Origin of the sequence: Lentisalinibacter sediminis, from assembly GCF_040706615.1 — a bacterium.
GTDB lineage: Bacteria > Pseudomonadota > Gammaproteobacteria > Steroidobacterales > Woeseiaceae > Lentisalinibacter > Lentisalinibacter sediminis.
This window is the reverse complement of record NZ_JAPDRF010000002.1, coordinates 54384-112054: the sequence shown is the minus strand read 5'-3', so window position 1 is coordinate 112054 and position 57671 is coordinate 54384. Positions and strand designations below refer to the sequence as shown.

Annotated in this window: 45 protein-coding genes, 2 tRNA genes, 3 rRNA genes, 1 pseudogene and 1 riboswitch (1 of these 52 only partly in view); of the genes and pseudogenes, 35 read left to right on the top strand and 16 right to left on the bottom strand. The window is 67.9% G+C overall.

Translation table 11 applies throughout. The features are described 5' to 3' along the window. Window positions 1-191 precede the first annotated feature (191 nt). The 6 genes and pseudogenes from ACJMKX_RS03380 to ACJMKX_RS03355 all read left to right on the top strand — a co-directional run bounded on the left by ACJMKX_RS03380 (window position 192) and on the right by ACJMKX_RS03355 (window position 9304). A complete protein-coding gene (locus ACJMKX_RS03380; RefSeq protein WP_405221022.1) occupies window positions 192-599 on the top strand; it encodes a response regulator in 408 nt (135 codons plus the stop codon). Window positions 600-626: 27 nt separating this feature from the next. Then, a complete protein-coding gene (locus tag ACJMKX_RS03375) occupies window positions 627-992 on the top strand; it encodes a response regulator transcription factor (protein WP_405221019.1) in 366 nt (121 codons plus the stop codon). Window position 993: 1 nt separating this feature from the next. Then, the gene (locus ACJMKX_RS03370; protein ID WP_405221017.1) at window positions 994-1560 is read left to right on the top strand and encodes a chemotaxis protein CheW; all 567 of its coding nucleotides are present in this window, start codon (window positions 994-996) and stop codon (window positions 1558-1560) included. Between the two features lie 193 nt (window positions 1561-1753). Next, a pseudogene (locus ACJMKX_RS03365) lies at window positions 1754-3004 on the top strand (methyl-accepting chemotaxis protein); the annotation flags it as partial. A 40-nt stretch (window positions 3005-3044) separates the two neighbouring features. Continuing rightward, a complete protein-coding gene (locus tag ACJMKX_RS03360) occupies window positions 3045-8831 on the top strand; it encodes an Hpt domain-containing protein (protein WP_405221014.1) in 5787 nt (1928 codons plus the stop codon). After that, complete coding sequence (locus tag ACJMKX_RS03355; RefSeq protein ID WP_405221011.1) at window positions 8828-9304, top strand: chemotaxis protein CheW; 477 nt, start codon at window positions 8828-8830, stop codon at window positions 9302-9304. The genes ACJMKX_RS03360 and ACJMKX_RS03355 overlap by 4 nt, the downstream gene beginning before the upstream one ends. Window positions 9305-9337: 33 nt before the next feature. Here the strand turns inward: ACJMKX_RS03355 and ACJMKX_RS03350 are convergent, their stop codons facing one another. Next, window positions 9338-10066: a 16S rRNA (uracil(1498)-N(3))-methyltransferase gene (locus ACJMKX_RS03350; RefSeq protein WP_405221008.1), complete on the bottom strand. Its 729-nt coding sequence runs from the start codon at window positions 10064-10066 to the stop codon at window positions 9338-9340. 83 nt (window positions 10067-10149) lie between these two features. Here ACJMKX_RS03350 and ampD point away from each other — a divergent pair, with 83 nt between their 5' ends. Genes ampD through ACJMKX_RS03335 form a run of 3 tightly spaced genes read left to right on the top strand, consistent with a single transcriptional unit; the run spans window position 10150 to window position 12574 of the window. Then, window positions 10150-10734: a 1,6-anhydro-N-acetylmuramyl-L-alanine amidase AmpD gene (gene ampD, locus ACJMKX_RS03345; RefSeq protein WP_405221005.1), complete on the top strand. Its 585-nt coding sequence runs from the start codon at window positions 10150-10152 to the stop codon at window positions 10732-10734. Between the two features lie 32 nt (window positions 10735-10766). Beyond that, window positions 10767-11714 (top strand): regulatory signaling modulator protein AmpE, encoded by a 948-nt coding sequence (ampE, locus tag ACJMKX_RS03340; RefSeq protein WP_405221002.1) that lies wholly within the window; start codon window positions 10767-10769, stop codon window positions 11712-11714. Next, window positions 11711-12574, top strand: coding sequence for a cobalamin-binding protein (locus ACJMKX_RS03335; protein WP_405220999.1), 864 nt, complete (start codon window positions 11711-11713; stop codon window positions 12572-12574). Before ampE ends, ACJMKX_RS03335 begins: the two co-directional genes overlap by 4 nt. A gap of 26 nt (window positions 12575-12600) precedes the next feature. Here ACJMKX_RS03335 and ACJMKX_RS03330 read toward each other — a convergent pair whose 3' ends face one another. Then, window positions 12601-13164 (bottom strand): cob(I)yrinic acid a,c-diamide adenosyltransferase, encoded by a 564-nt coding sequence (locus tag ACJMKX_RS03330; protein ID WP_405220996.1) that lies wholly within the window; start codon window positions 13162-13164, stop codon window positions 12601-12603. A gap of 27 nt (window positions 13165-13191) precedes the next feature. Further along, window positions 13192-15042, bottom strand: coding sequence for a TonB-dependent receptor domain-containing protein (locus tag ACJMKX_RS03325; protein ID WP_405220993.1), 1851 nt, complete (start codon window positions 15040-15042; stop codon window positions 13192-13194). Window positions 15043-15147: 105 nt separating this feature from the next. Then, window positions 15148-15393: riboswitch (cobalamin riboswitch) on the bottom strand. A gap of 117 nt (window positions 15394-15510) precedes the next feature. Here ACJMKX_RS03325 and ACJMKX_RS03320 point away from each other — a divergent pair. After that, entirely contained in the window at window positions 15511-16314 is an 804-nt protein-coding gene (locus ACJMKX_RS03320) for an inositol monophosphatase family protein (RefSeq protein ID WP_405220990.1), read from the top strand. Here the strand turns inward: ACJMKX_RS03320 and ACJMKX_RS03315 are convergent. Both ACJMKX_RS03315 and ACJMKX_RS03310 read right to left on the bottom strand, forming a co-directional pair. After that, window positions 16288-17106, bottom strand: coding sequence for an ABC transporter ATP-binding protein (locus ACJMKX_RS03315; RefSeq protein WP_405220987.1), 819 nt, complete (start codon window positions 17104-17106; stop codon window positions 16288-16290). The two genes, ACJMKX_RS03320 and ACJMKX_RS03315, sit on opposite strands and share 27 nt — an antisense overlap. Window positions 17107-17142: 36 nt before the next feature. Beyond that, on the bottom strand, window positions 17143-17901 hold the full coding sequence (locus ACJMKX_RS03310; protein ID WP_405220984.1) for a hypothetical protein: 759 nt from the start codon (window positions 17899-17901) through the stop codon (window positions 17143-17145). Between the two features lie 25 nt (window positions 17902-17926). On the opposite strand from ACJMKX_RS03310, the gene ACJMKX_RS03305 reads away from it, so the two are divergent. Next, window positions 17927-18085, top strand: coding sequence for a hypothetical protein (locus tag ACJMKX_RS03305; protein ID WP_405220981.1), 159 nt, complete (start codon window positions 17927-17929; stop codon window positions 18083-18085). Between the two features lie 338 nt (window positions 18086-18423). On the opposite strand, the gene ACJMKX_RS03300 is transcribed toward ACJMKX_RS03305, so the two are convergent. From ACJMKX_RS03300 to ACJMKX_RS03280, 5 genes are read right to left on the bottom strand one after another with little or no spacing between them, the layout of a single operon-like run. Then, entirely contained in the window at window positions 18424-20346 is a 1923-nt protein-coding gene (locus tag ACJMKX_RS03300) for an amidohydrolase family protein (RefSeq protein ID WP_405220979.1), read from the bottom strand. After that, a complete protein-coding gene (locus ACJMKX_RS03295) occupies window positions 20327-20518 on the bottom strand; it encodes a CPXCG motif-containing cysteine-rich protein (RefSeq protein ID WP_405220977.1) in 192 nt (63 codons plus the stop codon). Before ACJMKX_RS03295 ends, ACJMKX_RS03300 begins: the two co-directional genes overlap by 20 nt. Further along, the gene (gene pdxH, locus ACJMKX_RS03290; RefSeq protein WP_405220975.1) at window positions 20515-21207 is read right to left on the bottom strand and encodes a pyridoxamine 5'-phosphate oxidase; all 693 of its coding nucleotides are present in this window, start codon (window positions 21205-21207) and stop codon (window positions 20515-20517) included. Before pdxH ends, ACJMKX_RS03295 begins: the two co-directional genes overlap by 4 nt. A 9-nt stretch (window positions 21208-21216) precedes the next feature. Continuing rightward, the gene (locus ACJMKX_RS03285; RefSeq protein ID WP_405220973.1) at window positions 21217-22812 is read right to left on the bottom strand and encodes a gamma-glutamyltransferase family protein; all 1596 of its coding nucleotides are present in this window, start codon (window positions 22810-22812) and stop codon (window positions 21217-21219) included. A gap of 11 nt (window positions 22813-22823) precedes the next feature. Next, on the bottom strand, window positions 22824-23933 hold the full coding sequence (locus tag ACJMKX_RS03280; RefSeq protein WP_405220970.1) for an S-(hydroxymethyl)glutathione dehydrogenase/class III alcohol dehydrogenase: 1110 nt from the start codon (window positions 23931-23933) through the stop codon (window positions 22824-22826). Window positions 23934-24101: 168 nt separating this feature from the next. On the opposite strand from ACJMKX_RS03280, the gene ACJMKX_RS03275 reads away from it, so the two are divergent. The 6 genes from ACJMKX_RS03275 to ACJMKX_RS03250 all read left to right on the top strand — a co-directional run bounded on the left by ACJMKX_RS03275 (window position 24102) and on the right by ACJMKX_RS03250 (window position 30931). Continuing rightward, on the top strand, window positions 24102-24689 hold the full coding sequence (locus tag ACJMKX_RS03275; RefSeq protein WP_405220967.1) for a hypothetical protein: 588 nt from the start codon (window positions 24102-24104) through the stop codon (window positions 24687-24689). 136 nt (window positions 24690-24825) lie between these two features. Next, complete coding sequence (locus ACJMKX_RS03270; RefSeq protein WP_405220964.1) at window positions 24826-25950, top strand: prephenate dehydrogenase/arogenate dehydrogenase family protein; 1125 nt, start codon at window positions 24826-24828, stop codon at window positions 25948-25950. Continuing rightward, complete coding sequence (locus tag ACJMKX_RS03265; RefSeq protein ID WP_405220961.1) at window positions 25931-27019, top strand: GGDEF domain-containing protein; 1089 nt, start codon at window positions 25931-25933, stop codon at window positions 27017-27019. The genes ACJMKX_RS03270 and ACJMKX_RS03265 overlap by 20 nt, the downstream gene beginning before the upstream one ends. Before the next feature lie 145 nt (window positions 27020-27164). Further along, a complete protein-coding gene (locus tag ACJMKX_RS03260; protein ID WP_405220958.1) occupies window positions 27165-28232 on the top strand; it encodes an extracellular solute-binding protein in 1068 nt (355 codons plus the stop codon). Continuing rightward, complete coding sequence (locus tag ACJMKX_RS03255) at window positions 28229-29854, top strand: ABC transporter permease (RefSeq protein WP_405220955.1); 1626 nt, start codon at window positions 28229-28231, stop codon at window positions 29852-29854. The genes ACJMKX_RS03260 and ACJMKX_RS03255 overlap by 4 nt, the downstream gene beginning before the upstream one ends. Continuing rightward, window positions 29855-30931: an ABC transporter ATP-binding protein gene (locus ACJMKX_RS03250; RefSeq protein ID WP_405220952.1), complete on the top strand. Its 1077-nt coding sequence runs from the start codon at window positions 29855-29857 to the stop codon at window positions 30929-30931. On the opposite strand, the gene ACJMKX_RS03245 is transcribed toward ACJMKX_RS03250, so the two are convergent. Continuing rightward, the gene (locus ACJMKX_RS03245) at window positions 30909-31883 is read right to left on the bottom strand and encodes a FecCD family ABC transporter permease (RefSeq protein WP_405220949.1); all 975 of its coding nucleotides are present in this window, start codon (window positions 31881-31883) and stop codon (window positions 30909-30911) included. The two genes, ACJMKX_RS03250 and ACJMKX_RS03245, sit on opposite strands and share 23 nt — an antisense overlap. A 63-nt stretch (window positions 31884-31946) precedes the next feature. Between ACJMKX_RS03245 and ACJMKX_RS03240 the strand changes: the two genes are divergently transcribed. The 5 genes from ACJMKX_RS03240 to ACJMKX_RS03220 all read left to right on the top strand — a co-directional run bounded on the left by ACJMKX_RS03240 (window position 31947) and on the right by ACJMKX_RS03220 (window position 35953). Continuing rightward, window positions 31947-32528 carry an RNA pyrophosphohydrolase gene (locus ACJMKX_RS03240; RefSeq protein WP_405220947.1) on the top strand — a complete coding sequence of 194 codons (582 nt, stop codon included), beginning with the start codon at window positions 31947-31949 and terminating at the stop codon, window positions 32526-32528. Window positions 32529-32667: 139 nt separating this feature from the next. After that, entirely contained in the window at window positions 32668-33369 is a 702-nt protein-coding gene (locus ACJMKX_RS03235; protein WP_405220945.1) for a DUF6776 family protein, read from the top strand. 48 nt (window positions 33370-33417) lie between these two features. Next, a complete protein-coding gene (locus ACJMKX_RS03230; protein ID WP_405220944.1) occupies window positions 33418-33882 on the top strand; it encodes a bactofilin family protein in 465 nt (154 codons plus the stop codon). A 92-nt stretch (window positions 33883-33974) separates the two neighbouring features. Then, window positions 33975-34346: an iron-sulfur cluster insertion protein ErpA gene (gene erpA, locus ACJMKX_RS03225; protein WP_405220942.1), complete on the top strand. Its 372-nt coding sequence runs from the start codon at window positions 33975-33977 to the stop codon at window positions 34344-34346. Window positions 34347-34483: 137 nt separating this feature from the next. Then, complete coding sequence (locus tag ACJMKX_RS03220; RefSeq protein ID WP_405220940.1) at window positions 34484-35953, top strand: Ppx/GppA phosphatase family protein; 1470 nt, start codon at window positions 34484-34486, stop codon at window positions 35951-35953. On the opposite strand, the gene ppk1 is transcribed toward ACJMKX_RS03220, so the two are convergent. The 3 genes from ppk1 to ACJMKX_RS03205 are packed head-to-tail and all read right to left on the bottom strand — an operon-like array spanning window position 35929 to window position 40619. Beyond that, on the bottom strand, window positions 35929-38007 hold the full coding sequence (gene ppk1, locus ACJMKX_RS03215) for a polyphosphate kinase 1 (protein ID WP_405220937.1): 2079 nt from the start codon (window positions 38005-38007) through the stop codon (window positions 35929-35931). The two genes, ACJMKX_RS03220 and ppk1, sit on opposite strands and share 25 nt — an antisense overlap. A 51-nt stretch (window positions 38008-38058) precedes the next feature. Then, window positions 38059-39195: an anhydro-N-acetylmuramic acid kinase gene (locus tag ACJMKX_RS03210; protein ID WP_405220934.1), complete on the bottom strand. Its 1137-nt coding sequence runs from the start codon at window positions 39193-39195 to the stop codon at window positions 38059-38061. Window positions 39196-39233: 38 nt separating this feature from the next. Beyond that, the gene (locus ACJMKX_RS03205) at window positions 39234-40619 is read right to left on the bottom strand and encodes a peptidoglycan DD-metalloendopeptidase family protein (RefSeq protein WP_405220932.1); all 1386 of its coding nucleotides are present in this window, start codon (window positions 40617-40619) and stop codon (window positions 39234-39236) included. Window positions 40620-40886: 267 nt separating this feature from the next. Here ACJMKX_RS03205 and tyrS point away from each other — a divergent pair, with 267 nt between their 5' ends. Both tyrS and ACJMKX_RS03195 read left to right on the top strand, forming a co-directional pair. Further along, entirely contained in the window at window positions 40887-42092 is a 1206-nt protein-coding gene (gene tyrS, locus ACJMKX_RS03200; RefSeq protein WP_405220930.1) for a tyrosine--tRNA ligase, read from the top strand. A gap of 68 nt (window positions 42093-42160) precedes the next feature. Further along, window positions 42161-42616: a c-type cytochrome gene (locus ACJMKX_RS03195; protein ID WP_405220927.1), complete on the top strand. Its 456-nt coding sequence runs from the start codon at window positions 42161-42163 to the stop codon at window positions 42614-42616. 39 nt (window positions 42617-42655) lie between these two features. On the opposite strand, the gene ACJMKX_RS03190 is transcribed toward ACJMKX_RS03195, so the two are convergent. Then, window positions 42656-43363, bottom strand: coding sequence for a cytochrome b/b6 domain-containing protein (locus ACJMKX_RS03190; protein WP_405220924.1), 708 nt, complete (start codon window positions 43361-43363; stop codon window positions 42656-42658). Between the two features lie 449 nt (window positions 43364-43812). On the opposite strand from ACJMKX_RS03190, the gene ACJMKX_RS03185 reads away from it, so the two are divergent. From ACJMKX_RS03185 to ACJMKX_RS03140, 10 genes are all read left to right on the top strand, one after another. Then, window positions 43813-45354 (top strand): 16S ribosomal RNA (locus tag ACJMKX_RS03185). A gap of 123 nt (window positions 45355-45477) precedes the next feature. After that, window positions 45478-45554: transfer RNA gene (locus ACJMKX_RS03180), tRNA-Ile, on the top strand. An 89-nt stretch (window positions 45555-45643) separates the two neighbouring features. Continuing rightward, window positions 45644-45719: transfer RNA gene (locus tag ACJMKX_RS03175), tRNA-Ala, on the top strand. Window positions 45720-46001: 282 nt separating this feature from the next. Then, a 23S ribosomal RNA gene (locus ACJMKX_RS03170) occupies window positions 46002-48896 on the top strand. Window positions 48897-49054: 158 nt separating this feature from the next. After that, window positions 49055-49170: ribosomal RNA gene (gene rrf, locus ACJMKX_RS03165) — 5S ribosomal RNA — on the top strand. Together the 16S, 23S and 5S rRNA genes with 2 tRNA genes alongside form the textbook arrangement of a ribosomal RNA operon. A 182-nt stretch (window positions 49171-49352) precedes the next feature. Continuing rightward, entirely contained in the window at window positions 49353-50210 is an 858-nt protein-coding gene (locus tag ACJMKX_RS03160; RefSeq protein ID WP_405220921.1) for a class I SAM-dependent methyltransferase, read from the top strand. A gap of 284 nt (window positions 50211-50494) precedes the next feature. Next, entirely contained in the window at window positions 50495-52027 is a 1533-nt protein-coding gene (locus tag ACJMKX_RS03155) for a flavocytochrome c (RefSeq protein WP_405220918.1), read from the top strand. After that, a complete protein-coding gene (locus ACJMKX_RS03150) occupies window positions 52024-52434 on the top strand; it encodes a cytochrome c3 family protein (RefSeq protein ID WP_405220916.1) in 411 nt (136 codons plus the stop codon). Before ACJMKX_RS03155 ends, ACJMKX_RS03150 begins: the two co-directional genes overlap by 4 nt. Window positions 52435-52597: 163 nt before the next feature. After that, complete coding sequence (locus ACJMKX_RS03145; RefSeq protein WP_405220913.1) at window positions 52598-53386, top strand: VOC family protein; 789 nt, start codon at window positions 52598-52600, stop codon at window positions 53384-53386. Then, window positions 53383-55236 carry an amidohydrolase gene (locus ACJMKX_RS03140; protein WP_405220910.1) on the top strand — a complete coding sequence of 618 codons (1854 nt, stop codon included), beginning with the start codon at window positions 53383-53385 and terminating at the stop codon, window positions 55234-55236. Before ACJMKX_RS03145 ends, ACJMKX_RS03140 begins: the two co-directional genes overlap by 4 nt. Before the next feature lie 98 nt (window positions 55237-55334). Here ACJMKX_RS03140 and ACJMKX_RS03135 read toward each other — a convergent pair whose 3' ends face one another. After that, complete coding sequence (locus tag ACJMKX_RS03135; protein ID WP_405220907.1) at window positions 55335-55994, bottom strand: SDR family oxidoreductase; 660 nt, start codon at window positions 55992-55994, stop codon at window positions 55335-55337. 108 nt (window positions 55995-56102) lie between these two features. Between ACJMKX_RS03135 and ACJMKX_RS03130 the strand changes: the two genes are divergently transcribed. Beyond that, window positions 56103-57671, top strand: partial view of a TonB-dependent receptor domain-containing protein gene (locus ACJMKX_RS03130; RefSeq protein ID WP_405220904.1) — the 5' portion only. Its footprint extends 333 nt past the window's final position; only the first 1569 of its 1902 coding nucleotides appear in the window; it begins with the start codon at window positions 56103-56105; the stop codon falls past the right edge of the window.

Genomic DNA, 57671 nt, shown 5'->3' with positions numbered 1-57671 from the left:
GGGCCCCGTCAGAAGACGATACGAGACACCGGAGCAGGGGCTGTGCCGTTCCGTGCGCTGCCGCGTGGCAGCAGTCAAAACAATATGTTAAAAGTGCCCGGGTTGCGTCAGGGACAGAATGTGCGCTGTTCCACACCTGGTGGGTGGCCGGCGTGTTAGAACGCGATGCGGGGTGCAGGGAGATTTCTCAGGTGGCGAATCCAGAAACGGGCGAGCGGTCGGCCGACCTCAAGGGCCTGAAGATACTGGTCATCGACGACAGCAAGACCATCCGGCGGACGGCGGAGACGCTGCTCAGCAAGGAGGGTTGCGATGTATTCACGGCGGTGGACGGCTTCGATGCGTTGTCGAAGATCGCGGACCACCAGCCGGACATCATTTTCGTCGATATCATGATGCCGCGGCTGGACGGGTACCAGACCTGTTCACTGATAAAGCACAACAAGGCGTTCCGGGACACGCCGGTGATCATGCTCTCCAGCAAGGACGGGCTGTTCGACCGTGCCAGGGGGCGTATCGTGGGCTCGGAGCGCTATCTGACCAAGCCGTTCACGAAGGACGAATTGCTGGGGGCTATCGCGAGCCAGATGCAGGGCTGATGCGCCGCCCGCGACAGGAGAACCGATATGCCGACGGTACTGATCGTTGATGATTCGCCGACGGAGCTGCACGTGTTCCAGAAGATGCTGGAGAAGAACGGGTTCGAGACGCTGCTGGCGACCGACGGCGAAGACGGACTGGAGAAGGCGCGCGCCGAGCGTCCCGACGTGGTGCTGATGGACGTGGTGATGCCCGGCATGAACGGCTTCCAGGCCACCCGCCGCATGACCCGCAGCCCGGAGACCGCCGACATCCCGGTCATCATGGTCACCACCAAGGATCAGGAGACCGACAAGATCTGGGGCATCCGTCAGGGCGCCGCCGACTATCTGGTGAAGCCGGTCTCGGAAAAGGAACTGGTCGCGAAGATCAACGCGGTGCTGGCCGGCTGACATGGCGGAAGCGCAGACACTCGAAGCGCTCCGCGATCAGCCGTTCGAGCTGCTGAAGGAGCTCGAACGGCGCAGCCGCGCGGCCCTGGCCGGGCAGTCGGCGACGACCGGCAGCGCGGAGGAATGGGTCGGGGTGGGCTTTCGCATCGGCAGCGAGAATTTCGTCGCCGCCCGTGATGAGGTGCGCGAGGTGCTGATGGTGCCGGACGCGGTGACCCGCGTGCCGGGAGCGAAGCGCTGGGTGCTGGGTCTCGCCAACGTTCGCGGCCACCTGCTGCCGCTCATCGACCTGAAGATGTTCCTGGGCGGCGGGCGCACGGGCACGGGCCGCACGGCGCGGCTCATCAGCGTGCATCATCGCGAGATGCCGGCCGGCCTGCTCGTGGACGAGGTGGTGGGGTTCCGCCGCTTCATGACGAACGAGTTCTCGCAGGACTGGTCGCCGACCATCCTGCGCTGCGAGCAGTACCTGACCGGGTCGTTCAGTCGGGGGTCGGAGTCCTGGCCCGTATTCGGCCTTCACCTGCTGGTGGAGAGCCCACAGTTCCTGCAGGCCGCCGCGGACTGACCCGCGACTGGCGGGCCTATGGCAGGCAATTAGAAACACGGATTGAGCTGGTATGGCACAGACAACAACTGGATCACGGACGTTCGTATTCCTGGCCGTGGCGCTGCCGGTGACCCTGGTGGCGGCGGGCGTGGTCGCCTGGCTCGCCCTGGGCCCGGCTGCCGCCGGTGCCGGCGGCTGGCAGCCGCCCGCGCTGTTCGCGCTGCTCGGCCTCGCCGTGATCCTGGGGGTCGCGCTGCTGGTCTCCTCCATCCGCGCCTCCCGCCTGGCCAGCTCGGCCATCCTGCAGGCCGACCAGAACGAGCGTAATCAGCAGGCCATCCTGCGGCTGCTGGACGAACTGGGCAGCCTCGCCGACGGCGATCTCACCGTGGAGGCCACGGTGACCGAGGACATCACGGGCGCGATCGCGGACTCCATCAACTATGCCATCGAGGCGCTGCGCGACCTGGTGACCACCATCAACGAGACGGCCATCATGGTGGACTCGGCGGCCAAGCAGACCGAGAGCACAGCCACCCACATGAGCCGGGCCGCGCAGAAGGAGTCCCAGGAGATCAGCGCCGCCACGGAATCCATCGCGGCGATGGCAGCCTCCATCGAGGAGGTTTCGGGCAACGCCGAGCGTTCGGCCGACGTGGCGCGGCACTCGGTCGACGTCGCCCACAAGGGCGGCGAGGCGGTGCGCCGCACGATCGACGGCATGAACACGATCCGCGAGACCATCCAGGAGACCTCCAAGCGCATCAAGCGCCTCGGCGAGAGTTCCCAGGAGATCGGCAATATCGTGGAGCTGATCAACGACATCGCCGAGCAGACCAACATCCTGGCGCTGAACGCCTCCATCCAGGCATCGATGGCCGGCGAGGCCGGCCGCGGCTTCGCCGTGGTGGCGGACGAGGTGCAGCGCCTCGCCGAGCGTTCCACCAATGCCACCAAGCAGATCGAGGTGCTGGTGCGCACTATCCAGAGCGATACCAACGAAGCGGTCGTCTCCATGGAGCGCAGCACCACCGACGTGGTCGGCGGCGCGCTGCTGGCCGAAAATGCCGGCGCCGCGCTGGACGAGATCGAACAGGTCTCCAACCAGATCGCATCGCTGGTGCAGAACATCTCCAGCTCCGCCCGCGAGCAGGCCACGGCGGCCACCGACGTCACCCGGCGCACCAAGGTGCTGCGCGACATCAGCGCCCAGACCGGGCGGGCGACCAGCGCCACGACGTCGTCGATCTCGAAGCTCTCCGATCTGGCCAGCCAGCTGCGCCAGACGGTGGCCGGGTTCCGCCTGCCGGGGGGCGAGCTGCGGGACGAGGCGCCCGCCGGGGAGGCGGACGACGTTCTCGTTTCCGGCACCTATTCCCGGCTCGAAGACGAGGCCGCCAGCGCAGACGAGCCCGAGGACGATCGGCCGCGGCCGGCCGAGCGCGCGGCGGGCCAGGGATGAGGATCGAGGGACGGCGTGATCTCAGGGAGCGGCATCGGCGGTGAGTGAGGCGGCAGCACAGACGGCGCAGGCGCTGAACGTCGTCAGCGACGAGCTGACCGAGACCCTGAAGCAGGCGCGGGTGGCGCTCGAGGAAGCCGTGGAGGGCCGTGGCAGCCGGGAATCGCTGCTGCGGGCCGGCCGGCGCCTGCACGAGGTGGCTGGCGTCCTGAAGATGGTGGAGGTGTACGGCGGCGCGCTGCTGGCCGAGGAGATGGAGGCGGTCTGCCGCTATCTGGCCGATCTGCGCCCGGGCGCGAAGGGCCAACAGGACGGGCTGGATGCGATCACGCGGGCCATGGTGCAGCTGCCGAGCTATCTCGACCGCCTGCTCGGCGGTGGACGGGACATCGCGCTCGTGCTGCTGCCGCTGCTCAACGATCTGCGCGCGGTCCGCGGCAAGCCTCTCATGTCGGAGAGCACGCTGCTGCTGCTGAACCTGACCCCGGGCCAGCGGGTCGGGGTGGCGGACAGGGCCGCGCCGCCGAAAGAAGACATCGCGGAGCTGGCCCGCAAGGCGCGGCCGGCGTTCCAGCTGGCGTTGCTGGGCTGGATCCAGGGCCAGCATCCGGGCCAGCACCTGAAGAAGCTGCGCCAGATCGCGCTGGCGCTGGAGCAGGCGGCCGACCGCGACGAGATCTACCAGCTTTGGTGGGTGGTGGTCGGCGTTCTCGAGGCCCTGGCGGACGGCGGTCTCGAGACCAGCGTCTCGCTGAAGCGCCTGCTGGGCCAGGCGGACCGGCAGCTCAAGCGGCTCATCGACGAGGGCTCCGAGGCGGTCGAGCAGAACCCGCCGACCGATCTGCTGAACAACCTCCTTTACTACATTGCCCGTTCCGCCACCGCAGGCGAGCGGGTGAGCGCCATACGCCGAGCTTTCAACCTGTCCGAGCTGCTGCCCGGCGACGAGCAGGTGGTGCACGCGCGCGAGAGCCTGGCCGCGCCGAGCATCCGGCTGATGGAGACGGTCGGCGAGGCCATCAAGGAAGACCTCGGCAAGGTCAAGGACGTACTGGACATCTACGTGCGCACCGGCATGGACGACGTCGCCGACCTCGCCCCCCAGGTGGACATGCTGAAGAAGATCAGCGACACACTGGGCGTCCTCGGTCTGGGCGATCTGCGGGGCGACATCCAGGCCGAGATCGAGCGCCTGCGTAACATCGTGGCGGAGTCCGTGGCGGCCGACGAGACGATGCTGCTGAAGATCGCCTCGACGCTGCTGCAGGTGGAGGACAGCCTGGACGCGAAGCTGAAGCGTCTGATCCGTCCCGCCGGCGCGGAGGTGGGCGAGCCTGGCGCCGCCGAGGATACCGCGGAGGTGGAATACCGCCAGGTCACCGAAGCGGTGCTGCGCGAGTGCACCGTGAACATGGCGCGGGTGAAGGAGGCCATCACCCAGGTCACTAGCGACAGCGGCGACCCCATGGCCATCGACAACGTGCCGAAACTGATCCGCGGCGTGAAGGCCGGGCTGGTCATGCTGGACAAGGGCCGGGCCGCCGAGGTGGTGGACCGGCTGGGCCGGTTCGTCGGCCGGGCGCTGCAGGCCGGCCGTCAGGCGCTGGCCCCGGAACACCTGGATCGCCTGGCCGATGCGGTGGTGAGCATCGAGTACTACATGGAGACCGTGCAGGCGGGCCGCCGGGACCCCTGGTACATGCTGGACAATGCCGAGGCCTGCCTGGACGCGCTGTCCGGCATCCTCGACGAGATGGAGGGCCGCGCGGCCAGGATCGAGGAGACCCTCGTGGCCAGCCAGCGGCTGCGCGCGATCCCCGAGGCGGAGCAGACGGGCGGCGCCGGAGACGCCACCGAGATCATCCAGATCCCGGTGGTGGCCCACGACGCGGAGCACCTCGACCCGGAGTTGCTGGAGCTGTTCATCGAGGAGTCCAAGGAGGAGATCGCCTCCATCGGCAAGCAGCTGCCGCGCTGGGCGGAGAACGCCGACGACATGGAGGCGCTGATCACCGTACGCCGGTCCTTCCACACGCTGAAGGGCAGCGGCCGGATGGTGGGTGCCGAGCGCATCGGCGATTTCTGCTGGCACATCGAGGATCTGCTGAACCGGCTCATCAACCGTACGCTGACTCGCACGCCGCCGATGGTCGAGTTCATCCAGCGCGCGGCGGCGGCCCTGCCCGAGCTGGTGGAGCAGCTGGAGACGGGCATCGAGCCGACCGTGGATACCCGCCAGCTCGTGGTCCAGGCGAGCGCGTTCGCCGAGGGCGATCCCAATGCGCCGAACCTGACGGCGTCGGCCGTCGAGCCGGAGGAGGAGCCCGCGCCGGTCGAGATGGACCCGGTGCTGCTCGATATCTTCTCGAAGGAGACCGCGGCCCACCTGGGCGCCATCAAGAGCTACATCGAAGCCTGCCGGGAGGAGGAGCCGCCGTATCCGATCCCGGACAACCTGCACCGCGCCTGCCATACGCTGCACGGCAGCGTGAACATGGCCGACGTGGACCGGGGCGTGACCGTCACGGCCAGCCTGAACCAGTACGTGCGCCGGCTCTACGACGCGGGTCAGGGCATGGATACCGACGGCCTCGCGGCGGTGGAGGCGGCCGTGAAGGCCATCGAGAGTATCGTTGCCGGGATCAACCAGCCCGGGGCCCGGGACGAGGATTATCAGCCCCTCGTCGAGCGGCTGCGGGAGCTGACCGCCCAGGTGGAGAGCCGCCAGGCGGAGACGGATGAGACCGGCGAGCGCACCGGCATTACACCGGTGCTGGGTCCGGAATACGAGGCTGGCGCGCAGGAGACGTTCGCCGGCAGCCCGACCGCCGAATCGGCGGCCGGAGCGGCCGTACCGGAGCCGACGGAGGAAGCCGCCGAGGCCGGGTCGGCAGAGCCGTCTGACGAGGAGCCCGCCGCGCCGCCGCCCGCGGAACCGCCGGCCGAGGAGGCCGACTACGACGCGGAGATCGCCGCGATCTTCACCGAGGAGGCGGGCGAAATCCTGGAGGCCAGCGACGAGGCGCTGGCGGCCTGGACCGGCGGTGGCCGGCCCGCGGAGAGCCTGACCGAGCTGAAACGACATCTGCATACGCTCAAGGGCGGGGCGCGCATGGCAGGCATCACCGCCATGGGCAATCTGAGCCACGGCCTGGAAACGCTGCTGATCGCGATCGACGACGACCGCGTGCAGCCGTCCCAGGCGGTGGACGATCTGCTGCAGCGGAGCCTCGACGAGCTGCACCGCATGCGCGACATGGTGACGGGCGGACAGCGGGCGGCGCCGGCCGCCGGGCTGGAGGCGCGCATCGAGGCGCTGGCGTCCGGCGAGGCAGCTCCCGCAGAGCCCGCGGCAGCCCCGGCAGAACCCGAGCCACCGGCAGAAGTCGAGGCACCGGCAGAGCGTGAGGCACCGGCCGAGGCCGAGGCGCCGGAGGAGATTGCCGGGGAGGTCCCGGAAGCGGAGGCGCCGGAGACGCGGGTTCCGGAGGCGGAGGCGCCGACGGAGGAGCCGTCCGAAGCCGGCGAGTATCCGGCTCTGGAGCTGCCGGAGCCGCCGGTGGGCGAGCCCCTGTTCGGCGTGACGGCCCGCGGCGAGGGGGAGGAAGGTCTGCCGCCCGAGGCGGCGGAGGGCGGCCCGCCGGCCGAGACGGACATCGGCGAGTGGTTCGCCGAGCACGGCGAGGAGATCGCCGCGGAGGTGTTCGGCGAGGAGGCCGCCTCGGAGCGTGGCTACGAAGCGGAACCGGAGTCTCAGGCCGAGCCGGAAACCGGGCCCGCGATCGAGACCGAAGCGGAGCACGAAGCCGAACCTCAGCCGGAAGCTGAGCCGCAGCCGGAAGCCGAAGCGGAGCCCGAGCCCGAGGCCGAGGACGAGGCCGAGCCTGAGGCACCGGCGCAAGAGCCGTTGGCCGCCGCGGAGCAGCCCGTGGCGCAGCCGCCCGAGCCGCCGGCACCGCCGCCCGCGGCCCCGGAGCGCGCCGCGCCGCCGACGCCCGCCGCGCCCGAGCGCCAGGAGTTCGCCCGCATCGACGCCGAGCTGCTGGAGGAGTTGTTGAACGCCGCCGGCGAGATCAGCATCTACCATTCCCGGCTGAGCCAGCAGGTCACCTCCATCGATTTCAACCTGGCGGAGCTGGAGCAGACGGTGAGCCGGCTGCGCGACCAGCTGCGCAAGCTCGAATTCGAGACCGAGACCCAGATCCTGAACCGTCATCAGGAGGAGCGCAGCGCCCAGGACTTCGATCCGCTGGAGCTCGACCGCTACTCCACCATCCAGCAGCTGTCGCGGGCGCTGGCGGAGTCGGCCAGCGACGTGGCCAGCCTGAAGGACCTGCTGCAGAACCTGGCGACGGAGACCGAGTCGTTGCTGGTGCAGCAGTCGCGGGTGACGGCGGAGCTGCAGGACGGCCTGATGCGCACCCGCATGGTGCCGTTCCAGCGCCATGTGCCGCGGCTCTCACGCCTGGTGCGCCAGATCGCCGGCGAGACGGGCAAGCGGGTGGAGCTGGCGGTGGAAGGCGGCTCCGGCGAGCTGGACCGGCAGGTGCTGGAGAAGATGCTGCCGCCGTTCGAGCACATGCTGCGCAACGCCATCGTGCACGGCATCGAGCCACCGGACACGCGGCAGGCGGCCGGGAAGCCGCCGGTGGGGCGCATCACCGTGCGACTGCACCGGGAAGGCTCGGAGATGGTCATCGACGTGGCCGACGACGGAGCGGGCCTGAACGTGGACGCCATCCGCCGCAAGGCCACCGAGCAGGGGCTGCTGACGCCGGACTCGGACGCCTCGGACGAGGCCGTCATGGAGCTGATCCTGAAGCCGGGCTTCAGCACCGCGGACCAGCTCACCCAGTCCGCCGGACGCGGCGTCGGCATGGACGTGGTGGCCAACGAGGTGAAGAAGCTGGGCGGTGCGCTGCGCATCACCTCAATGCCGGGACAAGGCACCAATTTCACGGTACGACTGCCCTTCACGCTGGCCATCACCCAGGCGCTGATCGTGCGCGCCGGTGAGGAGGTCTACGCCCTGCCGCTGCCCACGGTCGAAGGCGTGGCGCGGGTGGCCCGCGCCGAACTGGACGCCATGCTGAATCAGCCGGAGCCCACCTTCGAGTACGGCGAGCAGACCTATCGCTTCCAGCACCTCGGGATGTTCGTGGGCGGCAAGCCCTCGGAGCTGCCCGAGGATGACTCGGCCGTGCCGGTCATCCTGATTCGCGCCGGCGAGAAATCGATTGCGCTGCTCACCGACGAGATGCTGGCCAGCCGGGAGATCGTGGTGAAGTCGGTCGGGCCCCAGCTCGCCAGCATTCGCGGCATTTCCGGGGCCACCATCCTCGGCGACGGGCGCATCGTGCTGATCCTGGACATGGGCAGTCTCGCCCGTTCGACGGCGCCGCTGGTGGAGATCCGCGAGGCGACGCGGCCGAGCGCCGACGAGCGTCCGCTGGTGCTGGTGGTGGACGATTCCATCACCGTGCGGCGGGTCACGGAGCGGTTCCTGCAGCGCCAGGGCATGCGGGTGGCCACGGCGAAGGACGGCATCGATGCGATCAGCGTCATGCAGGAGCACCGGCCGGACATCATCCTGCTCGACATCGAGATGCCGCGCATGGACGGCTACGAGTTTGCCACCCACGTGCGCAACGACGAGCGTTTCGCGGAGATCCCGATCATCATGATCACCTCCCGGGTCAGCGAGAAGCATCGGGCGCGCGCCATCGAAATCGGCGTCAACGACTATCTCGGCAAGCCCTATCAGGACAGCCAGCTGCTGGAGGCGATCCATGCGCTGCTGGAGGAAAAGGGCGGTAGCGGTCTGTGAGCGCGGTGGTCGAGGAACTGTACTCCCTGCTGGTGCCACTCGCCGAGGACCGGTTGATCGTGCCGCGGGCGTGCGTGGCCGAGGTGGTGCGCTACACGCCGCCGGAGGCGAAGGCCGGCGCGGCCGAGCCCTGGGTACTCGGCGGCTTCAACTGGAACGGGCGGCTGCTGCCGCTGGTGTCCTTCGAGGGCGCGCTGGGCAAACCGGTGCCGCAGGCCTCCGGCAGGACGCGCATCGTCGTCTTCCACGGCGTCACCGGCAGGCTGCGCGCCGGGCATTTCGGCATGCTGACCCAGGGCTTCCCCCAGCTGGTCCGCGTCAACCGGGAGGTGCTGCGGCCGGGCGAGCCGGCCGACGAGTGGCCCGAGGACGCCCCGGTTTTCTGCCGGGTGAAGATGATCAACGAGTACCCGCTGATCCCGGATCTGGCGCGGCTCGAGGAGACCCTGGCGGAGCAGGAACTGGAACTCTAGCGAACTCCGGCTTTCGGCTTTCGGCGTTCGCGGTTACAGATCGCCCCACAGCGTCTGCAGGGCCGTGACGCCGGCCACGGCCGCGGTCTCCGTCCTCAGTATCCTGGGGCCCAGCCCCACCGGTCGGAAACCGGCCGCCTCCGCCGCCTCCGTCTCCCGGTCGGTGAGTCCGCCCTCCGGACCCACCAGCAGGATCACCGGCGTCGCGGGGCGCGCAAGGCCGGTCAGCCCGTCCTCCGCGTCCGGCGTCAGCACGAGGCGCAGCCCGACGGACGGCGCCGCCAGCCAGTCTTCCAGGGCGGTGATGGGGGCGATCTCAGGGAGCCGGTTGCGCCCGCATTGCCGGCAGGCGCTCGCCGCCACCCGCTGCCAGTGCTCGAGCCGTGCGCCGGCACGCTTGTCGTCCAGCCGTACGACGCCGCGCTCGCACAGCAGGGGCACGATGGCGGCTGTACCCAGCTCCGTGGTCTTCTGCACGACGAGATCCATGCGCTCGCCCCGGGAGATGCCCTGGGCGACGGTGACCGCCAGCGGCGACTCGCGCTCGACGGGGCGGTGTTCGCCGACGGCCACCGTCACCGCCCGGCGGCCGACAGCGAGAATGGTCGCGTCGTACTCGCCGCCGCGGCCGTCGAACAGCACCAGGGGCGCGCCCACCGGCAGCCTGAGCACGCGCGTCAGGTAGCGGGCGTCGTCTTCCCCGACCGTGACCTCGTCACCGCTGGCCAGGAGATCCGGATGATAGAGGCGGACCTTGCGCACAGCCGGATCATGCAGTTCCGGCGGCCGGATTGGAAGACGGGCGCGCGTTGACAGCCGCCGGGGCGGCGCCCATATTGCCGGCGATGACTGCGACCCCGGAGCCCCGCTTCCTCACCGATCCGGCCACCGGCCTGGTGGCCCCGGCCCGCCAGTGCCCGTCGCCGAATCAGGACGAGCGCCCCGCGGGCTGCGAGCTCGAACTGATCGTGATCCACGGCATCAGCCTGCCGCCGGGCGAATTCGGCGGGCCGCACATCGAGGACTTCTTCGCCAACCGGCTGGCTACGCACGCCCATCCCTATTTTGCGGAGATCGCCGGCATGGAGGTCTCGGCCCACACGCTGATCCGGCGCGACGGCAGCCTCGTACAGTTCGTGCCGTTCCGGCGGCGGGCCTGGCATGCGGGTGCCTCCTCCTGGTGCGGACGCGAGCGCTGCAACGACTTCTCCGTGGGCATCGAGCTCGAGGGGCTCGACGACCTCGCCTACGACGATCGCCAGTACGAGTCGCTGGCGGACCTGATCCGCTCGCTGCGCCGGGCCTATCCGAGCCTGGCCGGGGCCGATATCCTCGGCCATTCCGACATCGCGCCGGGCCGCAAAACCGACCCCGGCGCGGCCTTCGAATGGCGCCGGCTTGATGCGCTGCTCGGGCGGGACATAAGCTAGGGCTCTTCCCGTAGCCGCCCGGCTGGTTGCCCATGAAGCTGATCGCCCTGTTCATCGCCATCGTCCTCGAGCGGCTGGCGACCCAGCTGTTCCATCTGCGCGAGCTGCGCTGGCTGGACGGGCTGTTCGATTTCGGGCTGCGCCTGGCGCAGCGCTTCGACGCCATACCGAAGCTGCTCGGCGTGGCCGCAACGGTCCTGCTGGTGGCTTCGCCGATCATCGCACTGCGCATCGGCCTCGGCGATGTGCTGCTCGGACTGCCTTATCTGGCCCTGTCCGTGGTCGTGCTGTTCTTCTCCCTCGGACCCCAGGACATCGGCGAGGAGGTCGACCGCTGGTGCAACGCCATCCGGGCCGGTAACGACGAGGAGGCGCGCAGGCTGGCCCGCGCGCTGGTCGAACACCGGGTTGTCGGGGAAGACGTCTCCAGCGGTTTCGCCGTGCAGGAGGCCGTGTGTGTGCAGGCGAACAACCGGATGTTCTCCGTGCTGTTCTGGTTCGTCGTGCTCGGCCCGGTGGGTGCCTGGCTCTTCCGGGTGGCGGATCTGCTGCGGCGCCGGGCCGTATTCCAGGCGGAGCGGCTTGCAGTGGCGGGGGCGCAAGCCGCTTCCGACGAGGCGACCCGGGCCGACCAGGCCGCTGCCGCCGCCGCCCGCGAGGCGACCGAGCAGGTGCATGCGGCTCTCGCCTGGCTGCCCGCCCGGCTGACGGCGCTCGGCTACGCGCTCACCGGCAGCTTCGACACCGCCCGCCAGGCATGGTCGGGCCTCGGCATAGAGCGGGTCACACTCGGGCTCGGCAACGAACGCCTGCTCGCCCGCGTGGGTCTCGGCGCCATGGCGCTCGCGCCGGTGGAGGGCGAAAGCGACCAGGATCGTCAGATCCGCGGTGCCCGCGCCGCCAAGACGCTGGTGTTCCGCACGCTGGTCTTCTGGCTGGTGGCCATCGCGGCTCTCACTCTGGCCGGCGCCGCCATTTGATCCGCCTGGCGCTGATACTGCTCGCCGCCTCCGTCGGCGCCGCCGCGCATTCTGCCGGGGGTGCGGATGAAGCGCTGGCCGGCCCGCCGTCGCGGGTGGTCACGCTGGCGCCGCACCTGGCCGAGCTGGTATTCGCCGCCGGCGCCGGGGAGCGCCTGGCGGCAGTCACCGCCTACACCGACTATCCGCCCGCCGCGGCCGCGCTGCCGCGCATCGGCGATGCGTTCCGCGTGGACATGGAGCGCATCGCGGTGATCGATCCGGATCTCGTCCTGGCCTGGGACGGCGGTACGCCGGAGGCGCTGACCGACCGGCTGCGAGGACTCGGCTACACCGTGATGGTGGTCCGCACCCGCAGCGTGGCAGACGTGGCCGCCGCCATCCGGCGCATCGGCGAGCGGCTGGGCACGGCGGCGACGGCGGAACGGGCGGCCGCGAGATTCCTGCAGGAGCTCGAGGCCGCGGTGTCCGGTCACGCTGACGCACGGCCGCTCAGGGTCTTCTACCAGGTGGCGAGCCGGCCCCTCTACACGGTGAATGGCGGCCACTACATCAGCGAACTCATCCGCCTGTGCGGGGGGCATAACGTCTTCTCGGATCTGAACGAACTCGCCCCGGTCGTCACCGTGGAGTCGGTGCTGTCCCGGGACCCGGAGGTGATCCTCGCGCCGGCGGGAGAGGCCGGTGTGCTGGAGCGCTGGCGGGCGTGGCAGTCCCTCGCCGCGGTGCGGGCGGGCAACCTGCGCACCGTCCCGCCGGATACGCTGGCCCGGCCGTCGCCGCGGCTGGTGCAGGGCGCCGCGGATATCTGCGCCGCCATCCGGGAATCCCGCCGGGGGCTCCCCGCAGCGGCGCCCTGACCGGGCGCGTCAGCCTCGCATCCGGGTCAGGCTGCGCCCCCGCTGCGCCCGCTCTTCCACAGCACCTCGGTGCCGTCCTCCGCGCGGGCGAGGATGCGCGCGATCACGAACAGCAGGTCCGACAGGCGATTGAGATAGCGCAGCGAATCCGGGTTGATGGCCTCTTCCCGGCCGAGCGTGCTGACCCGGCGCTCGGCACGCCGGCAGACCGTGCGCGCGAGGTGACAGGCGGCCGCACCCGGCCCGCCGCCGGGCAGGATGAAATCCTTCAGCGCCGGCAGGCCCTCGTTATAGCCGTCCAGGGCCTGCTCCAGCCGGGTGACGTAGTCCGGCGTGATGGCCAGATGGCCGGGGATGCAGAGTTCGCCGCCCAGGTCGAAGAGTTCGTGCTGCACGCGCTCCAGGCAGTCGCGGACGTCGTCCGGCACCGCGGCCGTCGCCAGCACCATGCCGATGCAGCTGTTGGCCTCGTCCACCGTGCCGTAGGCCTCGACCCGCCGCGAGTCCTTGGCCGTGCGGCTGCCGTCGCCGAGGCCGGTGGTGCCGTCGTCGCCGGTGCGCGTATAGATCTTGGTCAGGCGATTGCCCATGTCGACTCCTTGTCAGTGGCCGGCGCGTCAGCGCCAGACGTAGCCCAGTTCCAGATAACCGCTGCGACCTGCCATGTTGAAGCCCGCCGCCGTCTCGTAGTCCCGGTCCAGCAGGTTCTCGATGCGGCCGGTGAGATGCCAGGATTCGCTCAGCCGGAAGCGCGCGTTCACGTTTGTCAGCAGATAGCCGCCCATGGTCTCGCCAGCCACGCCGGCCCGGTCGCCGTTCGCCACCAGGGACAGCCCCAGGGTATGCCGGCCGATGTTGCGGCTCGCCGTCAGGCTCACGCTCTTCTCGGCGCGGCGCAACAGCCGGTCGTCGGTGGCGCCGTCGCGGGCCTGCTGGCGCACCGCGGAGATGCGCATCTCCCACTCCTCCCAGCGCCTGTCCCAGGAGACCTGCAGGCCGCGGATCTCCGCGGTATCGATGTTGCGCAGGCGGAAGGCGGCCAGGTCGAACTCGATCAGGTCGTCGATGTCCTTGTGATAGAGCTCCACGCTGACCTGCGAGTCCGGTGCGGGCGAGTAGCGCAGCACCAGCTGGGCCTCGCGGGCGGTCTCCGGTTCCAGGTCCGGATTGCCGCCGAAGCCGAAGCGGTCGGTGGCGTCCGGTGCCCGGTAGGCGGTGCCGATGCCGGCCGACACCCGCCAGCGCGGGGTGATGCGGTAGCCGTATTCCGCATTCCAGGTGGACTGGCTGCCGAAGTCGCTGTGATCGGTGTAGCGGGCGGCAAGCTGGACCTCGTGGTTGCCCCGCCGGATCAGATCCTGCAGGAACAGGGCGCGCACGCTCGTGTCCTCGTCGAAGCCCAGCCCGAAGGACAGCGCGCTCGCGTCCTCCTCCACCAGGTAGGCGCCGGCCATCAGCGTGTGACCGCGCCACGCCGGGAAGGTGTGCTGCAGGTCCAGCGTGCTGCGTTCCGATTCGACGAAATCGGGCACCTGGTTCTGCTCGATCTCGTCGCGCAGGTGGCTCAGGATCATCCGTGTGTCCCCGAATCCGCCGATCGGTGTGGCCACTTCCAGCGCGGAGACGGCGTTCAGGTAGTCCTGGTCGACCGGGATGCGGAAGAAGTCGGAGTACTCCGTGGTGCCGGTGGCATGCCAGTGACGCAGGGTGACTGCGGCCGGACCGAAGGACATGCCGGCGTGGGCGTTGGCGGAGAAGTTGTCGTAGCCGCGGTCGCTGTCGTCGTCCCGATAGGTGGGGAAGCCGTCCGTCTCCGACCAGTCCAGGTTCAGGCCCAGGTCGACGGCGCCGGCGCGGCGGCCCAGCGACGTCTGTATCTGGCGGGTGTCGAAGCTGCCGCTGCGCACGGCCGTCTCGCTGCGTTCGCGGCCGCCGCGGGTGATGATGTTGATGACGCCGCCGATCGCGTCCGTGCCGTACAGCGACGAGCGTACGCCCTTCACGATCTCGATGCGCTGGATCACCGAGGGCGCCAGATTCTGCAAAGGCGCGGCACCGATCGTGCCCGGGTTGATGCGCACGCCGTCGATCAGCACCAGCGCGTGGTTGCTCTCGGAGCCGCGCACGAACACCGCAGCCGCCTGGCCGGGCCCGCCGGTGCGGGCCACGTCGAGGCCGGCCTCGAAACGCAGCAGGTCCAGCACGTCCGTGGCCAGGGAGCGCGCGATCTGCTCGCGGGTGATCACGGTGACCGGCACCAGGGACTCGGAAGCGGGGATCGGCGTGCGCGTCGCGGTGACGATCAGTGTGTCGAGACCTGCCCGCGAACCCGGCGGGTTCGCCCGGCTGGTCGGATCCGACCAGCCGGGCGACTGTGCCTGCGCCGCGCTCGCCGCCGCCAGCGTCGCGACCACGATCGCCGCCATGGCCGCGCCCAGTCGCGTGACCGTCCGAGTGGTTCCGTTCATTGCTGTCCCCCGCGTGCCCGCCGCACGTCTTCGTTCGTATTCCGCGGTCGGGAAGGGAGAGACTCGGGTCGATGGGTTACATCGGTCCGGCCTGCGCCCTCCGCGCCGCCACCATGACACCAGGCCGGTCTCCGGGCTGACGAGCGGGCCGTCATGGCCCTGGACGGAGCACCTTCCCGTGAGTCGTCTCACAGTGGCTTCGGAGCCGGGAACCGGCCCGACGCTTCGTCCTTCACTCGATCACCGTTGCGGGGGCAGCGCCGGAATCGGCCGCTCGCATCAGGGCGGCACCACCGGCTTCCCGTTCGTCTGCGGCATCGCTGCAGACTCACCTGGTGTTCGCGGTCGATTCTCGGAGGCCGTGCATGGGGTGTCAAGGCGACGCGGCTACGTGCTTGCCGCAATGGCCGCGGCAACAGGCCTGCCGCAATGAAGTAGAATTCGCCCGTCGCGGAGACGGGCCTGGCGATGGCACATTCGGAAAGACTGGAGACGGCGCTCGCCGCCGCCCGAGCGGCGGCCGACGTGATTCGCCATTACTACGAACATATCGGTGAGGACATCGAGGTGCGCTCGAAGTCCGACCTCTCGCCGGTGACCGACGCCGACGTCGAGGCCGAGCGCACTATCCGCCGCATCATCGCGGAGCGCTATCCGGACCACGGCTTCTACGGCGAGGAGACCGGTCGCGCCGAGCGCGACTCGCCTTTCCTTTGGCTCGTGGATCCCATCGACGGCACCAAGAGTTTCGTCCGCCGTTATCCCTTCTTCTCCACGCAGATCGCGCTGATGGAAGCCGGCGAACTCGTCCTCGGCGTCTCCAGCGCGCCGGCATTCGGCGAATTGGCCTGGGCGGAGCGGGGGCAGGGCGCCTGGCTGGACGGCACGCCCGTCCGCGTCAGCAGTGTCGCTGCGCTGGAGGACGCCGCGGTGTCGGGTGGCAATCTGCGCAGCCTGGCGCTGAGCGAGCGCTGGCCCGCCTGGGGCGAGGTGGTTGCAAGGGCGGACCGCATCCGCGGTTACGGCGACTTCTACCACTATCACCTGCTCGCTTCCGGGCGCATCGATGCCGTGGTCGAGTCCGACGTGAACATTCTCGATATCGCGGCGCTGGCGGTCATCGTGCGCGAGGCGGGTGGTATCTTCACGGACCTGGCCGGGGTATCGCCGGGGCTCGCCACCACCACCGTGCTGGCCGCCAATCCGGCCCTGCATCCCGTGCTGCAGGGGATGCTGGACTGGCCGTCAGGGCCGGGCGGCGGGGCCGGCTGAGCCGTCCGGAACGAACAGGCGCCCGCCGCGCCAGTCCACCGCGGCCATCGGCGTGCGGTAGAGCCGGCTGAGGCTGTCGGCATTCAGCACAGCCTCCGTATCCCCCAGCTCCCAGCCGCCGTCGCCGTCCAGCAGCAGGCAGCGATCGGCATAACGGGCCGCCAGGTTGACGTCGTGCAGGCTGACGATGGCGGTCGCGCCGGCGGCGACCCGCTCGCGGATCATGCCGAGCGTCAGCAGCTGATGCTGGGGGTCGAGATGGTTGGTGGGCTCGTCCAGCAGGAACAACTCGGGCCGCTGGCTCAGGGTCTGTGCGATGGCGAGCCGGCGGCGCTCACCGCCCGACAGGGTGGTGGTGCCCCGGTCGGCGAGTCCCGCAAGGCCGACCCGTTCCAGCTCCGTCAGCGCGATCTGCCGGTCCGCCTCGCTCTCCCAACGCCAGCGGCCGATGTGGGGATGCCGGCCGATCAGCGCCTCCTCGAGCACGGTGCTCGGGAACAGGTCCTCCTGGTCCTGGGGCAGGAGCGCGAGTCGGCGGGCCAGGTCGGGTCGGCGCCAGTCGGCAGCGGGCCGGCCGAAGTAGCGGATGTCTCCGCCCCGGGGCGGGCGCAGCCCGGCGAGGGTCTCGAGCGTCATCGTCTTGCCGCTGCCGTTGCAGCCGAGCACGGCGACAAACTCGCCCGGGCCCACACGGAGATCCAGGGCCTGCACCAGCATCCGGCCGGGTACCGATACGTCGAGCCCGCCCGCAGTCAGGGGGCAGATCGGCTCCGATGTGCGGCTCGGCTCCATGGGCGATCATCATAACCCGCGACGATAACCTGCGACTCAGCGGATGAGCCCGATCTCCGCCGCCGTGAGCGGGCCGATGGTCGTGCTTCCCAGGTTCCCGGGGATATGTGCTTCGGTGGCAGAGATCGCGATCCGTCCGGCCATGATCTCCGCGCGGCGCTGGGGGTAGAGCGGCACGCGCTCGGGGTCGGCCAGGCCCGCCGGCACCAGGGGCAGCGACGTGGCCGGGTCATACTTGTCGGTGGCGCCGAGGGTGTGCAGCAACTCGTGAGTGATGACCACCCGGTTTGCGCCCCGCATCGACCGGCTGGCGAACGCGTTGATGACGCCCACCAGTCCTTTCTCGAGCCCCAGCGAGGCGTCGAGCACCACCTCGTCGTCCGGGGCGAAGTACTGTACGAAGAGCTTGATGTCGGGTTCGGGCACGCCGTCGTCCCGGGTCGCCCGCCATGCCCACCACCGAAGGTGCAGGCTCCAGGCCGCGATCTGCAGCATGTTGGCGTCCTCCGACGGTCGCGGAGGCCCCTCGTCCATCGTCGGGCCCAGGGTGATGTCGAGGGCCTTCGCCGGCCGCCTGCCGTAGCGCTCGGTCTCGGACTGGAGGTAACGTTCGATTGGCTCGAAATCGCTCTCGTCCAGCCGCTCGATCCAGGCGGCCGCCGCGGCGCTGCCGTCCCCGTTCACCGGATAGAGGTTCACGTACAGGGTGTCGTCCCAGTCGGTCGTGGCCGCACGGCTGATCCACGCACCCGCCGCGACGAACAGCAATACGTAGAGCAGGAGCGCGATGCGCATTTTTCGGAAGACGGTGGATCGGGCCTTGGGCATCGGCATCGGCATCGGCATCGGCATCGGCATGGGCATGGGCAGCGGGAGGCTCGGCGTCCGTGGCCGCCCATCATGCCCGGAAAAGAAAAACCCCGCAGCAAGAGCTAACGGGGTCAACAGGACTTCTTCTTATTGTTTTCAGGTAGGCTGATTCTTCGGGCCAGACAAGCGTTTCTTCTTCTGGTTGTTGTTTTTTTGCGTGTTGTTCTTGTTCTCGTTCTTCTTGTTGTTGTGACTTGTCTTCTGGCTTGTGAATCCTGGTTGGTAGGGTTCTCGTTTGACCTCCCGAATCAGTTACCTTTTCGCTTGGGCAGGGATTGCTAAAGCAAGGGCTGTGCCAGCCGTCGATTTTTCTTTTCCTTTCAGCAAATTGTTATCCGTTGTTGACAAACAACAGCCACCGGCGAGGCGGTTTCGTAAAGAAAACCGACGTGTCGGCGGGCGGTCCCGGAGCCGTCGTTTCCGGTGACGGCCAGCAAAAACGGGCGCTTAGCGCGGGACCGGGGGGTAATGCCAGCTCCCGCCGCCGGATTTCGTTATGTCAAAACTGTCGCTCATCGGCGACATTTCCCCAGAATCGCCTGATTTTGTCAAATTATCCGACACTTCCGCGGGGGCGGCGGGGGTTGGCGCGGCGGTCAGGCCGGCCGGCGTGAAGAAACGGCCACCGGCGACGATGGCGCGCACGTCGGCGGCATCGGCCGCCTCTCTTAACGGATCGCCCGCGACCAGGAGCATGTCGGCCCGGTGCCCCGGCTCGAGGTGGCCGCGGCTGTCCTCCAGGCCCACCAGGCGGGCGGCCTCGGCGGTGTAGCGGCGCAGGGCCTCGTAGGCGCTGGCTCCCTGCCGCTGCAGGCGCCGGAGTTGTTCCTGGACGCTGCACGGGCCCGGGTTGGCGGGGCGCTCGGCGATCCGTGTGGCGCCGCTGGCGGCCAGCAGCCGGCGCACGTCTTCATAGCGCCGGCCGGCGGGGGAGGTGGGCAGCTCGCTGCCGGCGCCCAGCAGCGAAGCGCCGGCTTCCAGGTCCGGATACAGGCGATCGGTGATCACCGTGGCGCCGGCTGTCCGCGCCTCGCGGATGCGCTCCAGCCGCCGGGCCCGGTCCCGGATGCCGCGCACGTCCACCAGTCCGCCGTCGGGTGACTGTCCGGAAACGAGCGCCGGTCCCGGCACCGCGCCCGAATTCCACCCGTCCGGGGGCGAGGAGGGATTTGCCGCCGGGGACGGCAGCTCGACCACGGTCGTGATGCCGCAGCCGAGCAGCGGCGGGCCGTCTTCGGCGCGGACGCCGTCGGGTAGCCCGAGCTGCAGCAGGCCCGGCATCAGGACGGCATCCGGGAATTCGAGTACGTCCACGCCGTCGCGCTGACGCCGCTCGCCCACCTCGACGATGCGGTCGTCCTCGACCACCACGTCGATGCCTTCCAGGTAGGCCGGGACGCTGCCGTCGAACACCCGGCCGGCCCGTATGACGTAGCGCCCGTGATGCAGGAGCGGCGTGGCGCCGTCCAGAGCCGACTGGATGCCGGGCGGCCCGGCCGGCGATATCCAGGCCGTCCAGGCCACCTCCGTTGCGCGCAGCTCGCCGAATATGCGGGTGCGGACGCGGCCGTCCGCCGTGTAAGCGAGCCGGTTCCTGCCGAGCCACTCCACCGGACGGCGAAAGAAGTCCTCGTCCCGTGCCAGCGCCTTCGCCACGGCGGGATCGGACAGGATCACGGCGGTGAGCTGTACGCCCTCCGGCGGCTCCTCCACCAGGACGATGACGCTGTCGTCGGGCCGGATCGACGGCGCGGACAATCGGTGCCCTGCCGAGTGAACGAGACGGGGCGCGGCCGCGCCGTCGCGCAGCCAGAGTTCCCAGCGACCGGCGGTGCGGGTGATCCAGGCCGTCAGGCGACCGCTTGCGGAGACGGCCGGGTCCAGCTCGTCGGTGCCTGGCGTGCGGGTCAGCGTGCTGACCGTATCGTCGGTGACGTCGACCGCGTACAGGTCTGCGGAACCGGCCCGGTCAGAGCTGAAGATCACGCGCCGGCCGTCCGGATACCAGCGCGGCGCCGTGTCCCGGCCCTCGCCGTCGGTCAGCGGCCGGGCCGAGCCGTCGGGTCCCACCAGCCACAGTTTGCGCGCGGTGCCGTCGTCGCCCTCCGCGACGATGGTGCCATCGTCGCGCATGTCCGGGCGGCGCAGTGCCAGCTCGGGGCCGGTCAACGGCTCGGCCACGCCGCCGCGGCGGTCCAGGCGCCAGAGCCGGTCGTAGAGGTCGAAAACCAGGGCGTGGCCGTCGGCGGATGCGGTCACCGCGATGTTGGTGCCCTCGCTGACGCCCAGTTCCACCGCTGCAGCCGGCACTGCGGCCGCCATGCCGGCGAGCAGCGGCAGCAGGGTCCGCCTAAGACGATCGCTCGGCACGGACGTCGCTGAGTTCCCCGTCATCGACTTCGAAGGCGATCTCGATCGGCTGACAGCAGACCTGGCAATCTTCCACGTAGCCCTGGCCGCCGGCGGACAGGTCGAGCTCCACGCTGATGGTCTCCCAGCACCAGGGGCAGGTGATGTCACGGTTCTCGAGCCAGGCGGTCACGGCTGCAGCCTCGTGGACTGCCAGTCGCCGGTCTGGAAGCTGTGCTCTGAATCCCGGGTCAGCCGGCGCTCCCAGAACGCGCGGTCGTGGATGCGCGAGGCGCCCTCGGTCCACAGCTCCACCCGCGACGCCCACAGCCGGAAGCCGCCCCAGTGAGCCGGCCGCGGGATGCCGGGCTCGTCGCCCGGCGGCACGGAGACGCCGAGTTCCCCGGCCCGCGCGTGCAGCTGCTCCAGCAGTGCCTCGCGAGAGGCCACGGGCTCGCTCTGGTCGCTGGCCCAGGCGCCGAGCTGGCTGCCGCGGGGGCGGCCGGCGAAATAGGCATCGCTCTCTTCCGCCGGCGATCGTATGGCCACGCCCTCGATGCGCACCTGCCGCCCCAGTCCGTCCCAGTGGAACAGAGCGCCCACGCGCGAGTTCGCGGCGATCTCGCGGGCCTTGCGGGACTGGTAGTTGGTATAGAAGACGAGATAGCCCGGATCCGCCACGAACTCCTTGCAGAGCACGACCCTGGCCGTGGGCTGGGTCTCGCGTCCGACGGTGGTGATCACGAGTGCGTTCGGGTTCGGCTGCAGCGCCCGTTCGGTGGCTTCCGCCAGCCAGGCGGCGGCCACCGGCATCGGGTCGTCGGGCAGCGGTGTGGGCAGCAGGCCCTCCGCCGTCAGGAATGTGGTGTCTGTCGCGGTCATGGCGGGGCGCTATTCTGCGTCATCGCCTGCGGCGGGGCCAGAGTTCGTGGCAGGGGGCGTGGCAGCGGGCGCGGTGCGCCCGAGGCACACGCCGCCCGCCCGCCGCGGATCCGCGGCGATCTCGAAGCCGCGGCGCTCGTCGTGCAGCACTGCGCCGACGCCGCCGAAGTACATGCTGAGTTTTTCGAAGGTGCGCACGGGCAGACCGCCGTCGGGCATCGGCAGGCCGGGCTCGCAGGCCACCCGGTCGCCGTCGTCGCGGATCTCCACGTGCAACCGCGGATGCGCGACCGCGGCATCCAGTGCCATGCCGAGCCGGAAGTAGTTGACGAGTACCTGGCACAGTGCGGTCGTGATGCGACCCGCGCCGGGCGTGCCGATGGCCAGCACGCGGCCGTCGCTGCGGGCGGTGGTCGGCGCCATGTTGGAGGGCAGCCGGGTGCCCGGCGGCCCGCACACGAGGCCGCGCCGGTTCAGCTCGATCTCGCCGAGGCAGTTGTTCAACCACAGTCCGGTACCGGGCGGCATCTCCCCGGAACCGTAGCCCGATGAGACGGTGATGGCGCAGGCAAGCCCCTGCGCGTCGACCGCCGAGGTGTGCACGGTGGAGCCCGACTCCCGCAACGCCGGCAACCGGCCCAGCTCGCCCCGCCGCGCGGCGGCCAGCAGCGCCTCGCCCTCGGCTGCCGGATCGTCGGCCAGGTCCAGGCGCTCGCGGCGCCAGGTGAGCGCGCCATACATTGCCGCGATCAGGCGGGCGACGGTCTCCTCCGTCCAGCCCTCCAGCGTCTCGTGGTCGAGTTGCTCCAGCATGGCGCCGAGCACCGCGCCGCCGATGGCGGGCGGCGGATTGGTGGCGATATCCCAGCCGCCGGTGCGGATGGTGAGCGCCGGCCGCAGGATGGGACGGTAGGCGGCCATGTCCGCCAGCGTCAGCGCACCCTCGCCCGCGCGCACATGCTGGACGATGGCTTGTGCGAGCTCGCCCTCGTAGAACGCCCGCACCCCGTCGCGGGCGATCAGCTCGAGGCTGTCGGCGAGATGGGGCACGCGCACGGTGTCGCCCGGCGCGAGCAGCCGACCTTCGGCGTCGTGGATGGCCGCTCGGGAGTCGGGCGAGCGGCTGAAGACGACGTCGCCGGAGTATTCCAGGTAATGATGGCAGGCCGAGGCGAGCGGGAAGCCTTCCCGCGCCGCGCGGATGCTCGGCTCCATCAGCGCCGCCCAGGGCAGCCGGCCGTAGCGCCGGGAGGCCTCGGCCAGGGCGGCCGGTGTGCCCGGCACCGCCACCGAGCCCGGGCCGATGACGGTCTCGAGCCCGCCGCCGTAGTCCATGCCCACCCGGATGCCGCCCCGGCCGATGGCGTCGGCGTCCAGGCCGCGGCCGGGCATCTCGACATAGCCGTCGATGGTGACCGGATCGTCGTCCGGCGGCCAGACCACGGCGTAGCCGCCGCCGGCCAGCGCACAGACGCCGGGCTGGGTATTGGTGGATGCCATCGATGCGGCGACTGCCGCATCGACGGCGTTGCCGCCGTCCTCGATGACCGCCAGCGCCGCCTCGGCGGCGAGGGGCGAGGTGGTGGCGACCGCGACTTCCGACATGCGGCGGCCGGTCAGAAGTGGATGACCGCGCGGATGCTCTTGCCCTCGTGCATCAGGTCGAAGGCCTGATTGATGTCCTCCAGCGGCATCGTGTGGGTGATGAACTCGTCCACCCGGATCTCGCCGTGCAGATACTGCTCCACCATGCCGGGCAGCTGGCTGCGCCCCTTGGTGCCGCCGAAGGCCGTGCCGCGCCAGACGCGGCCCGTCACCAACTGGAAGGGCCGGGTGGATATCTCCTCGCCGGCGCCGGCGACGCCGACGATCACCGACTCGCCCCAACCCTTGTGGCAGCACTCCAGCGCCGCGCGCATGAGCTGCACGTTGCCGACGCACTCGAAGGAATAGTCCACGCCGCCGTCGGTCAGCTCCACGATCACTTCCTGGATGGGCGCGTCGTAGTCCTTCGGGTTCACGGTGTCGGTGGCGCCGAGCTGGCGGGCGAGCTCGAATTTGTCCGGGTTCACGTCGATGGCGACGATGCGGCCCGCCCGGGCCATGACCGCTCCCTGGATCACCGACAGGCCGACCCCGCCGAGCCCGAACACCGCCACCGTGGCGCCCGGCTCCACCTTCGCCGTATTCAGAACGGCGCCGACGCCCGTGGTGATGCCGCAGCCGAGCAGGCACACCTTCTCCAGCGGTGCCTCGGGACTGATCTTCGCCACGGCGATCTCCGGCAGCACGGTGTATTCGCTGAACGTCGAGGTGCCCATGTAGTGGAAGATCGTCGTACCGTCCTTCGAGAAGCGCGACGTGCCGTCGGGCATCAGGCCCTGGCCCTGGGTGGTGCGGATGGCCTGGCAGAGGTTGGTCTTGCCCGAGGTGCAGAAGCTGCACTCGCCGCACTCCGGCGTGTACAGGGGGATGACGTGGTCGCCCGGTTTGACGCTGGTCACGCCGGGACCGATCTCCTCCACGACGGCGCCGCCCTCGTGGCCGAGGATGGCGGGGAAGAGGCCCTCCGGGTCGGCGCCCGACAGCGTATAGGCGTCCGTGTGGCAGACCCCGGTGGCCACGTTCCTCAGCAGTACCTCGCCTTCCTTCGGGCCGGCCAGGTCGATGGTCTCGATCTCCAGGGGTTTGCCGGCTTCCCAGGCCACGGCTGCGCGGGTCTTCATCGCCTTTTCTCCCGATGTACTGATCGCAGGGAATTGGAAAACGGGGATGACCGAATGGTCGCACGATACCGGTGCAGCCGCCACCGGCCGGCGGAGGCACCGCGTTCAGGGCCCGTTCATGCCGCCTGGCCGAAACTGTGCCCGAACCCGCCGCAAAGGAGGCGCATCATGGAAAGCAGGATCCATACCCGTTTCGCAGGCGTCGCGGCGCTCGCCGCGGGCCTCGTGCTCGCGGTGCCGGCCGGTGCCGCAGACCTTACGCAGCCCGGCACGGCGACCGATGCGGCCTGGCAGATCGACAAGCCGTACGGCGCCGCGCACGACCGGTTGCCGGTCCATCGCACGAGCGACTTCGGTTTCTTCTACCGGGACCGGGACGGGTTTTTCTTCGGCTACGACCCCCGGGATGGCCGCCGCTGGTATCGCGACCTGCGGCGTCAGTACTACTACGACCGCTATTACGATCACCGCAAGCGCCGCTGGGCGCGCGACCGTCGCCACTACCGGGACTGGTACCGGCGCTACTACCGCCACTACGGCGACTATCGTGACCCCAGTGACCGTCGCTACTACCGGGACTACCGGGACTACCGGGACCGCCGCGGCTGGGACGACCGTCGGCGCGACCGTCATCACGACCGCCACGAGAATCGCCGCGACAAGAAGCACGAGCGACGCCGCGGCCACAGCGACGAGCATCGTCGCGGACGTGGCCACGACAACGACCATCGCCGGCGCGGCCGCGGCCGGGACTGACCCGCCCGCCGCCGCACCGGTTGCATCGGTAACTGCTGCTGCACCGCCTCGGCCCGCCACGCGCGGGCCTTTTTTTGTTGCCCGCCGCTGCCCGGCTTAGTACAAAGGCGGGGTTCTTGCAGACTGCGGGCAGACAATGGATCTTGACGAATTGCGTGCGCGGCTCTCCGCCGTGGACCGGGAATTGATCGAGCGGGTCGCGGAGAGGCAGCGCATCGTCGACGAGATCGGCCGGAGCAAGATGACCACCGGTCGCGCCACGCGCGACTTCAGGCGCGAGAAGGAAGTGATCGACCTGGGCCGCCGGCAGGCCGAGGAGATGGGTGTGGACCCGGCCCTGGCGGAGTCGCTGCTGACCCTGCTGATCCGTTCGTCGCTCACCCACCAGGAGCAGGCACGGGTCACCGCGGAGGGCCGCGGCGACGGCCGCCGGGTGCTGGTAATCGGCGGCTCGGGCAAGATGGGCGGTTGGCTCGTCGGTTTCTTCGCCTCCCAGGGCTTCGACGTCACCATCGCCGACCCGGGCCCCACCGATCTGCCCGTGGACTACTACGCGGACTGGCGCGAGGCCGGCACGGACTACGACATCATCGTGGTGGCGGCGCCGCTCGCGCGCAGCGCGGATATCCTGGCGAGCCTGGCCGGGCTGAAACCCCGTGGGCTGATCTTCGACGTCGGCTCGCTGAAGAGCCCGCTGAAAGAGCCGCTGCAGGCGCTGGCGCGGGCCGGCTGCCGCGTCACCTCCCTGCATCCCATGTTCGGACCGGATACCCGCCTGCTCTCCGGGCGCCACGTGATCTTCTGCGACGTCGGCGTGGCGGAGGCCACGGCCGAGGCCCGGGAGCTGTTCGCCGCCACCATGGCCGAGCGCATCGACATGGACCTGGAGGACCACGACCGGCTCATCGCCTACGTGCTGGGCCTGTCCCACGCGCTGAACATCGCGTTCTTCACCGCGCTGGCGGAGAGCGGCGAGGCGGCGCCGCGGCTCTCGACCATGTCCAGTACCACTTTCGACGCCCAGCTCGACGTCTCGGGCCGGGTGGCTGAGGAGAACCCCAATCTCTATTTCGAGATCCAGCGCCTGAACGAGTTCGGGCTCGAGCCGCTGGACGCGCTGTGCCAGTCGGCGGAGCGTATCCGCGAGCTGGTGCGCTCCGGCGACGAGGCGGGATTCGTCCGCCTGATGCGCCGGGGCCGCGAGTACCTCGCCAGCCGCGCGACACCCGATGGAGGTAACGGTGAGCAGCCCGGAGGATGAGCTCCGCCGCCTGCGCGGCCAGCTGGCCCTGCTGACCGAGGAGGCGGCCAACAACGAGGCGATATTGCGCCGCTCACGGGAGCGGGAGCTCGCGCTGCTGAATGCGGAAAACCTGCCGGAGCTGTTCCGGCGTCTCACCCGTGGGCTGCGGGAGAGCTTCGACCTGCCCCACGTCTCGGTGCTGCTGTGCGACCCCGATCACGAGGTGCGCCATCTGCTGATCGCGGCGGGTACCAGCCCGGAGGAGCTGCCGGACGTGGCGCTGGTGGACGCGCTCACCGGCATCGCGCCCCATTACACGACGCTGCGCGGCCCCTGGCTCGGCCCCTACAGCGCGGCCGACCATCAGCTCATCTTCGGCCGCGGCACGGTGCCTGCCAGCATCGCGCTGATCCCGCTGGAGCGGCAGGGCCGGCTGATGGGCAGCCTGAATTTCGGCAGCGCAGATCCCGGCCGCTACACCCGCAGCCACGGCACGGAATTCCTGGGCCATCTCGGCGTCATCGCCTCGTTCGCGCTGGAGAACGCGGTGAACCGGGCCCGGTTGCTGCGCAGCGGCATCACGGACGTGCTGACCGGCTGGCACAACCGGCGCTATCTGCAGACCCGGCTGCGCGAGGAGCTGGCGCGGTCCCGCCGGGACGGCTCGCCGCTCACGCTGCTGCTGGCCGACATCGATCACTTCAAGCGGGTGAACGACAATCACGGTCACCTGGCCGGCGACCTCGTGCTGGCCGAGGTGGCCCAGCGAATCGAGTCCCGCATCAGGGCGAGCGACGTCGCTGCCCGCTACGGCGGCGAGGAGTTCGTGCTGCTGCTGCCGGACACCGATGCCGTGGCCGGGCTCAGCCTGGCGGAGCGCCTGCGCGCCGCGGTGGCCGAGCGACCCGTCGCACTCGCCGACGGCACGGAGCTCGAGCTGACCATCTCCGCGGGGCTCGCCACGGTGACCCCCTCGCGGGCGGACGAGGATCTCAAGACCCTGGCAGAGAGCCTGCTCGCGCGGGCCGACGTTGCGCTCTACGAGGCCAAGTCCGCCGGCCGCGACCGGGTGGCCGCGTCGGGCTGAGCACGGCCTCCGCCGGCCGGCCCGTGACCCGGAGCCCGCTGTCTGTGATAATGAGAACCATTATCAATTGTCATTGTCGATATCGTCGCCGGCAATCGGGTATCAACCCCGGGATCGAACTCGGGACAAGGAACGGAGTGATTTCATGAAATTCACGAAACGGCTCAGGACCACCGCATGGGTTCTCACCGGCGCCGCGCTGGCGGCGGCCTGCGGCGGCGGCGAGCCGGACTCGGCCGCGCCGGATGAGGCGGCGGGCCCGGCGTCCGCCGCGGCGGACAGGGTGGTGGTCTACTCGGCGCGGGCCGAGCACCTCATCAAGCCCATCTTCGACCGTTACACGGAGGAGACCGGTGTGGAGGTCGCCTACACCACCGACAAGGAACAGCCGCTCATCCAGCGGCTGCTGGCGGAGGGCGAGAATACCGACGCGGACATGCTGCTGACGGTGGACGCGGGCAACCTCTGGTACGCGGCCGAGCAGGGCGTGCTGCGCCCGGTCGAATCGCAGGTCCTCGAGCAGAACGTTCCGGATCACCTGCAGGACCCGCAGAACCGCTGGTTCGCGCTCTCGGTCCGCGCACGCACCATCGTCTATTCCACCGAGCGGGTGGACCCGCAGTCCCTGGCGGGTTATGCCGACCTCGCCGACGACGAGTGGCAGGGCCGGCTCTGCCTGCGCACGTCGAAGAAGGTCTATAACCAGTCGCTGGTTGCCATGCTCATCGCCCGCTACGGCGAAGAGCGCACCGAGGAGATCGTGCGCGGCTGGGTGGACAACCTGGCCGCGGACGTCTTCTCCAACGACACCAAGCTGATGGAGGCCATCCTGGCCGGGCAGTGCGACGTGGGCGTCGTCAACAGCTACTACTTCGGCCGGCTGCAGAAGGAGCGCGGCACGGACCTGGCAATGGCGCTGCACTGGCCCTCCGGCGAGACCGGCGGCGTGCACATCAACGTCTCCGGGGGTGGCGTGACGAAGCATGCGCCACGCGCGGCCGCGGCCGTCGCCCTGCTCGAGTGGCTGTCTTCCCCGGCGGCGCAGGAGATGTTCGCGGGCCTGAATCTGGAGTTCCCCGCCAACCCTGCCGTGTCCGCCGATCCGCTGGTCGCCGCCTGGGGCGAGTTCGAGGCGAGCGACATGCCGGTGGCCCGGGCCGGCGAGCTGCAGACGGCCGCGGTCAAGCTGATGGACCGGGCCGGCTATCGTTGAGCGCTGACCGGCGGCCGGCCGCGGGCGGCCGCGCCTGGATCGTCGTCGCCGGCCTCATCGCGGTGATGACGGCGACGCCGCTGGCCGTCGCCGTCGCGTCGCTGTTCTCGCCCGATCAGGCGGTCTGGGCCCACCTGGCCGAGCACGTGCTGCCCCGGGTGCTGGTGAACACGCTCTGGCTCGTGCTCGCCGTCTCCGCGCTCACCGCAGTCATCGGTGCCAGCCTGGCCTGGCTGACCGCCGCCTGCGAGTTCCCGGGGCGGCGCTTTTTCAACTGGGCGCTGCTGCTGCCGCTGGCCGTGCCCGGCTACGTGCTCGCCTTCGCTCTCGCCGGCCTGTTCGAATACACGGGCACCGTGCAGACCGCGCTGCGCGGCGCCTTCGGCGACGGGGCAGGGCTGCCCGGGCTGGGCGCCCGCGCAGCCAGTATCCTGACGCTGACGCTCGCCCTGTTCCCCTATGTTTACCTGATCGCCCGCCATGCCTTCGCCACCCAGGGGGTGCGCGGGCTGGAGGTGGCCCAGTCGGTGGGGATGACGCCGGCCCAGGGTTTCCGGCGGGTCGCACTGCCGATGGCGCGGCCCTGGATCGCCGCCGGCGTGGCGCTCGTGGCCATGGAGACCCTGGCGGATTTCGGCACGGTGAGCGTGTTCAACTACGACACCTTCACCACGGCCATCTACCAGGCCTGGTTCTCCCTCTTCTCGCTGGACGCGGCGCTGCAGCTCGCCAGCGTGCTCGTGCTGCTGGTGGCGGTGGCGGTGGTCACCGAGCGCCGCTTCCGCGGCCGCGCCCGCTTCGAGGCGGTGGGCAGCGGCGGCGGCCGCCGCCGGCTGCATCTCGCGCCCGGCGCCGCCCGGCTGGCCACCGGCTACTGCAGCCTGGTCTTCCTGGTGGCGTTTGCGCTGCCGGTGCTCCAGCTCGTGGCGTGGACGGTGCAGACCTTCGCCGCCGAGTTCGATCCCCGCTATCTCGCCTTCGCCGGGCGCAGCGTCTTCCTGGGTCTGGCGGCGGCCATCGTGATCGTCATCCTCGCGCTGTTGCTCGCCTACGCCGTGCGCCTGCGGCCGGGGCCGCTCGCCGCCGGCTTCGCGCGGGCCGCCACCCTGGGTTATGCCATCCCGGGCGCGGTCCTGGCCGTCGGGTTCTTCGTGGCCATCGTCGGACTCGGCGAGGGCATCACCGCCGCGGCCCGCGCGCTGCTCGGCGCCGGCGTCGCCCCGGTGGTGCTGACCGGCACGGTGGTGACCATGCTGCTCGCCTACGCCGCCCGCTTCCTGGCCGTGGGCCACGGGCCGGTGGAGAGCGCCATGCAGCGCATACGCCCCAGCCTCGATGACGCGGCCCGGGGCATGGGGGTGGCCGGGCTGAGGCTCCTCGGTCGGGTGCATGTGCCGATCCTCGGCACCGGCATCGCCACCGCCGCCCTGCTCGTTTTCGTCGACGTCATGAAGGAGCTGCCGATCACGCTGATGACCCGCCCGTTCGGCTGGGATACCCTCAGCGTCCGCGTGTTTCAGCTCACCTCGGAGGGGCACTGGGAACGCGCCTCGGTCTCCGCCCTGTCCATCGTGCTGGTCGGCCTGATCCCCGTGCTGCTGCTGAACCGTCGGAGCGGCTGAATGCTCACGATCGAACAACTGAGCCATGCCTACGGCGACCAGCCCGTACTGGAGGGCGTCGACCTCGTGCTCGAGCGCGGCCGCATCGGCTGTCTGCTCGGGCCGTCCGGCTGTGGCAAGACCACCGTGCTGCGCTGCATCGCCGGCTTCGAGCGTCCCGCCGGCGGGCGCATCAGGGCAGACGGGCGCGAGCTGTCGGGGCCGGGCGTGCACGTGCCGCCGGAGCGCCGGCGCATCGGCATGGTGTTCCAGGACTACGCCCTGATGCCGCACCTGGACGTCGCCGGCAACGTGGCCTTCGGACTCGCCGCGCGCAGCGGCTCCCGCCAGCAGGACCGGGTGCGCGAGATGCTCCAGCTGGTCGGGCTGCCGGGGCTGGAGGGCCGTTATCCCCACGAGCTCTCCGGCGGCCAGCAGCAGCGGGTCGCCCTGGCGCGGGCGCTGGCACCGGAGCCCGGCCTGTTGCTGATGGACGAGCCCTTCTCCAACCTGGACGCCGGCCTTCGCGAGCGCCTCGCCGCCGAGGTGCGCGACATCCTGAAGTCCGTCGGAACGACGGCGCTCATCGTCACCCACGACCATCAGGATGCCTTCTCCGTGGCCGACGACGTCGGCGTGCTCACTGCCGGGCGGCTGCTGCAGTGGGATACGGCCTACAATATCTATCACCGGCCGGCGGACCGGTTCGTGGCCGGGTTCGTCGGCCAGGGCGTCTGGCTGCCCGGCGTGGTGCGCGGACCGCACACCGTGGAGACCCCGGTGGCGACCGCGACCGGGCGCATGACCGAAGCGCTGCCTGTTGGCACCGAGGTCGAGCTCCTGCTGCGGCCGGACGATGTCGTGCACGACGACGAGAGCGCGCTGAAGGCCCGAGTCGTGAGCCGGCGCTTTCGCGGCCCCCAGTTCCTCTACGAACTGAGTACGGCCGACGGCAGCCGATTACTCTCCGCCGTGCCGAGCCATCATGACCATGCGGTCGGCGAGATGATCGGCATCCGCATCGAGACCGACCACATGGTGGTGTTTCCCGGCGGCGCGGCCGCCGGCCGGGACCCTAGCGCCGCTGGCGCCACATGAGCGCCAGGAACAGGGGCACGCCCAGCAGGGCCGTGAGCGTGCCCACCGGCAGCTGACGGGGCGCCATGGCCGTGCGCGCCAGCGTGTCGGCCACCACCAGCAGGCAGCCGCCGGCGACGGCGGCTGCCGGTATCACGCGGCGGTGTTCGCTGCCGGTCACCAGGCGGATCATGTGCGGCACGACGAGGCCGACGAAGCCGATGGTCCCCGCCGCAGTGACGGCGACGCCGGTCAGCAGGGCCGCGCCGACGAAGATCGCAGCCTGTACCAGTGCGACCCGCTGCCCCAGGATGGCGGCCATGGTCTCGCCCCGCGCGAGCACGTTCAGTTCCCGGGCGGCGGCCAGGGACAGCGCGGTGCCGACCGCGAGAACCACCAGCAGGGGTGCCGGCGCGTGGGCGAAAGAGAAGTCGCCCATCAGCCAGAACAGCATGCCGTGGATGCCCTGTTCCGGCGACAGCGTGAGCAGCAGGCCGATCACCGCCGAGAGCCCCGAAGCCAGGACCACGCCGGTGAGCAGCAGCCGGGCCGGGGTCCAGCTGCCGCTGCCGTGGGCCACCACAAACACGATCAGCATCGCGCCCAGGGCGCCGGTGAAGGCGCCGGCGTCCACGGCCCAGGGCGCCAGCCCGACGGAAAGGGCGGCCAGCGCCCCGACCGCGGCGCCGCCGGAAGTGCCGAGGATGTAGGGATCCGCGAGGGGGTTGCGCAGCAGCACCTGCATCAGCACGCCGGCCAGCGCCAGCAGCCCGCCGACGGCGAAGGCGGACAGCGCGCGGGGCAGGCGCAGCTGCAGCACCAGGTCGCGTTCGCCGGCGCTGCCGCCGCCGGCCAGGATCTCCGCGATCCGCGCCAGCGGCAGGGATTCGCTGCCCGTCGCAAGCGCCGCGGCCAGGCAGGTGAGGGCCAGCAGCAGGAGGCCGGGCAGGAGCAGCTTCTGCGCCACGGTCATGAGGCTTCCGGTCGCTGGTCCGGTATTCGGGATTGTGGAAGAATGACGGCCAAGAGGTTTTCCATGAATTCCGACAATATCGACGAGCACGGCTTCCGCGCGAACGTCGGCATCATACTGGCGAACGAGGCCGATCGTCTGCTGCTGGCCGGCCGCGCCGGACGCAAGGGCTGGCAATTCCCCCAGGGCGGCATCGACAGCGGCGAGAGCGCGGAGCAGGCGATGTTCCGGGAGCTGTACGAGGAGCTCGGCCTCGAGCACCACGACGTCCAGGTGCTGGGGGCCACCCGGGACTGGATCTCCTATCGCCTGCCGCAGCGCTACGTCCGCCGCCGGGGCCAGGGCGACAGTCCCGTCTGCATCGGCCAGAAGCAGCGCTGGTTCCTGCTGCGCTTCGTCTCCGCCGAGGAGCGGCTGCGCCTCGACCTGAGCCACACGCCCGAGTTCGACCGCTGGCGCTGGGTGGATTACTGGCGTCCGGTCAACGAGGTCATCTACTTCAAGCGCCGGGTCTACGCCCGGGCGCTGTTCGAGCTGGCCACCCACCTGTTCCCGGAGGGGCCGCCGCCGCAGCCGCGCTGGTGGCCGCACCGCTGGCGGGCGGTGTTCACGAAGGACCTGCGCCGCGCCGGGTTCACGCCCTGAGGGCATCGCGGCGTCCGGCCGACCCAGCGCCGCTGGCGGGCCGGTGCGTGGCCGATCCGTGACACACCGCACTTCCGGGGGCGGCGGCCGCCGCGTACCATAGCCCCCGTTTTGACAGAATCCCGCGATCCCGGACCCTATGCCGAATGCCTCCCCGATCCGCAGCCGTGTGCTGGCCGCTGTCGCCCTCGCGGCCGTCCTCGGCGCCGGCTACCTGGTGTACGAGGCGGGCCGGCTGCACGCGGGCTACAACCGTCTCGAGACCGCCCGCGAGCGGGACGATCTGACCGGGCGCATCGCTGCGCTGGAGGCCGAGGGGGCGGCGCTGCGCGAGGAAGTCATCAAGCTGGAGACGCTGCGCAAGACGGACCAGGAGGCATACAAGGCCATAGACGAGGGTTTCCGCTCGCTGCAGGACAAGATCCAGGAACAGCGCGAGGCCATTGCTTTTTACCGCGGCATTATCTCGCCGGCGGACTCCAGCAGCGGTCTGCGGGTGCAGGACTTCCAGGTATTGCGCGGCGCGGAGGAGTCCCGCTATCGTCTGCGGCTGGTGCTCGTGCAGGTGAAACAGCACCACCAGCGCGTGTCGGGGACGGTGCGCCTGTCGGTGGACGGGGCGCGGGGCGGCGAGGCCGTCACCATCCCCTTCGCCCAGCTGGCGGCCGAAGACGGCGGCGCGCGCTGGGCGTTCTCGTTCCGGTACTTCCAGGACTTCGAGCGGGAACTGGTGCTGCCGGAGGGATTCGAGCCGGATCGTGTCAATGTCGAACTGATGCCGAGCGGCAGCGGCAACTCGGGCATCAAGCAGAGTTTTCCTTGGTCCACGAGCCCGGGATGAACCCGGGGGTCCACGAGCCCGGGATGAACCCGCTTCACGGAGTAAGCCATGTTTGGACGTAAGAACAAGCGCCACACGACCATCGACACGCTGGTCGGCCCGAATTCGCGGGTGCAGGGCGACCTGCACTTCGACGGCGGCTGCCACGTGGACGGCACCGTCCACGGCAACGTCAGCGCCGATCCGCAGAGCGACTCGGCGCTCAGCATCAGCGAAAACGGCACCATCGAGGGCAACGTGACCGTGCCCCATGTGGTGCTGAAAGGCACGGTGCGCGGCGACCTCACGGCCAGCGAGCGGGTGGAACTCGGGCCCACGGCGCGGGTCATCGGTAATGTGTATTACAATCTGATCGAGATGGCCATCGGCGCGGAGATCAACGGCAAGCTGGTCCACGGCGCGGATACGCGCGCCGGCCAGGCCGCCGGGGATGCCGGTGAGAGCGGCAAGGCCGACAAGACCGGCGATACCGCGAAGATGCCGGCGCCCAAGATTGCGACGGGCGCGAAATAGGAGATCGACCCGAATCGGAATCGACCCGAATCGGAATCGACAAGTAGAGACCGGCAGACAGGGCCCGCACGCGGGCCCGGGGAAGCAGAAGCATGGAAAATTCGACGACGACACCCGAACCCACCGAGATGCCGCCGCCGCCCCTGGTGTTTACCGATGCGGCCGCGCAGAAAGTGGGCGAACTGATCCGTGAGGAAGACAATCAGGAACTCATGCTGCGCGTATTCGTCTCCGGCGGGGGCTGTTCCGGCTTCCAGTACGGATTCACATTCGACGAGAAGATGGAAGAGGGCGATACCCAGGTGGAGAACCAGGGCGTCACGCTGCTGGTGGACCCGATGAGCGTGCAGTACCTCATGGGCGCCGAGATCGACTACAAGGAAGACCTGGAAGGCGCGCAGTTCATCATCCGCAACCCGAACGCCCAGACCACCTGCGGCTGCGGTTCGTCGTTCTCCGTCTGATAGCCTGACGTCGCCGCAGCGGCGGCCACCGGCGGGAAGGAGGGGAGACCGGCATCGTCTCCAATAACGACCAGAACGACGATCACTCCCAGGACAGCGTCATCGCCGCTGTCGATCTGGGCTCCAACAGTTTCCACATGATCGTGGCCACCCTGCGCCACGGTCAGCTCACCATCCTGGACCGCCTGCGCGAGACGGTGCGGCTCGCCGAGGGCCTGTCACCGAAGACCGGGCTGACGGTGAGCAGCAAGGCCCGGGCGCTGGAGTGCCTGAGCCGTTTCGGCGAGCGGCTGCGCGACGTGGATGCCTCCAACGTGCGCGCGGCCGGCACCAATACCCTGCGGCGGGCCCGCCGCGAGGCCGGCTTCCTGGCCGAGGCCGAGGCCGCCCTCGGCCAGCCCATCGAGATCATCTCGGGCATTGAGGAGGCCCGTCTCATCTACCTCGGCGTGGCCCACAGCCTGCCGCCCATCGAGGGCCGCCGGCTCGTCGTGGACATCGGCGGCGGCAGCACCGAGCTGATACTGGGGCAGGGCGAGCAGCCGGAGGCGCTGGAGAGCCTGTCCATGGGCTGCGTCGGCAAGACCGAACGCTACTTCCCCGAGGGCAAGCTCACCCGCAAGGCCTTCGACCGCGCGCGCACGGCGGCGCAGCTGAAACTCAGGCCGGTGAAGGCGTTCTTCCGCAAGCACGGCTGGCAGGAGGCCATCGGCGCCTCGGGCACCGTCCGCTCCGCCGAGGCGGTGGCCCGGGAGCTGGGCGTCCTGCATCCGGAAGGCCTCACACTCGGCAACGTCGAGGAGCTGATCGAGCGCATGATTGCCCAGGGGCGCATCGAGCGGCTCGACCTGCCCGGTCTGTCCCAGCGCCGCGCCCAGGTCTGGGCGGGCGGGCTGTCCATCCTGGCCGAGATATTCGCTTCGCTCGGCATCGAGCGCATGAACATCTCCGACGGCTCGCTGCGCGAGGGTCTGCTCTACGATCTGGTGGGCCGGCTGCAGCACGCCGATGCCCGCGAGCGCACCGTGCAGGCCCTGGTCGAGCGCTACCACGTCGATCCGGACCAGTCGGAGCGCGCGGCGCTCATGGCCGGGCGGCTGCTCGCCCAGGTGGCGAAGCCGTGGAAGCTCACCGACCCGCTGGATGCGAAGTTGCTGGAATGGGCGGCGCGGCTGCACGAGATCGGTCTCGATATCTCCCACCACAATTTCCACCAGCATGGCGCCTACATCGTGGAGCACGCCGACCTGCCCGGCTTCCCCCGCCTGGAGCAGCAGGTGCTGGCCTGCCTGATCGCCTCGCAGCGCAAACGCCCGGACCAGGACCGCCTCGACCGGCTGCCGGAGAAGAAGCGCAAACGGGTGTGGCGCCTGGCCCTCCTGCTGCGCCTGGCGGTGCTCCTGAACCGCAGCCGCTCGGCGGATCTGCCGCTGGAGACCCGCGTGGTGGTCGGCAAGAGATCACTCGCCCTGTCCTTCCCCGACGGCTGGCTGGACAACAACCCGCTGACGCTGGCCGATCTCGACCGGGAGGTCCAGTATCTCAAACCCACCGGCTACCGGCTGGAGGTGGACTTCGCCGGTCAGCAGGTCTCCGCCAGCCGCTGAAGCAGGGCGCCCTGCGCCGAGTGCGTGCCGGCGTCCGGCCCGGGCGAGAGGCGGCGATAGCGGCCGTCGGCGGCAAGTTCCCAGGCGTCCGTGTTGTCCTCGAGATAGAGCTCCAGGTCGGCCTTGACCTGGTTGCGGTGCGACTTGCGCGTGAGCGGGAAGCAGGTCTCCACCCGGTTGAAGAAGTTGCGCTCCATCCAGTCCGCGCTGGCGCAGTAGATCAGCTCGTCACCGCCGTTCAGGAAGAAATACACGCGTGAGTGCTCCAGGAAGCGGCCGACGATGGAGCGCACCCGGATGTTCTCGGACACGCCCGGCAGCCCCGGGCGCAGCGAACAGATGCCGCGCACGATCAGGTCGACCTCGACGCCGGCCTGCGAGGCGCGATACAGGGCCTGGATCACCTGCGGCTCGATCAGCGCGTTCACCTTGACGATGATCCGCGCCGGCTGTCCCCGCCCTGCGGCTGCGGTCTCCGCCTCGATCAGCGCGAGCACGCGGTCGTGCAGGCTGAAGGGCGCGGTGGTCATGCGTTTCAGGCCGCGGATCTCGGTGAGACTGGTGAGCTGCATGAAGACCTCGTGCACGTCCCGGCCCAGCGACTGGTCAGCCGAGAGCAGGCCGTAGTCCGTGTACACGCGGGTGGTCTGCGGGTGATAGTTGCCGGTGCCGAGGTGCACGTAACGGCGCAGTTCCTCGCCGCGACGCCTGACCACGAGCGCCATCTTGGCGTGGGTCTTGTAGCCGACCACGCCGTAGACGACGTGGGCGCCCGCCTGCTGCAGCCGGTTGGCCAGCGAGATGTTGGCGGCCTCGTCGAAGCGGGCCATCAACTCGATGACCACCGTCACTTCCTTGCCCGCCTGGGCGGCGGCCACCAGGTGGTCGACGATGGGTGAGGTGGGGCCGCTGCGGTACAGGGTCTGCTTTATGGCCAGCACGTCAGGATCGGCGGCGGCCTGGGCGATGAAATCGATCACCGGTGTGAAGGCCTGGAACGGGTGGTGCAGCAGCACGTCCTTCGCGTCGACGGCGTCGAAGATCGTCTCCGCGCCCACCAGGCCGGCGGGCAGCCCCGGCGTGAACGGCCGGAACTTCAGGTCATCGCGCCCGGACAGGTCGCAAACCCGCAGCAGGCGGTTGAGGTTGACCGGACCGTCCACCGGATAGAGGTCCTCGGCATCCAGCTCGAAATGGTCCAGCAGGAAGGTGCTGAGCTCGTCGGGGCATTCGCTCGCCACCTCCAGGCGCACGGCGGCACCGTAGCGGCTGGCGGCCAGCTCGCCCTCCAGCGCCCGCACCAGGTCGTCCACCTCCTCGTCGTCCACGTACAGGTCGCTGTTGCGAGTCACGCGGAACTGGAAGCAGCCGTCCACCTTCATGCCGGGGAAGAGTTCGTCGACGAAGCTGTGAATCACCGACGACAGGAAGACGAAGTTCTCCTCGCCCGGGGTGCCCAGCTCCGGCGGCAGCGGGATCAGCCGCGGCAGGGAGCGGGGCGCCTGCACCAGGCCCCGGTGACGGCGGCGGCCGAAGACGTCCTTGCCCTTCAGCGCCACGATGAAATTCAGGCTCTTGTTCAGGATGCGCGGGAAGGGACGCGCCGGGTCCAGGGTCAGCGGCGTGAGCACCGGCAGCACCTGATCGTGGAAATAGGCGTGCAGCCAGTCCCGCTGGCCGTCCGTCCACTCGTCGCGGCGGACGAAGTGCACGCCGTTCTCCGCCAGTGCGGGCATCAGACCCTCGTTCAGGAGCCGGTACTGGTGCTCCACGAGTTCGGTCGCCTCGCCCCGTATCGCCGCCAGGGTCTCCCGGGGCGTCATACGGTCCGGCCCCGGTGCGGCCGATCCGAGTTCCTCGCGCTGCTTCAGTCCGGCCACCCGGATCTCGAAGAACTCGTCCAGATTGGTGCAGGAGATGCAGAGGAAGCGCAGGCGTTCGAGCAGCGGAGTCGTGGTGTCCAGCGCCTGGGCGAGTACCCGTTTGTTGAACTCGAGCAGGCTGAGCTCGCGATTGATGTAGTAGTCCGGCAGGCTCAGGTTCTCGGTGTCCACGGCCGTGCTCCTTCAGCGCAGGGGCGGCCGATCAGTATAGCAGCGGGGTGCTCACCCGGCGGGGGCGGCTCCCCCGTCCGCCAGGTAGATGCCGCCGAGGATGGCCGCGCGCTGAGCCCCGGTGACCCGGGGCCGGTTGCCGGGGCGCCCGGCCAGCGTCTCCCTGGCCAGCCAGGCGAAGGCGGCGGCCTCCACCCAGTCCGGATCGAGGCCTGCGGTCGCCGTACTCGTGACCTCCGCAGGCGTGCACAGCTCCGTCAGCCGTTCCATGAGAAAGCCGTTGTGCGCACCGCCGCCGCACACGAGCACCCGGTTCACCCCTGGTGCGTGCTCGCCGACCGCGCGGGCGACCGTGACCGCCGTGAGTTCGCACAGGGTCGCCTGAACGTCGACGGGCGGCGGCTGTTCCGGCAGGGCTTCCAGCCGGGCATCCAGCCAGTCGGCATTGAAATACTCGCGGCCGGTGGATTTCGGCGGCGGCGCGGTGAAGTAGGGGTCGTCCAGGCAGGCCTCGAGCAACAGTGGGGAGACTGTTCCCTCTCGTGCCCAGGCCCCGTCCCGATCCCAGCCCTCGTCCCGCTGGCGCCGTATCCAGCCGTCCATCAGGGTGTTGCCGGGGCCGCTGTCGAAGCCGGCGCGCACGTCGCCGTCCACCCGTGTGAGGTTGGCGATGCCGCCGATGTTGATCACGGCCACCGGCGCCCCGTCGCCGAACAGCCAGCCGTGGAAGGACGGCGCCAGGGGTGCTGCCTCGCCGCCCAGCGCGATGTCCCGGCGCCGGAAATCCGCCACGGTGGTGATGCCGGTGCGGGCGACGATGACGTTGGGGTCGCCGATCTGGAGCGTGAACGGCGTGTCGGCGTCCGGCCGGTGGCGCAGCGTCTGGCCGTGGCTGCCGATGGCGCGGACGTCTGCGGCCTCCAGCCCGGCGCCGGCCAGCAGACGCAGCGCGGCGGCGGCGAAGGCGCCGCCCACCTGTACGTCCAGCCGGCCGAGCGTATCCAGGTGGCAGGAGGCCGGGTCGGCTACTGCCCTTTCCAGCGCAGCACGCAGGTCGTCCGCATAGGCGTAGCAGGCCGTGGCCACCAGCTCGCAGCCACGCCGGCCCCGCTCGGGGAACGCAACGACGGCGGCGTCCACTCCGTCCATGCTGGTGCCGGAAATCAGGCCGAGGAAGAGTTCGCTCATGGGGTCAGGGGGGCACGGCGCCGGGGCGCCGCCTGGCCTCACTGCAGCGAGGCCAGGCGCGTCGTCCGATAGCGGTTCAGGCGTTCCAGCAGCGGTTCCGCGGCCGCCATGAACTCGCCGCGCCAGGCCGCGCGGATAGGCTCGGCCTCGGGCAGCTCGACGGTGCGCGGATTGCGGTGCACGCCGTTCACCCGGTACTCGTAATGCAGGTGGGCGCCGGTGACCATGCCCGTGGCGCCGACGTAACCGATGATCTGGCCCTGCCTGACGCGGCTGTTCGGTTTCGCACGGGAATGAAAACGCGACATGTGGGCGTACAGCGTGGTGATGTTGCCGCCGTGCTGCAGGATCACCGTGTTGCCGTAGCCGCCCTTGCGGCCGCGGAAAATGACCTTGCCGTCGCCGGCGGCCTTGATGGGCGTGCCCGTGGGTGCCGCGTAGTCCACGCCGCGGTGGGCGCGGATGGTGTTCAGCACCGGGTGGCGGCGGTTCGGGTTGAAGTTGGAGCTGATGTAGGCGAAGTCCACCGGCGCCCGGATGAAGGCCTTGCGTACGCTACGCCCGTCCGGTGTGTAGTAGTCGCTGTCGCCTTCCGGATTCACGAAGCGCAGGGCCTGGAAGGTATTGCCCCGGTTCACGAACTCGGCGGCTACGATCTCGCCGTTGCTGACGAATTCGCCGTCCTGCCAGATCTCTTCATAGAGGATGTAGAACTCGTCGCCCTTGCGGATGTCGAGCACGAAATCGATGTCCCAGGCGAAGATGCCCGCCAGGTTCATGATGACGTTGTCGGAGATGCCGGCATCCATCGCGGCCTCGAACAGCGAGGTCTCGATCACACCGTGGGCCATCTTCTCGCGCACCTCGATCGGACGCTCGACGATCGAGGCCGCGAAGTCGTCGCCGTCGGCCTCCACCACCAGCGCGGAGGTGAGGTCCAGCTCCTTGTAGAGCCGGCGCAGGCGCCCGTCACTGTGGCGGATCTCGAGCGTGTCCCCGGGGCGGATCAGGCGCAGCGGCTCCTTCGCCTCCTTCAGGCCGGTGATGCGGGCCAGGTCGGCGATGCTGAGCGAGTGGCGGCGGAACAGCCGGTCCAGGGTGTCGCCGCGAGCCACCTCCAGAGTGAGCGGCGTATACGGCACGATCTGGGCGACTTCGGCGGGCGAACTCGGCGTCAGCAGTTCCGCCAGTGATTCACTGCGGCGCTGCACCGGCGGTGCCGGTATGCTGAGCGACGCGGCGATCTCGCGCTCCATCATGTCGGGGCTGACCTGCTCCGCGGTGCCGCCGGCATCCCGCAGTCCGGCCAGCAGGGCCACGATGGCCAGCGGCAGGCCGAGACCCACGGCGAACCAGGAAAGGCGCCTCGGGGCCGGGTTCCTGTGCGCGAGCTTGTGCTTGTAATCGTGCCTGATCGGGCTCACAGGACGGTGCAAGGCGGCTCTCCGGTATAGGGCAACGGATAATGTAGCCACAAGACATAATCGAGTCAAAGAAAGCGGTAGCAAATCAGGTCGTTAAACCGGCTTTTTCAGATGCCGACGCAGGCCGTGGGGGCCCGCTTCGGGGTCCGGCCCGCAGCACCCTTTGTGATTCGCCCCCGCGTCGGGCAAGATTCGCAGCGCGGCGCGCGCCCGCCGCGGCCCCGGGGTTCGGTCAACCCGGGCTATAGCAACGGGGCGACAGGAGCCATGAAGCAGATTCCCGCCGAACAACAGCTCGAGGAACTGACCCGCGGTGCCGAGGAGGTGCTGCCGCAAGGTGCACTGCGTGCGAAACTCGCCGAGGGCCGGCCGCTGGTGGTCAAGGCCGGCTTCGACCCGACGGCGCCGGACCTGCACATCGGCCATACGGTGCTGATCAACAAGATGCGCCAGTTCCAGGCGTTCGGCCACGAGGTCGTCTTCCTGATCGGCGACTTTACCGGGATGATCGGCGACCCCTCCGGCAAGAACGCCACCCGCCCGCCGCTCAGCGAGGACGACGTGCGGGAGAATGCGCGCACCTACGAGGCGCAGATCTTCAAGATCCTGGACCCCGATCGCACCCGCATCGAATTCAACTCCCGCTGGATGGGCGAGATGAGTGCGGCCGACATGATCCGGCTGGCCTCCCGCCATACCGTGGCGCGCATGCTCGAGCGCGACGATTTCCACAAGCGCTACACCGGCGGCCAGGCGATCGCCGTCCACGAGTTCCTCTATCCGCTGGTGCAGGGCTATGACTCGGTGGCCCTGAAAGCCGATGTGGAGCTCGGCGGCACGGACCAGAAGTTCAACCTGCTGGTCGGCCGGCAGCTGCAGCAGGACTACGGCCAGGCGCCCCAGGTGGTGTTCACCATGCCGCTGCTGGAGGGTCTGGGCGGCGTGGAGAAGATGTCCAAGTCGCTGAACAACTACGTGGGCATCACGGAGCCGCCGGACGAGATGTTCGGCAAGCTCATGTCGATCTCCGACGACCTCATGTGGCGTTACTTCGAGCTGCTCAGCTTCCGCCCGCTGGGCGATATCCGCGCGCTGCACGAGGCCGTCGCGGAAGGCCGCAATCCCCGGGACGTGAAGTTCGAGCTCGCCCGCGAGATCGTGGACCGGTTCCACGGTGCCGGCGCGGGCGAGGCGGCGCAGGAGACTTTCATCGCCCGCTTCCGCAAGGGCGACATGCCCGCGGACATGCCGGCGCTCGACGTGGCCACGCAGGACGGCCGGCTCGGCATCGCCCGGGTGCTGCGCTCGGCGGGCCTGGTCTCCAGCAACTCGGAGGCATTCCGCATGATCGGTCAGGGCGCGGTGCGGGTGGACGGCGACCGCATCGAGGACCGGGATCTGGAGCTCGAGGCCGGCAATACCCATGTCTGCCAGGTCGGCAAGCGCCGCTTCGCGCGGGTCACGCTGACCTGATACCGGAAATCGGGGGAATGGACGGTGCGGCCCGTGCCGCCCGCAGGATAATTGTAAGGAGAGTACAGATGCATTTCAGGAAGATGATCGTTTGTCTGGCCGTATTGGCAGCGGGCAGCGCGTTCGCCATGGATGCGAATCAGGCCGAGAAGGCGTACGAGGTACGGCACTCGCTGTTCAACCTGGTGGGGTGGAATACCGGGCCGCTCGCCGGCATGGCCAAGAAGGAGATCCCCTTCGACGCGGCCAGGGCGGAGACGCACGCCAGCCGCATTGCTGCGCTGGTGCCGATGATCCCCGACGCCTTTGCCGCCGATACGCGTGGCTACGACCTGCCCACCGAGGCGAAGGACGCGATCTGGGAGGAAAAGGAGGGGTTCCTGCAACTGGCCGCCGCGATCCGCGACAAGAGCGCCGCGCTGGAGACGGCGGCGGCCGGCGGTGATTTCGACGCGTTCAGGACGGCGTTCGTCGAGATGGGGCAGGCCTGCAAGGACTGCCACGACCGCTTCCGCGAGGACTGAGCGCCGCCCCCGGAAGGGGACCTGCCAAGCACAGAACGCTCAGAACAGAAAATCCGCGGCCGCCGGCTCCGGCGCCAGGTCCACGATCAGCCACACCACGCCAGCCGCGAGCGTGGCCAGGAGCAGGGCCAGCAGGAGCCGGTGGCCGCGGATTCCCGCTGCCGGGTCGGCACTCCGCTTGCGGCCGGTGATCATGGCCGTCGCGAGGTCGATGCGCAGCCTGAGCCAGTAGGCAAGGATGGCGGCGACGTGCAGGCCCGCCAGCGCCAGCAGCAGGTTGAAGTTCACGGCGTGCAGCCAGGAGAGCGTGCCGGCCAGGTCGTCGGACACCGCGCCGTGCCAGGGACCGCTGGTGAGTACGTCGTCGGTATTGAACAGTCCCGTCACCGCCTGCACGGTCACCACGGCCAGAATGGTCAGCACCGACCAGCCGCCCAGGGGGTTGTGCCCCGCGCTGACCTGCGCGCGCCCGGCCAGCCAGTCTCTGACGTACGCGGCGACCGCCCCGGGGCCGCGCAGAAAATCTCCGAAGCGCGCGTGGCGCGGCCCGACGAAACCCCAAAGGAGCCGGAACAGGACCAGCCCGATCACCAGATAGCCGAGCCGCATGTGCCACTCCATGTACTTCACGCCGAGCTCGTGGGTGATCCAGCTGCCTGCCAGCGCCAGTACCAGCAGCCAGTGGAACAGCCGCAGGGGCAGGTCCCAGACGAGGGCCGCGGCGGGCCGATCCGTGTCTCTTTTCATGGCGGCATTCAGCCAGAACCGCCTCCGCCCGGCAAGCATTCGCGCACCGGAACGCAGGGCTCCGGAGACGGCCCAAGACAGTGGTTGGAAGGGCGTCTGCCGAGGGTATTCCGGCGGCACTCCGGCCGCCGGCGAAAAGAATTTGCCGTCTGCTGTTGACGGGGGCGGGATCGTCGCTATAATGCGCCCTCCCTGACGGCCGCGTCGCCGGCAGGAGACCCCGAAAATGCAGTGATGCAGGCAGCCTGGACTGTTGACCAACCCCGGCCTGCCTGTATAATTGTGGGTCTGCCCCGGATTCCGGGGACTCGCTCTTTAACAATACAATCAGGTAATTTGTGTGGGCGCTCGCGCTGGAATTTTCGGAAGCGAAAACCAGAGTGAGCGAACCAAACCTAAGTCAATGTGATTTAGAGCTTGGGGATCTCATTCTTCAAACTTCAATGTTTAAACTGAAGAGTTTGATCCTGGCTCAGATTGAACGCTGGCGGCATGCCTAACACATGCAAGTCGAACGGAAACGATGGGAGCTTGCTCCCAGGCGTCGAGTGGCGGACGGGTGAGTAATACTTAGGAATCTGCCCAGTAGTGGGGGATAGCCCGGGGAAACTCGGATTAATACCGCATACGCCCTACGGGGGAAAGCGGGGGATCTTCGGACCTCGCGCTATTGGATGAGCCTAAGTCGGATTAGCTTGTTGGTGAGGTAAAAGCTCACCAAGGCGACGATCCGTAGCTGGTCTGAGAGGACGATCAGCCACACTGGGACTGAGACACGGCCCAGACTCCTACGGGAGGCAGCAGTGGGGAATATTGGACAATGGGCGAAAGCCTGATCCAGCAATGCCGCGTGTGTGAAGAAGGCCTGCGGGTTGTAAAGCACTTTCAGTAGCGAAGAAAAGCCGGCGGCTAATAACCGACCGGTCTTGACGTAACCTACAGAAGAAGCACCGGCTAACTCCGTGCCAGCAGCCGCGGTAATACGGAGGGTGCAAGCGTTAATCGGAATTACTGGGCGTAAAGCGCGCGTAGGTGGTTGGGTAAGTCAAATGTGAAAGCCCCGGGCTTAACCTGGGAATTGCATTCGATACTGCTTAACTAGAGTGTGGGAGAGGGAAGTGGAATTTCCGGTGTAGCGGTGAAATGCGTAGATATCGGAAGGAACACCAGTGGCGAAGGCGACTTCCTGGCCCAACACTGACACTGAGGCGCGAAAGCGTGGGTAGCAAACAGGATTAGATACCCTGGTAGTCCACGCCGTAAACGATGAGAACTAGATGTCGGGGGGATTTGCCCTTCGGTGTCGCAGTTAACGCATTAAGTTCTCCGCCTGGGGAGTACGCCGGCAACGGTAAAACTCAAAGGAATTGACGGGGACCCGCACAAGCGGTGGAGCATGTGGTTTAATTCGATGCAACGCGAAGAACCTTACCTGCCCTTGACATCCTCGGAACTTGTCAGAGATGACTTGGTGCCTTCGGGAACCGAGTGACAGGTGCTGCATGGCTGTCGTCAGCTCGTGTCGTGAGATGTTGGGTTAAGTCCCGCAACGAGCGCAACCCTTGTCCCTAGTTGCCAGCACTTCGGGTGGGAACTCTAGGGAGACCGCCGGTGACAAACCGGAGGAAGGTGGGGACGACGTCAAGTCATCATGGCCCTTATGGGCAGGGCTACACACGTGCTACAATGGCGTGTACAGAGGGTTGCCAACCCGCGAGGGGGAGCTAATCCCAGAAAGCACGTCGTAGTCCGGATCGGAGTCTGCAACTCGACTCCGTGAAGCCGGAATCGCTAGTAATCGCGAATCAGCAATGTCGCGGTGAATACGTTCCCGGGTCTTGTACACACCGCCCGTCACACCATGGAAGTTGGTTGCACCAGAAGTAGGTAGCCTAACCCTCGGGAGGGCGCTTACCACGGTGTGGCCAATGACTGGGGTGAAGTCGTAACAAGGTAGCCGTACGGGAACGTGCGGCTGGATCACCTCCTTTAAGAGTAAAGCGCAACCGCAAAGGAAGGCGCGAGCTCCCATACAAGTTACCTGATTGAATAGGCAACAGGCCTGGACTGCTGTCCGACCTCGCTCGAGAGAGCCCGGGCGCTTCGTGGACTCCGGGTCTGTAGCTCAGTTGGTTAGAGCGCACCCCTGATAAGGGTGAGGTCGGAAGTTCAAATCTTCCCAGACCCACCATCTCCACGTCGGATATGCATGTAGGAGGGCCTTCAGGCCCGATTCCGGTCTGTGGGAGGGGCTTCAGCCCCGATTCATGAATTCGAATAGGGGCCATAGCTCAGCTGGGAGAGCGCCTGCTTTGCACGCAGGAGGTCGGCGGTTCGATCCCGCCTGGCTCCACCATCCAACCGGTGGCCCTGTTGCCTGTACGAAGACAGCAAACGAAAGCATCAGAGCTTTCTTTTGATGTTTTTTGCTCTTTAACAATCTGGATAAGTTTTGACGTCTAGGCTGAGTCTTCGGACTCAGTTTTTTAGAGTGTCGCATTCGCGTCGCAAGGACACGGTTCTGAGGCAGACCGGTAATCTTCTACCGCCTGTCAGACGAGCCTGGGTCGAGTCTGTTCTGCTTTGCAAAAGGTGCTGGAGCAGGCGAGTCCCGCCCGGAGAACGTTTTGGGTTATATGGTCAAGCGACTAAGCGCACACGGTGGATGCCTAGGCGGTAGGAGGCGATGAAGGACGTGGTAGTCTGCGATAAGCCTCGGCGAGCTGACAAACTAGCTTTGACCCGGGGATTTCCGAATGGGGAAACCCACTCCGCTTGCGGAGTATCCTGTACTGAATACATAGGTGCAGGAAGCGAACCTGGTGAACTGAAACATCTAAGTAACCAGAGGAAGAGAAATCAACCGAGATTCCCTCAGTAGCGGCGAGCGAACGGGGAACAGCCCAGTTACCATCAACTTGTGGATCCTAGCGGAACGATCTGGAAAGGTCGGCCATAGAAGGTGATAGCCCTGTATGCGAAAGGTGATACAAGGGGGTAACGAAGAGTAGGACGGGGCACGAGAAACCTTGTCTGAACATGGGGGGACCATCCTCCAAGGCTAAATACTCCCTACCGACCGATAGTGAACCAGTACCGTGAGGGAAAGGCGAAAAGAACCCCGGAGAGGGGAGTGAAATAGAACCTGAAACCGTGTGCGTACAAGCAGTCGGAGCCCCTTCGGGGGTGACGGCGTACCTTTTGTATAATGGGTCAGCGAGTTGTTTTCAGTGGCAAGCTTAACCACCTAGGGGAGGCGTAGGGAAACCGAGTCCGAACAGGGCGATTCAGTCGCTGGGAGCAGACCCGAAACCGGGCGATCTATCCATGGCCAGGGTGAAGGTAGGGTAATACCTGCTGGAGGCCCGAACCGGGTAATGTTGAAAAATTATCGGATGAGCTGTGGATAGGAGTGAAAGGCTAATCAAGCTCGGAGATAGCTGGTTCTCCTCGAAAGCTATTTAGGTAGCGCCTCGTGTCTCACTCCTGGGGGTAGAGCACTGTTTCGGCTAGGGGGCCATCCCGGCTTACCAAACCGATGCAAACTCCGAATACCAGGAAGTGCAATCACGGGAGACACACGGCGGGTGCTAACGTCCGTCGTGGAGAGGGAAACAACCCAGACCGCCAGCTAAGGTCCCCAAGTTACAGCTAAGTGGGAAACGATGTGGGAAGGCGAAGACAGCCAGGAGGTTGGCTTAGAAGCAGCCACCCTTTAAAGAAAGCGTAATAGCTCACTGGTCTAGTCGGCCCGCGCGGAAGATTTAACGGGGCTCAAGCTGTACACCGAAGCTGCGGACGCATGCTTGCATGCGTGGTAGAGGAGCGTTCTGTAAGCCTGTGAAGGTGTGTCGCGAGGCATGCTGGAGGTATCAGAAGTGCGAATGCTGACATGAGTAACGATAATGCGGGTGAAAAACCCGCACGCCGAAAACCCAAGGTTTCCTGCGCAACGCTAATCGGCGCAGGGTGAGTCGGCCCCTAAGGCGAGACCGAAAGGTGTAGTCGATGGGAATCAGGTTAAAATTCCTGAACCGGCTGTTACTGCGATGGGGGGACGGAGAAGGCTAGGTCAGCCGGCTGTTGGTTGCCGGTTTAAGCATGTAGGAAGTGTCCTTAGGCAAATCCGGGGACACAATTCCGAGATGCGATGACGAGCTCCCTATGTGGAGCGAAGTGATTGATGCCATGCTTCCAGGAAAAGCCTCTAAGCTTCAGGTAACAGTTGACCGTACCGTAAACCGACACAGGTGGGTGAGGAGAGAATCCTAAGGCGCTTGAGAGAACTCGGGTGAAGGAACTAGGCAAATTGGTACCGTAACTTCGGGAGAAGGTACGCCCCTGTTGGTGATGAGACTTGCTCTCTGAGCTGGTGGGGGTCGCAGTGACCAGGTGGCTGCGACTGTTTATTAAAAACACAGCACTCTGCAAACTCGAAAGAGGAAGTATAGGGTGTGACGCCTGCCCGGTGCCGGAAGGTTAATTGATGGGGTTAGCGTAAGCGAAGCTCTTGATCGAAGCCCCGGTAAACGGCGGCCGTAACTATAACGGTCCTAAGGTAGCGAAATTCCTTGTCGGGTAAGTTCCGACCTGCACGAATGGCGTAACGATGGCCACACTGTCTCCACCCGAGACTCAGTGAAATTGAAATCGCTGTGAAGATGCAGTGTACCCGCGGCTAGACGGAAAGACCCCGTGAACCTTTACTACAGCTTTACACTGAATTTTGAACCTGCTTGTGTAGGATAGGTGGGAGGCTTTGAAGCGTGGACGCCAGTCTGCGTGGAGCCAACCTTGAAATACCACCCTGGCATGTTTGAAGTTCTAACCCAGGCCCGTTATCCGGGTCGGGAACAGTGTATGGTGGGTAGTTTGACTGGGGCGGTCTCCTCCCAAAGAGTAACGGAGGAGTACAAAGGTACCCTCAGTGCGGTCGGACATCGCACGTTGCGTATAAAGGCAAAAGGGTGCTTGACTGCGAGACAGACAAGTCGAGCAGGTGCGAAAGCAGGTCTTAGTGATCCGGTGGTTCTGTATGGAAGGGCCATCGCTCAACGGATAAAAGGTACTCCGGGGATAACAGGCTGATTCCTCCCAAGAGTCCACATCGACGGAGGAGTTTGGCACCTCGATGTCGGCTCATCACATCCTGGGGCTGTAGCAGGTCCCAAGGGTATGGCTGTTCGCCATTTAAAGTGGTACGCGAGCTGGGTTTAGAACGTCGTGAGACAGTTCGGTCCCTATCTGCCGTGGGCGTTGGAAACTTGAGAAGAGCTGCTCCTAGTACGAGAGGACCGGAGTGGACGCACCTCTGGTGTTCCGGTTGTCACGCCAGTGGCACTGCCGGGTAGCTATGTGCGGACGGGATAACCGCTGAAAGCATCTAAGCGGGAAGCCCCCTTCAAGATTAGGTTTCCCTGGACCCTCGAGGTCCCTGAAGAGCCCTCGAAGACTACGAGGTTGATAGGCTGGGTGTGGAAGTTCAGTAATGGATGAAGCTAACCAGTACTAATTGCTCGTGAGGCTTGGCCATATAACACCAAAGCGTTTTCGCGACGCTAAGCGACACTCTGACGTCAAAACTTTCCAGATTGTTAATCCAACATGGAGTCTGACATGTAGGAGGGCCTTCAGGCCCGATCCCGATCGCGGCTGAAGCCGCTCCTACGGTGCCAGATTCCTACCGGTTTGCCTGGCGGCAATAGCGAGCGGGAACCACCTGATCCCATCCCGAACTCAGAAGTGAAAACGCCCAGCGCCGATGGTAGTGTGGGGTCTCCCCATGTGAGAGTAGGTCACCGCCAGGCTTCTAAACGAGAAGGCCGCCCCGGAATCCGGGGCGGCCTTTTTTTTGCGGATCCGGGAACCGAAAATTCCGTGGTGTCATGATCCGAATCCCGAATCGCGGCGGCTGACGCCGGATGGGCCTCTGCCTATAGTAGGCTACTGAGAAACGAAGGCGGAGGCCGCAAGATTGACACGAGATCGAATGAACAGCCGGGAACTCGGCCTGGTACTCACGGAGCAGTTGCTCGGCGCGGATGACCTCCACTACGGACTTTGGGGCGACGGGCTCGAGCCGTCGATGGCGAACCTGAAGGCGGCGCAGCAGCGCTACTCGGACATGCTGCTCGATGCCCTGCCGCCGCCCGACCCCGGGCCGGTGCGGGTCCTCGACGTCGGCTGCGGCACGGGTCATCTGATGGCACAGATGCGAGCCCGCGGCTATGTCGCAGACGGCGTGATCCCCTCGGAGCGCCTCGCGCGTCGCGTGCGGACACGCCTGGAGTCTGCGCCGGGCCAGCCGTCGCGCATCTTCGAGTGCGGGTTCGAGGAGCTGTCGAGCGACGACACTGCCGGCCGTGTGTACGACGTGGTGCTCTTCAGCGAGAGTTTCCAGTACATCGATCTCGATGCGGCGATCCGCGGTGTCGGCGAGCTCCTGAAGCCGGGCGGCCTGCTGGTGATCTGCGACTTCTTCAAGTCCGAGCACCACGGTGACGGCGGGCCGGGCGACCGCAGCTTCGGCGGCGGCCACGACTGGCGCCGGTTCCGTGAGCGTATGCGCACCGCTCCGTTCGCGTCGCTCCGCGACGAGGACATCACCACACGGGTGAGCCCGAACCTCGACCTGCTGAACGAGCTGCTGCAGATGCGGGTCGCTCCCGCCGCGGGCACGCTCGGCGAGTATCTGACCGGCAACTACCCGAAGACGAGCTGGCTCCTCGGGCGCATCTTCCGCAAGAAGCTGGCGAAGTTCCGCTACAAATACCTGGACGGGCACCGGAGTGCGGCGACCTTCGAGCGCTACAAGACCTACCGCCTGTTGACCTACCGCCCGAAGTAGGAGGGCCTTCAGGCCCGACCGGTGTCCGCGGTTTGCCAACCCGATTCTGCCGGACGCCAGGTCATCCTGCTGCCTGCACGACCCGCGGCCTCTGTCCCGCCAAACCCCTGGCCGCCGATGTCGACGACCACCGACAGCGGCCCTCTCCACCCGTAACTCTTGGTTTCAAGGCAAAATTCCTCGACCACGTCCCGTCCGCCCGAGGAAGTCCACGATTACGCGCCTTTAACTTTCGACATAACCTGTTCGCGAATCGAATCAGTGTCGGGACCGGAGGAGCCGCTATGGCAGAGGGAAAACCAACGAGTTCGCGTCGTAACTTCCTGAAGGGCGTCAGCGCCGCCGGCATCGCGAGCATGACCGTCCCGCTGATCGCGGGGTCTGCAAGAGCCGCTACGACCGAGTGGGACGAGTCGTATGACCTGGTGATCATCGGCTCCGGATTCGCCGGTCTCGCCGCGGCCATAGAGGCCCGCGAGAAGGGCCTGGAAGACGTGGTGATCTTCGAGAAGATGCCGTATTTCGGCGGTAACTCCGCGATCAACGGCGGCCTGTTTGCCGCGCCGGGTACGCCGCTGCAGCAGCAGGAGGGCGTCAAGGATTCCGTGGAGACCATGGTGGCGGATCAGCTTGCGGCCGGCCGCGGCGTGGCGCACGAGGCGCTACTGCGGCACATCGCCGAGAACGCGGCGTCGGCGCTGCAGATGTGCATGGACGCCGGTGCGGAGTTCCACCCGTACCTCCAGCAGTTGGGCGGACACAGTGTTCCCCGAACTTATCAGACTACCGTCAGCTGCGGCGCCGGCATCACTCGGCCGCTGCTCGACAAGTGCCGGGAACTCGGTGTGAGTCTGCGCAAGCGGTGCCGCTTCTCGAACTTCGTTCAGGACGACGACCGCAAGGTCGTCGGCGTCAAGCTGGATACCCGCTATTACTACGACCGCGATGTCAGCGAAGGCCGCATGATCAATGTCCGCGGCCGACACGGCGTGCTCATCGCGACGGGCGGCTACTCCCAGAACATCGAACTCCGCTCCGCCCAGGATCCGACCCTGACTGCCGAGGTGACTTCCACCAACGCCCCTGGCGCCACGGGCGAAGCGATGCTGGCGATGTTCCGGCTGGGTGCCATTCCCGTGCATCTCGCGTATATCCAGTCCGGGCCATGGGCCTCTCCCGACGAGGGTGGTTTCGGCTACGTGTCGAACTATTCGATCTACAACTTCCCGCACTCCATCGCCATCAATCGAGCGACTGGCCGGCGCTTCATGAACGAGATTGCGGATCGCAAGACGCGCGCGGACGCGGAGTTGGCGAACAGGGACGAGAACGGTGATCCGTTACCGCCGATTCTCATCACCAGCTATGCCGACGCGAAGGAACACCCCAGCGCCAAGAAGGTGCTCAAGTATGACGTGGGCTGGAAGTTCGATGATCTCGGCGCGCTGGCCGGCGAGTTCGGCGTGCCTCTGGAGCCCCTGCGTGAACAGATCGCGGAGTACAACCAGTACGTGCGTGATGGCGAGGATACCCAGTTCGGCAAGCCTATGGAGAAGATCGAAGGCAAGTTCATCGAGGCGCCGTTCATGGTCGTTCGACTCTGGCCCAAGGTTCATTACTGCCAGGGCGGGGTAGCGATCAATGTCGATGCGGAGGTGACCGACGCTGCGACCGGCGCCCCCATTCCGGGTCTCTACGCCGCCGGCGAGGTGGCGGGAGGTATCCATGGTGTCAGCCGGCTTGGCAGCTGTGCGATACCCGAGTGCATGGTGATGGGGATTACGGCAGCGCGCAGCGTTGCGAGGAGCATGTCATGAAACTGCCGAGCACTATCCTTACTGTCCGTAATGTGACTGCGACCTGCCTGGTAATGGCAGTGCTTGGCGCCGGAACATTCGCTTACGGCGAGCTCCAGGACTTCGATGGTATCGAGGGGCGCGAGTACCACGCGAGACTCTACGAGAAGGGCAGGTGCAGCGCCTGCCATGGGGTCGATCAGCCCGCCGGCTATCCGGAAGACGGCGCCTGTCTGAAGTGTCACGGTATGGAGGAGATCGTGGCGGCGACCGCACGTGAAACGGAAGAGGAGAGCGGGCAGAACCCTCACGACAGCCTGCACTACGGCCAGGATGTGCCTTGTGTCGAATGCCACGGTGAGCATTCGAGCAAGAAGCCGCTCTGCGCCGATTGCCACAACTTCGACTATCCGAACCACCAGGAGTAGGCGGAGTGGGACGATAACCGAGAGGTGGAAACAGGGGCGCGCGCCTGCGCTCGGATGACGGTCGCGATGTAGGCCGACGGTCTCGTGCTTGCCGCCGCTGCGGCTGGCGCATCCGCCGGTGCTGGTGCACACTTTCGAAATAGAGGCACAATCGGGGGGCACCATGGCACGGTTCGAAACCTACCCACCCGGCACCTTCAGCTGGGTCGACCTGATGGCGAAAGACGTCGCCAGGGCGAAGCGTTTCTACGGACAGCTGTTCGACTGGACGGCAGAGGAGCAGGATACCGGCGGCGGCCCGCCTTACGTCATGTTCAGGCATGACGGGGACGAAGTCGCCGGGCTCGGCCAGATGCCCGACGAGATGCAGCAGCAGGGCGTGCCCGGCGTTTGGTCGAGCTACGTCACCGTCGCGGACCTCGACGCGGTGGTCGGCCGCGTCGAGAAGCACGGCGGCAAGGTCGCCATGCCGCCCATCCAGGTATTCGACGCCGGCCACATGGCGGTGGTCACGGATCGGGAGGGCGCCGCGCTCAGCCTCTGGCGACCGCTCGCGCACAAGGGAGCCGCCAAATGCAACGAGCCCGGTTCTTTCTGCTGGAACGAACTCGCGGTCCGCGACATCGACGGCGCGCGGGAGTTCTACAAGGGCGTTTTCGGCTGGGACTACACACTGAATGACGACGCCCCCACGACCTACTACCTGATCTGCAACGGGAACCAGACCAACGGCGGCCTCCTGCAGATGAACGAGCAGTGGGGCGACATGCCTTCACATTGGAGCGTCTATTTCGCAGTAGACGACGTCGATGCCCGTGTCGCGAAGGTGAAGGAGCTCGGCGGTACGGTCCACGCCGAGCCGTTCGAGATCCCGGTCGGGCGTCTGACCGTCGTGCAGGACGATCAGGGCGCACACTTCTACATGCTGCGTATTATGGGAAATGAAGGATGACCAGATTCGCCGGGGCCGTCGCCCTCATCACGAGTATCCTCGCGTCCGGGGCGGTAGCCGCCGAGCCGGCAGACACGATCTATCACAACGGCACCATCATCACGATCGATGATGCGAAGCCTGCCGCAGAGGCCGTCGCCGTGCGTGACGGCCGCATCCTCGCGGTGGGCAGCGAGGCAGAGGTTCTGGAGACGGCGGGGGCGGACACCCGCCGGGTGGATCTCGCCGGCCGCACGATGCTGCCCGGGTTCGTGGACTCCCACGGCCACGGCTATATGATCGGGCTGCAGGCCTCCACGGCGAACCTGTTGCCGCCGCCCGATGGCCTGGGCAGCGACATCCCGGCGCTGCAGAAGCTGCTCACCGACTGGACGGAGCAGAATCCGACGGCCGTCGAGCGGGTCGGCTGGATCGCCGGCTTCGGCTATGACGACTCCCAGCTGGCCGAGCAGCGCCACCCCACCCGCCAGGAGCTGGACGCCGTTTCCACCGAATACCCCGTCCTCATCATCCACCAGTCCGGCCACCTCGGCGTCGCCAATACCAAGGCGCTGGAGATGGCGGGAATCACGGCTGCGACGAAGGATCCCGAAGGCGGCGTTTTCCGGCGGGAAGCCGAATCGAATCAGCCGAACGGCGTGATGGAAGAGTACGCGTTCTTCTATATGATCTCGCGGCTCGCCGCGCAGTTCGATGACGAGGTGAACGAGTTCCTCACCATCCAGGGTACGAAGCTCGCCGCGTCCTTCGGCTACACCACTGTCCAGGAAGGCCGTGCCATGCAGGATTCGCTGGACACCATGCGTCGCGTCGCCGAAAAGGGCGATCTCCTGGTGGACCTGGTGGCCTATCCGGACATCCTGGAGGTGGACGACATCAGGCCCTCCATGCAGTACGAGAACCGGTTCCGCGTCGGCGGCGCGAAGCTCACCATCGACGGCTCCCCCCAGGGCAAGACCGCTTTCCTGACGGAGCCGTATCACGTGGTGCCGGAAGGCCAGTCGGAGGAATACAGGGGCTATGGCGCCATCACGGGGGAGACTGCCGTCGAGGCCGTCGAGAAGGCGTTCGCGAACGGCTGGCAGATCCTCTGCCACGCCAACGGCGACGCGGCCATCGACCAGTTCATCACGGCGGTCCGCTCGGCGCGGGAGAAGTACCCGGAGGCCCGCAACCGGCCGGTGCTGATCCACGGCCAGACACTGCGGTTCGACCAGGTCGCGGAACTGGACGAGCTGGACATCTTCCCGTCGCTGTTCCCGATGCACACCTTCTACTGGGGCGACTGGCACCGGGAGTCGGTGCTCGGTCCCGAGCGTGCGGAGAACATCTCGCCGACCGGCTGGGTGCTGGACCGGGGCATGATGTTCGGCAGCCACCACGATGCGCCGGTGGCGCTGCCCAACTCCATGCGCGTCCTGTCTGCCACGGTGACGCGCCGGTCGAGGACCGGCGACATACTCGGTCCGATGCACCGGGTGCCGGTCGAGACTGCGCTGAAAGCGATGACGATCTGGCCCGCCTGGCAGCACTTCGAGGAGAGCCACAAGGGCAGCATCACGCCGGGTAAGCTGGCCGATTTCGTCATCCTCTCGGACAACCCGCTGACGGTGCCGGAGGATCGGATCGACGATCTCGTGGTACTGGCGACCATCAAGGAAGACGAGACCATCTACGAGCGCGCGGAGCAGGCCGCTTCCCGTGTCTCTCCCGCGCTGTTCGGCGTCACCCTGCACGACGAGCCGCACCAACAGCTGGTGCCCGGCAGGGACCACGTCCACGGCGACGGCTGCTTCAACCCGGGGCTGAACATGCTCTACCATGCCATCACGGGCGCCGCCCCGTACTGATAGAGAACCCCGTAGGAGGGCCTTCAGGCCCGATCACCCAGTAGGAGGGGCTTTAGCCCCGACAACGAATCGGGCCTGAAGGCCCTCCTACAGCCCTCCTACCAGGGGAGCTCTTCGCCCTCGGCGTGCCAGAAGCTGCCTGTGTTGTCCAGGTTCAGCTCGTCGATGCGCTGGATGAGGCCTGCGGCCGCCTTCTCGGGCGCGATACCGCGGCCGCCGGTCATTTCGGTGGCGACCATGCCCGGGTGCAGCAGTGCCACCGGGATGCCACGGGGCTTGAGGTCGTGGCTCAGGTTCTTGCCCACCATGTTCACGGCGGCCTTGGAGGTGCGGTAGGCATAGTTGTTGCCGGAGCCGTTGTCGCCGATGGAGCCCACGCGGCTCGAGACGATGGCCACTTTGGAGCCTCCCTGCAGGTTGTCCAGCAGCGCCCGGGTGACCCGCAGCGGTCCGAGGGTATTCACCTGGAACAGTTTCACCATGTCGTCGTACTGCACGGTGTCGATATCGTCGGGTCTGAGCATGCCGGCGTTGTTGATCAGCACGTCGATCTGGCGGCCTTCCAGCGCGTAGCGCAGCTGCTCCACGTTGTCGTCGCTGGCCACATCGATGTGCTCGATGATCTCGACGCCGAGCTGCTCCAGCTCCGGGCTCGGGCTGCGGCAGACGGCGATCACGTCGTCACCGCGCTCCTTGAGCTGACGGCAGAGTTCGAGTCCGATACCCCGGTTTGCACCGGTGATCAGGATACTGGCCATCCGGGTCTCCTTTGATCCGTTGTCACTGTGCCCGTCAGCCTAACATGCGCCGCCGCTTGCGCAGGAACGGGGGCTGTGATCCCCTGTCGCTTTCCTCCGGAAGCCGGAATGAGAGCCAGACTACGACCACTGACCGCTGCCTCCACGGCCCTGCTTTGCCTGCTGGCCGTTCCGCCGCCGGCGAGCGCGGCCGGGGACGAATCCGACGAGACCGGGGCCGCCGGTGACGCGGCCGACGTTGGCGGCGACGCCGGCGCCGCCACGGTGGAAACCATCCTGGTGACCGCCCGCCGGGTCGCCCTCGAGGCGCCGGCCAGCACCTTCGCCTCGCCCGTGACGGCGCTGCGCTACGACCCCCGCATCGACGTGCAGTCCCGGGGCCTCGCCGAGGGCCAGGCGGACGTCAGCGTGCGGGGCGGCCTGTTCGAGAACACCGGTTTCCGGCTCGGCGCGGTCAACCTGCTGGACCCGCAGACGGGACACTACTTCGCCGAGCTGCCGGCGCCGCCCGCCATGCTGACGGCGCCGGCGCTGTTGACCGGCGCGGATAACGCACTGGGCGGCTTCAATTCCACGGTGGCCACGGTCGGCTACCGGTTCGCACCCCTGGACCCGGGTTACGACGCCGGCGCCGGCCTCGGCACGGACGGACTGCGTTTCCTGAGCGCCCGCGCGGCGGTTCGGGCTGCCGACGACATCGGCGCCGAGTTCGCCGTGGCCACCTCCAGCGGCGACGGCAGCCGGGACAACGGCGATCACGATTTCGAGCGTTACGCCTTCCGCGCCCAGCGCGGCATTGCGGGTGGCCAGACGGATCTGCTGCTCGCCTACCAGGACAAGTTCTACGGCTGGCCCGGCGCCTACACGGGCTTTGCGAGCCTGCCGGAGACCGACCACACCCAGACCACGCTGGCCGTGCTGAATCATCGCCAGGAAACCGCGGGCACCGGCTGGTGGGAGGCGGGTGCCTGGTACCGCAACCTGGAAGACGACTACGACTTCGACCGGCGCACGGCGGAGTCCGGCGTGCCCGGCGCCTTCGACCACGAGACCCGCGCCGGCGGCATCGCGCTGCACGGCCGCCGGGACGGCGCGGCGGTGGACCTGCGCTATTCCCTGCAGGCCACCGCCGACGAACTGGTCAGTTCCACGGACCTGACGGAGGGGCCGTTCGCGAGCCGCAGCTATGCGAGCGCCGCGCTGATGCCGTCGATGACCCGGCCGGCGGGGGCCGGCGAGCTGGAGTTCGGGCTGGGTGCGCGGCTGGACTGGACCAACCGGGAGGGCAGCGAACTCCTGCCGAGCGCCTTCGTCGCCTGGCGGCAGCAGGCCGCAGCGGCCGAGCGCACCTGGCGGCTGTCCTGGGCAGAGACCTCCCAGGTGCCGGGCTACACGGCCCTGGCCTCGCCCCCCGACGGGCTGTTCGGCGGCAATCCCGCGCTGGGACGCGAGACCGCCCGCACGCTGGAGCTGGGCTATACCCACGTCGCGGAGAGCTGGCGCGCCGAGGCCACCGTGTTTCGCCGCGACGACGACGGCCTCGTCGACTGGACCTTCCTCTCCGGCGCACCCTTCGTCCGCCAGGCGAATCCGGTGGACGTGGAGGTGCTCGGCGCTGAACTCTATCTCGCCTGCGCGTGGTCCCGCCTGACGCTGCGCGCCGGCTACGCCTGGCTG

What these genes read in the sequence shown, in the direction of transcription:
- ACJMKX_RS03375 (WP_405221019.1), top strand. Translation starts at nt 627, where the DNA reads ATGCCGACGGTACTGATCGTTGATGATTCGCCGACGGAGCTGCACGTG.
- ACJMKX_RS03370 (WP_405221017.1), top strand. Translation starts at nt 994, where the DNA reads ATGGCGGAAGCGCAGACACTCGAAGCGCTCCGCGATCAGCCGTTCGAG.
- ampD (WP_405221005.1), top strand. Translation starts at nt 10,150, where the DNA reads ATGACTGCGACCCCGGAGCCCCGCTTCCTCACCGATCCGGCCACCGGC.
- ampE (WP_405221002.1), top strand. Translation starts at nt 10,767, where the DNA reads ATGAAGCTGATCGCCCTGTTCATCGCCATCGTCCTCGAGCGGCTGGCG.
- ACJMKX_RS03330 (WP_405220996.1), bottom strand. Translation starts at nt 13,164, where the DNA reads ATGGGCAATCGCCTGACCAAGATCTATACGCGCACCGGCGACGACGGC.
- ACJMKX_RS03325 (WP_405220993.1), bottom strand. Translation starts at nt 15,042, where the DNA reads ATGAACGGAACCACTCGGACGGTCACGCGACTGGGCGCGGCCATGGCG.
- ACJMKX_RS03320 (WP_405220990.1), top strand. Translation starts at nt 15,511, where the DNA reads ATGGCACATTCGGAAAGACTGGAGACGGCGCTCGCCGCCGCCCGAGCG.
- ACJMKX_RS03315 (WP_405220987.1), bottom strand. Translation starts at nt 17,106, where the DNA reads ATGGAGCCGAGCCGCACATCGGAGCCGATCTGCCCCCTGACTGCGGGC.
- ACJMKX_RS03310 (WP_405220984.1), bottom strand. Translation starts at nt 17,901, where the DNA reads ATGCGCATCGCGCTCCTGCTCTACGTATTGCTGTTCGTCGCGGCGGGT.
- pdxH (WP_405220975.1), bottom strand. Translation starts at nt 21,207, where the DNA reads ATGACCGCGACAGACACCACATTCCTGACGGCGGAGGGCCTGCTGCCC.
- ACJMKX_RS03285 (WP_405220973.1), bottom strand. Translation starts at nt 22,812, where the DNA reads ATGTCGGAAGTCGCGGTCGCCACCACCTCGCCCCTCGCCGCCGAGGCG.
- ACJMKX_RS03280 (WP_405220970.1), bottom strand. Translation starts at nt 23,933, where the DNA reads ATGAAGACCCGCGCAGCCGTGGCCTGGGAAGCCGGCAAACCCCTGGAG.
- ACJMKX_RS03275 (WP_405220967.1), top strand. Translation starts at nt 24,102, where the DNA reads ATGGAAAGCAGGATCCATACCCGTTTCGCAGGCGTCGCGGCGCTCGCC.
- ACJMKX_RS03270 (WP_405220964.1), top strand. Translation starts at nt 24,826, where the DNA reads ATGGATCTTGACGAATTGCGTGCGCGGCTCTCCGCCGTGGACCGGGAA.
- ACJMKX_RS03260 (WP_405220958.1), top strand. Translation starts at nt 27,165, where the DNA reads ATGAAATTCACGAAACGGCTCAGGACCACCGCATGGGTTCTCACCGGC.
- ACJMKX_RS03250 (WP_405220952.1), top strand. Translation starts at nt 29,855, where the DNA reads ATGCTCACGATCGAACAACTGAGCCATGCCTACGGCGACCAGCCCGTA.
- ACJMKX_RS03245 (WP_405220949.1), bottom strand. Translation starts at nt 31,883, where the DNA reads ATGACCGTGGCGCAGAAGCTGCTCCTGCCCGGCCTCCTGCTGCTGGCC.
- ACJMKX_RS03240 (WP_405220947.1), top strand. Translation starts at nt 31,947, where the DNA reads ATGAATTCCGACAATATCGACGAGCACGGCTTCCGCGCGAACGTCGGC.
- ACJMKX_RS03235 (WP_405220945.1), top strand. Translation starts at nt 32,668, where the DNA reads ATGCCGAATGCCTCCCCGATCCGCAGCCGTGTGCTGGCCGCTGTCGCC.
- ACJMKX_RS03230 (WP_405220944.1), top strand. Translation starts at nt 33,418, where the DNA reads ATGTTTGGACGTAAGAACAAGCGCCACACGACCATCGACACGCTGGTC.
- erpA (WP_405220942.1), top strand. Translation starts at nt 33,975, where the DNA reads ATGGAAAATTCGACGACGACACCCGAACCCACCGAGATGCCGCCGCCG.
- ACJMKX_RS03220 (WP_405220940.1), top strand. Translation starts at nt 34,484, where the DNA reads ATGATCGTGGCCACCCTGCGCCACGGTCAGCTCACCATCCTGGACCGC.
- ACJMKX_RS03210 (WP_405220934.1), bottom strand. Translation starts at nt 39,195, where the DNA reads ATGAGCGAACTCTTCCTCGGCCTGATTTCCGGCACCAGCATGGACGGA.
- tyrS (WP_405220930.1), top strand. Translation starts at nt 40,887, where the DNA reads ATGAAGCAGATTCCCGCCGAACAACAGCTCGAGGAACTGACCCGCGGT.
- ACJMKX_RS03195 (WP_405220927.1), top strand. Translation starts at nt 42,161, where the DNA reads ATGCATTTCAGGAAGATGATCGTTTGTCTGGCCGTATTGGCAGCGGGC.
- ACJMKX_RS03190 (WP_405220924.1), bottom strand. Translation starts at nt 43,363, where the DNA reads ATGAAAAGAGACACGGATCGGCCCGCCGCGGCCCTCGTCTGGGACCTG.
- ACJMKX_RS03160 (WP_405220921.1), top strand. Translation starts at nt 49,353, where the DNA reads ATGAACAGCCGGGAACTCGGCCTGGTACTCACGGAGCAGTTGCTCGGC.
- ACJMKX_RS03155 (WP_405220918.1), top strand. Translation starts at nt 50,495, where the DNA reads ATGGCAGAGGGAAAACCAACGAGTTCGCGTCGTAACTTCCTGAAGGGC.
- ACJMKX_RS03150 (WP_405220916.1), top strand. Translation starts at nt 52,024, where the DNA reads ATGAAACTGCCGAGCACTATCCTTACTGTCCGTAATGTGACTGCGACC.
- ACJMKX_RS03145 (WP_405220913.1), top strand. Translation starts at nt 52,598, where the DNA reads ATGGCACGGTTCGAAACCTACCCACCCGGCACCTTCAGCTGGGTCGAC.
- ACJMKX_RS03140 (WP_405220910.1), top strand. Translation starts at nt 53,383, where the DNA reads ATGACCAGATTCGCCGGGGCCGTCGCCCTCATCACGAGTATCCTCGCG.
- ACJMKX_RS03135 (WP_405220907.1), bottom strand. Translation starts at nt 55,994, where the DNA reads ATGGCCAGTATCCTGATCACCGGTGCAAACCGGGGTATCGGACTCGAA.